Source organism: Pseudophaeobacter sp. C1-32P7, from assembly GCF_041008775.1.
In the GTDB taxonomy this organism is placed as follows: domain Bacteria; phylum Pseudomonadota; class Alphaproteobacteria; order Rhodobacterales; family Rhodobacteraceae; genus Phycobacter; species Phycobacter gallaeciensis_A.
In genome coordinates, this window is sequence record NZ_JAXGFR010000003.1 from 342,803 (window position 1) to 389,835 (window position 47,033).

Below are 47,033 nucleotides of genomic sequence, written 5' to 3' on the forward strand. Positions count from 1 at the left end.
CTGTCATGGCTTCTGACCTAAGGCAGGCTTGCCCGCCCTGCCCGCAACCCATAAACAAAGGTGGAAACGACGGTCCTGCCATTGGCCCTAAGGCGATGTAAGCGGCAGGCATATAAGTGTCAACGCCGCGCCATGCTGCGGCCAGGGAATAGGAAGAATTGAATGCTGAAAGGTCTCACTTTTCTGCGAGGCGCGGCAACTGCGGCCCTGATGGCGCTGCCTTTGTCGGTACAGGCCGCACCGCATGCCAATACCGTGGTGGCCTCAGTCAACGGCGAAGAGATTACTTTGGGTCACATGATCATGGCCCGTGAAAACCTGCCACAGCAGTACAAGCAACTGCCGGACGAGGTGCTGTACAACGCCATTCTGGACCAGCTGATCCAGCAGACAGCGCTGAAACAGCAACTGCATGGCGAAGTGCCCCATTACGTGGAGCTGTCGGTCGAAAACGAAAGCCGGGCGTTGCTGGCCGCTGATGTCATCGAAATGGTGATGGCCAACGCAACCGGTGAGGAAGCCCTGCGCGCGGCCTATGACCGTAAATACTCTACCGGCGATGGCGGCGATGAATTCCACGCGGCGCACATTCTGGTGGAAACCGAAGAAGAAGCCAAAAAGATCAAGATGGAGCTGGAAGACGGCGCCGATTTTGCCACCACTGCCAAGGCGCGGTCGACCGGCCCCTCCGGGCCAAGCGGCGGTGATCTGGGCTGGTTCGGGCTGGGTAGTATGGTTCCCGAATTCGAAGAGGCTGTACTTGCCATGCGGTCGGGGGATATCTCTGATCCGGTGAAAACCCAGTTCGGCTGGCACGTGATCCTGCTGCGCGAACGGCGCAAATCTGCCGCGCCCAGCTTTGACGAAGTGCGCGGCGAGCTGGAGCAGGAACTGCGGACACGCGCCGTCGAAGATCGCGTCAACGCACTGACAGCTGAGGCCACCATCGAACGACCCGAAATCGAAGGGCTGGACCCCGCGATGATTAAAGATCTTGGCCTTGTAAGGAACTGATCCGATGGCAAAACCTCTGCCCCGTTCTCCACTGGCTCCGGCCGGATTTCCCGATCTTCCCACGATCAAAGGCGTGCGGTTCGCCACCGCAGCCGCTGGTGTAAAATACAAGGAGCGGACCGATGTGATGCTGGCGGTACTGGATCCGGGCACCACGGTTTCCGGGGTGTTCACTCGCTCCAAGACGCGATCTGCACCTGTGCGCGATTGTCAGGAGAAACTTGGGGGAGACCCTTCGGCTAGCGCCGCGATTCTGGTCAACTCGGGCAATTCCAATGCCTTTACCGGTCATCACGGGCAAACCTCGGTGGCAGAGATCGTCGCCGCCGTCTCCGGCATCACTGGGGCACCAGCGGGGCGCGTCTTTACCGCCTCGACCGGGGTGATTGGTGAACCGCTGCCGCATGATCGGATCGTCGCCAAAATCGCCGAGCTGAATGATGGGCTGAATGCCGCTGCGCTGGAAGCAGCAGCCGCCGCCATCATGACCACCGATACCTTTGCCAAGGGCGCTGGCGCCACGGTCACCATCGACGGGCAGACCGTGAACATCGCCGGGATCGCCAAAGGATCTGGCATGATTGCCCCTGATATGGCGACCATGCTGGTCTATATCTTCACCGATGCCAAGGTCGAGCAAAGCGCGCTGCAGGCGCAGCTGGCCAAAATCTGTGACCGGACCTTCAACTGCATCACGGTAGACAGCGACACCTCGACCTCGGACAGCCTGATGCTCTGCGCGACCGGCGCATCGGGCGTTGATGCAACCGGGAACCCGGAGTTTGAGCAGGCGCTGGAGGGCGTGATGCTGGATCTGGCGCATCAAGTCGTCCGCGATGGGGAAGGCGCTACGAAGTTCGTCGAGATCCAGGTGACCGGCGCCGAAAGCGACGCAGATGCCAAGACCCACGGGCTGGCGATTGCCAATTCGCCTCTGGTGAAAACCGCAATCGCGGGTGAGGACCCCAACTGGGGCCGCGTGGTGATGGCAATCGGAAAATCCGGCGCTGCGGCGGACCGGGACCTGCTGTCGATCTCCTTCGGCGATGTTCTGGTGGCCGAAAAAGGCTGGGTTGCGCCCTCATACAAGGAAGAGGACGGCGCCGCGCAAATGAAACAGGACGAGATCACGATCAAGGTGGATCTGGGTCTTGGCGATGGCGCGGCAACGGTCTGGACCTGCGATTTGACCCATCAGTATATCACCATCAACGCGGATTACCGGTCATGAAAACGGTTCTCGTCTCGGCCGTGGCCCTGATCGACGTCGAAGGGCGGATCCTGCTGGCGCAGCGCCCCGAAGGCAAATCCATGGCCGGGCTTTGGGAATTCCCCGGCGGCAAGGTTGAAGCCGGGGAGACCCCCGAAGTGGCGCTGATCCGCGAACTGGAAGAGGAGCTGGGCATCAACACCTGGCAATCCTGCCTAGCGCCGCTGACCTTTGCCAGCCACAGCTATGAAGATTTTCACCTGCTGATGCCGCTGTTTGCATGCCGCAAATGGGAGGGCATTCCGCAGGCCCGGGAAGGCCAGGTTCTAAAATGGACGCAGCCGCAAGAGCTGCGTGATTACCCGATGCCTCCGGCCGATATTCCGCTGATTCCGATCCTGCGGGATTGGCTGTAGCGTTCAAAAACTGGCGGTCCGCCCGGCGGGCTGCCCTCTGCATACCCCGAATTTCCCCTCCAATCCGGACGCAATTTACTACCGGATATTGGAGATTTGTCGGTAGAAACACTAGCCATTGTAGCTTTGGCGCATGTCGTCAAGATTTTGTTAACCAATTTGTCAAAAACTGGTTACACTATCTGGCAGTGAACCTTTTTGAACTTCTCCCTGACGAAGGATCAGACAACAGGTGGACCTATTTGGGCACGTGTTTTCTGGTCCGGGACAGGTTCATGCAGGCACACATTAACGACCGCAACGGGGTGCCGGTAGGCGCGGCAGAACGCCTCCGAAGACCACCGATTTTCGCGGCACACTGAAGACCCACTGAAGACCAATCACTCACGGCAATAGACCTCCCACCACCTCAAAGATGCAAAAACCCCGGCACAGAGGCCGGGGTTTTGACTGTTTCTGAGTGTCGCAGCGCCTTAGTCGAGCTTACGTTCAACTTCCTGACGCTCGAAGATCTCGATGACATCGCCTGCGCGGATATCTTCGTAGTTCTCAAAGGCCATACCGCATTCCTGACCGGACTGAACCTCTGCGACTTCATCCTTGAAGCGCTTCAGTGTTTTCAGCGTGCCTTCGTGGATCACCACGTTGTCACGCAGCAGACGCACACCAGCCGAGCGACGGGCAACGCCTTCGGTGACCAGACAGCCGGCAACCTTGCCGACGTTGGAGACCTTGAACACGTCCTTGATGGTCGCGTAGCCGATGAAGTTTTCCTTGATCTCGGCCGACAGCAGGCCCGAGGCCGCCGCTTTCACGTCATCCACAAGGTCATAGATCACCGAGTAATAGCGGATCTCGACGCCCTTCTGGTTGGCAGTGTTACGGGCCGAGGTATTGGCACGGACGTTGAAGCCCATGACCGGCGCACCGGAAGCTTCGGCCAGGCCGATATCGGTTTCGGTGATGGCACCAACACCCGAGTGCAGCACGCGCACGCGCACCTCGTCGTTGCCGATCTTCTCCATCGCCTGAACGATCGCTTCGGCAGAGCCCTGCACGTCTGCTTTGACCAGGATCGGCAGTTCGGAGACGTTTTCGTCTTCCTTAGCCTTGGCCATCAGCTGTTCCAGAGTGGTCGCAGCACCGGCTGCGGCGCGTTTGTCCTTGGCGGCCTGCTCGCGGTATTCCGCGATTTCGCGGGCCTGTGCCTCGGTCTCGGTCACGTTCAGCACGTCACCCGCTTCGGGCGTGCCGTTGAGACCCAGAACCTCGACCGGAACCGACGGACCGGCTTCCTTGACGCGCTCACCCTTGTCGTTGATCAGCGCACGGACCTTACCGTACTGCTCACCCACAACGAAGATGTCGCCCTGATGCAGGGTACCGTTCTGAACCAGAACAGTGGCAACCGGGCCGCGGCCCACGTCCAGCTGTGCTTCGATCACGGCGCCTTGGGCGGCACGGTTCGGGTTGGCTTTCAGTTCCAAGATTTCCGCCTGAAGCGCGATGGCTTCCAGCAGTTCATCCAGACCCTGGCCGGTCACGGCGGACACTTCCACGTCCTGAACGTCGCCGGACATGGCTTCCACGATCACCTCGTGTTGCAGCAGCTCGGCACGCACCTTGTTCGGATCGGCGGCAGGTTTGTCGATCTTGTTGATCGCCACGATCATCGGAACACCGGCAGCCTTGGCGTGGTTGATCGCCTCGATGGTCTGCGGCATGACCGAATCGTCGGCAGCCACAACCAGAACCACGATATCCGTCACCTGAGCACCGCGAGAGCGCATCGAGGTGAAGGCCGCGTGGCCCGGCGTATCGAGGAAGCTCAGTACGGTACCGCTATCGGTGGTCACCTGATACGCACCGATGTGCTGGGTGATACCGCCTGCTTCGCCAGCCACAACCCGCGCATCGCGGATCGCATCCAGCAGCGAGGTTTTACCGTGGTCGACGTGACCCATGATGGTGATCACCGGCGGACGCGGCTGCAGATCTTCTTCCTTGTCCTCGACCTCTTTGATCACGTCTTCGACGTCAGAGTCGGAAACGCGGACAACTTTGTGGCCGAATTCTTCGATGATCAGCTCAGCCGTATCGGCGTCGATCGACTGGTTTTGGGTGACCATCATACCCATGTTCATGAGCGATTTGACCACGTCACCAACGCGTTCCGCCATACGGTTTGCCAGCTCGGAAACAACGATGGTTTCCGGCAGCTGCACGTCACGGATGACCTTTTCACGCTCGACGGTGCCCATTGCCTTCTGACGCGCGCGCTCCTGCTTGCGCTTCATTGCGGCCATGGACCGCTGGCGGCCACCTTCGCCGGTTGCCTGACCCAGTGTCAGCTTACCCGAACGGCGACCTTGGTCGCGGCCTTTGCCACCACGGCCACGCTCTTCGCGTTCGCGGTCGGCTTTGCGCGGGGCCTGGGCTGCGGGTTTGGCCGCAGAACGACCTGCGGCGGGACCGGCAGATTTTGCCTTCTCCGGCTCTGCTGCCGGAGCCGCTGCTGCACGCTTGGCCGCTTCTTCAACTTCGAGGCGCTTGCGCTCTTCCTCTTCCGCCTTGCGACGTGCTTTTTCCTCGGCTTCGCGCTGTTCGCGTTCCTTGGCTTCCTGCTCGGCGCGGCGGCGCTCACGCTCTTCGGCACGGGCCTTTTCCTCGGCCTCGCGCTGCGCGGCTTCTTCGACTTCACGCGCCTTGGCAGCCTGCAGCGCCTTCAGGCGGCGGGCCATTTCCGCGTCGGTGATGCCGGCAGGTCGACGGGATCCATCCGTCGCGGGAGACGCACCACTGCCGCCTTTACCCGCACCCGGCTTGGGAACCACAACGCGTTTGCGCTTGGTTTCCACTACGACATTCTTGGTCCGCCCATGGCTGAAGCTTTGTTTCACGTTCCCAGGCCGGGAACCACCACGCAAACCCAATGTCTTTTTGCCGTCACTATCGCTCATAAAGCTCTTTATCCTTCCGTGCGGCCCTTGCCGCCCACCATTTCGCGCAAACCCTGCAATCGTTGCGCTTCCTCTACAACACGTTTGCTGAGTCCACCAGAGGCCAGCGCCGCATGTATCACAGTTTGACGCCCAAATGCCATCCCCAGCTCATCCGCAGAGAGGCAACCGATATAGTTCCCCCGGTGCGGCGTGCTCAGTTTCGACTTTCCACGCCCGGATCCGTCAGCCGCCTGAATCAGCACACTCGCCTCTTCCTTCAGCAGCCAATCCTTGACTTTTTCATAGCCACCGACCGCATCACCCGACTTGCGGGCCAGGCTGATCAGATCAACGAGACGGCGCAGAACCTGCCGCTCCACCTCGTCTGCAAGGTCTTCGGGCACCTTCACCTGGGCCTTGAAGCCACGGGCGAAGAGTTTCTTCTTTACCGCCGTATCTAACGCAGAACGGCTGGCGGTCACATAAACGCCCCGACCGGGGAGTTTACCGAACACATCCGCAACGACCTGCCCGTCGGGGTCCATCACGAACCGGATGAGGCCCTGCTTGGGCTGGACCTCACCTGTTGCGATGCACTTTCGCTCCGGGCCGTCTGACCGGTCTTTTTCGGCGCCTCCGCGAGCCATTCAGCGTCTCCTTTCAGGAGCAGCGGGGATCAGACCCCGGCCCCTGTGTCAGCGGCTTCTTCGTCACCTTCGGCCTCGTCATCTTCCGAGACTTCCGGTTCCAGTTCGGCGGGATCAACCCAGCCCAGCAATACGCGGGCTGTCATGACCATATCCTGTGCCTCTTCCAGCGACATGCCGAAAGGTTCCAGAATACCGTCGTCCTTGATCCGTTCGCCGCCATCCGTGGTCCAGCCGCCGGCCAGTTCCCAGTCCGCGCAGGTGGCAAAGTCTTCCAGCGTCTTGATGCCGTCCTTTGCCAGTGCCTCAATCATCTGGGGTGTCAGACCGTCAAAGTCAATCAGGCTATCCTCTGCGCCCAGCGCACGGGCGGCATCAATCGCTGCCTTGGCCTTGGCTTCGAGGTAGTCACGGGCCCGGGCCTGCAGCTCTTCGGCGGTGCCTTCGTCAACACCGTCGATGACCAGAAGTTCATGGAGCTCCACATAGGCAACCTCTTCAAGGCTGGTGAACCCTTCGGAGACCAGCAGCTGGGCAAAGAATTCGTCCAGATCCAGAGTTTCCATGAACAGGCCAGTGCGCGCTTCGAATTCCTTCTGGCGACGCGCCGATTCCTCTTCCTCGGTCATGATGTCGATGTCGAGACCGGTCAGCTGCGAGGCCAGACGCACGTTCTGACCACGGCGGCCGATCGCGAGGCTCAGTTGCTCCTCGGGGACCACGACTTCGATCTTACCAGCTTCTTCGTCCAGAACCACTTTCGACACTTCGGCCGGCTGCAGCGCGTTAACGAGGAAGGTCGGCTGATCTTCGTTCCACGGGATGATGTCGATTTTTTCACCCTGCAGCTCGTTCACAACGGCCTGCACGCGGCTGCCGCGCATACCGACGCAGGCGCCCACGGGGTCGATGGAACCATCATAGGAAATCACGGCGATCTTCGCGCGCGAACCGGGATCACGGGCAACGGCCTTGATCTCGATGATACCATCATAGATTTCAGGCACTTCCATCTTGAACAGCTCGGCCATGAATTCCGGCGCAGTACGGCTGAGGAAGATCTGCGGGCCGCGCGGTTCGCGGCGCACATCCTTGATGTAGCAGCGGATACGATCGTTCGGACGATAGCTTTCGCGGCCGATCTTCTCGTTGCGGCGCAGGATCGCTTCGCCAGCGCCCACATCGACGATGACGTTGCCGAATTCTTCGCGTTTGACCAGACCGTTGATGATGGTACCGGCGCGGTCCTTGAATTCTTCGTACTGGCGGTCACGCTCTGCTTCGCGGACCTTCTGCAGGATGACCTGCTTGGCCGATTGGGCCGCGATACGGCCCATTTCTACCGGCGGAACCTCTTCCACATAGGTGTCGCCCACCTTGGGATCAGCCATGTACTGCTTGGCCTGTTCGACGGTCATTTCCGACTGGTAGTTTTCCAGTTCTTCATCTTCGACGACCGAGCGGACGCGGGTAAAGGTGGCCTTGCCGGTCTTGCGGTCGATGGACACACGGATGTCCATTTCGCTGCCGTAGCGGCTTTTGGCCGCCCGGGCGAGGCTTTCTTCCATGGCTTCGACCACCAGGCCGGGGTCGATCATTTTCTCGCGCGCCACGGCTTCGGCGGTTTGCAACAGCTCAAGCTGGTTTGCAGAGGTGATGGCCATTACTTGTTCTCCTCTTCGGACCCTTCGGTCACCTCGCCCTCAAGGGGCGTATCTTCGATAACGTCGTCAAAAGCATCTTCGTTCAGCGTGCCAGCCGCCTTGCGCTGGCGCAGCATTTCCTTGATCAGATCGTCGGTCAGCACCAGCTTGGCATCGCTCAGCCAGTCGAATTTCAGACCGATGGTCACGGGCTCGCCGTGTTCCTCAATATTGATCAGAACCTCGTCATCCTCGACACCGGCCAGCTCGCCCTTGAAGCGGCGACGACCGTCGATCAGCTCGGCGGTTTCCAGCTTGGCCTCATAGCCTTCGAACATGTCAAAGTCCTTGAGACGCGTCAGGGGGCGGTCGATGCCGGGGCTGGAGACCTCAAGCGCGTAGGCATCAAGGATCGGATCCTCGACGTCCAGAACTGCGCTGACGGCATTCGAAATATCGGCACAATCATCAACTTCGATCCCGCCATCGGGTTTGTCGGCCATGATCTGCAGGGTTGTCGTCTTGCCGGACATCAGCCGGATACGGACCAGCTCATAGCCCAGATCCTCGATCACCGGGGTGATGATCTCGGCAAGGCGGCGGTCAATCGCGGCTTTGGCAATCAGGTCGTTGGTCATTCGGGTTCCAGCTGTCTTTCGGACACAAAAAAACGGGCGCGCGGCCCGTTGAAAATCCCGGTGGAGCCTTGGACCAGAGCCCAACGCGCCGCTGTTGTGAAAGGCATATACGCTTGATGGGGCGAATCTGCAAGGAGAAGTTCGAAACCGGGCCTGTGCCCCGGTCAGATCCGCCACCAGCGTTCGGCAATACGGCCATCATCCAGCGCCGCGCGGCGGCCCACGGTGCGGGGCATGCCCACATCGCTGCGCGCCGCCAGCGCCATGTCGCTGGCCGAAGGATGATACAGGAATCCGCCCTTTTCGATCAGCGCTTCTGGCGCGGGCAAGGCGGCCACATCAACATAGCCATCACGCAGTGCCTCGGCCCGCACGCGGGCATCCGGGATGACGATCACCTCGACCGTATCCACCCAGCCTGCCTGCCCGGCCTTGTAATGATCGGCCAGTTTTGCCGCGCGGAAATGCCGCCCGTCCTGCGCCCGCTCGACGCGGTAACAGCCGGTGCCCACGGCCTGCGCCAATGGCAGATCCACCTGGCCCGCCGGAGCGATGACATGCACCGGATCCGCCAGAAGGTAAGGAAGATGGGGGTTTGCAGCCGTCAGCTGGATCTCGATCCGATGGTCTGCGACCTGCTGCACCAAGGCAACCTCGGCGCCGTCGATACCGCGCCCGCTCAGCGAGGCAACCACATCCGCCGCCGTCATGGCCGCGCCATCATGGAACCGCACGTCGCTGCGCAGATCAAAGGACCAGGTCCGGGCCGCGTCGCTGCTGTGCCAGCCCTCGGCCAGCTCGCCCCGCAACACGCCATCGGGCGCGATCTCTGTCAGGGTGTCGAAGACGGCGCCACGCGCCACCTGCTCCATCAGCCCGTCCTGACGCGGCACCGCAAGACGCAACACGCCGCCCGCACGCGGCGCCGCCGCCAATGACGTGCCTGTCGCCGCCAGCAAGGCAGCCGCAGCACCAGAGGTGAACAGCGCGCGGCGGTCGATACGGGTCATGGCAGCATCTCCTCGGCAATCCGGTCCATCGTGCGCACCAGTTCGGCACTGATTCCCGGCTCCGACAAGGCATGACCTGCATTGCGGATCATTTTCAACTCGGCATTTGGCCACAGCTCGTTCAGGCGCCAGGCCGAGGTCGGCGGGCAGATCATGTCGTAACGGCCCTGCACGATGATGCCCGGAATATGGGAAATCCGCCCCATATTGGCGAGGATCTGCCCATCGAAATCCAGAAAACCGCCATTGATGAAATAGTGGTTTTCCAGCCGGGCAAAGGCGCGGGCATAATCGCCGGGGCTTTCGCCGCCATGACCGTTAGAATGGACCGAGGCCAGGGCGTTCTCCCAGGATGACCAGGCACGACCGAATCGGATTTCCTCGTTCACATCGCCGGAAAACAGCCGCTTGTTATAAGCGGCGATCATATCGTGCCGCTCGTCATGCGGGACCAGCGCGACAAACCGCGCCCAGGTTTCCGGCCAGAACCGCCCGGCGCCGCCCCCGTAAAACCAGTCGAGTTCGCTTTGTGTCATCAGGAAGACACCGCGCAGGATGATGTGCTGCACGCGCTCCGGGTGCGTCTGCGCATAAATCAGCGCCAGCGTCGCCCCCCAGCTGCCACCGAACAATAGCCAGCTGTCGATCTCCAGCAGGCGGCGGATCTCCTCCATATCGGCAACCAGATGCCAGGTGGTGTTATCCTCGCAGGAGGCATGCGGGCGCGAGCGGCCGCAGCCGCGCTGATCAAAAAGAATCACCCGATAGATATTGGGATCGAAATAGCGCCGCATCGCCGGGCTGCTGCCGCCGCCGGGACCACCATGACAGACAATCACCGGAATGCCCTTGGGGTTGCCCGATTGCTCAACATAAATGCTGTGGCCCTGCCCCACATCCAGCATACGCTGGTCGTAGGCATCGACCGGAGGATAAAGATACTGCACTGCGCGCTTTTGGTCCGAGTATTTGTCCATTACTGACCTAACTAGTCTGTTAGACACAAAAGAACACACGGAGACAGGAATGCAAGCGCCTCAGTCCACGGTAGACCCGTCCGAGATCGCCAAATTCGAAGCAATGGCCGCGGAGTGGTGGGATCCCAACGGCAAGTTCAAGCCGTTGCATATGCTGAATCCCTGTCGGCTTGATTACATCACCCAGCAGATCGCCGGGGAATTCGGCCGTGATCTGACGCAGCCGGAGCCATTCAAGGGCCTGCGCCTTCTCGACATCGGCTGTGGCGGCGGGTTGTTGTCGGAACCGATGGCGCGCCTTGGCGCCGAGGTCGTGGGGGCCGATGCCGCCGCCGGCAACCTGCCGGTGGCGCGGATTCATGCGGAACAATCCGGCCTTACCATCGATTACCGCCACACCACTGCCGAGGCACTGGCCGAAGCCGGTGAACAGTTCGACGTGGTTCTCAACATGGAGGTGGTTGAACATGTGGCCGATCCGCTGAGCTATCTGACCGCAACGCGGGAGTTGCTGAAACCGGGTGGTTTGCAGATCTGCTCCACCATCAACCGCAATCCCAAAAGCTATGTCATGGCCATCTTTGGCGCCGAGGTGGTGATGCGCTGGCTGCCGCGTGGCACGCATGAATGGAACAAATTCATCACGCCGGACGAGTTGTTCGAGCTGCTGCGCAAGGCGGGGCTGGAGCCAGTCGACCGTAAGGGGTTCGTGTTCAACCCGGTGACCTGGGGCTGGTCGATTTCTCCGCGCGATCTTTCGGTCAACTACGTCACGGCCAGCACCAAACCCGCCGCGTAACAAGGTGACGGATAACCGCCTCCTATCCTTTCGTATAGGAGACCTAATCCCTCTGCGTACTTGGCGTTTGACTCGATTTAGTATAAAACCGTCCGATCGGTTGGGTTTTAGTCTGACCGATACCGGGCCTTGGCCCTTAACAGAGTGAATGCTGTACCCGATGGCCTATCGGCACAATGCGAAATGATCGCTGCCACCACTCACGCGGCCAGATGGGAAATTGAGAAAGGGATGCCCGTTACACGGCATCCCTTTCTTTTTGGGGCACAGGCAAACGCAAGGCATGGAGGCCGCGCCGGGCGGCGCTTAGTCGTCTTCCAGCTTGCTGCGCAACTCCCGCAGGATCGGAAGTGCGGCACGCACCCGGTCGCCACCCAGCTCATCCACCACTTCGGAGATTACCGGCACGATACTGGCCAGCGCCGCATCGCGCGCCTGCCTGCCTGCGGGGCTGATCGCCACCATCTTGCGGCGGGCATCATCCCAGTCGGGACGGATATGCACATAGCCCGCCATTTCCAGCTTGTTCAGCGTATTGGTCATGGCACCGCGGGTGACGTGAAACGCCTTCGCCAACTGCGCCGGAGAGCGTTCCAGCCCGGCCCGCGCCAGATGGTTCAGAACCGAAAAATGCGACAGTTCCATTCCCTTGGGCAGGGCCTTGCCCAGCCGCGAGCGCGCCAGCTGGTCGGCCATCAGGATTTCACTGAACAGCGAAACGGCCAGAGAATGTGATTCTTCCATCAGGGTCCGTCGAACTCTCGATCATGGGTCAGCGCAGGAACACGTTTGCGTGCTTCTGCCACTTTTTCCATATCAAGATCAACGCAGACAACCCCGGGATCGGTCCCGGCGTCCGCCAGAATCTCTCCCCAGGGCGCCACAACCAGCGAATGCCCGAATGTGCGGCGCGATGCGCCCCGGCTGGCTGGATGGGTCCCAGTCTGGGCAGGCGCCAGCACGTAGCATCCCGTCTCTATCGCGCGGGCCTGCAGCAGCGTGTGCCAATGGGCGGCGCCGGTCACGTGGGAAAAAGCTGCCGGAACCGTCAGCACCTGCGCCCCGGCCTGCGCCAGCGTCCGGTGCAGATGGGGAAAGCGCACATCATAGCAGATGGTCATGCCGATCCTGGCAAAGGGAGTCTCTGCCAGCACCGCGCGGGTGCCGGGGCGATAGCCATCCGATTCGCGGTAGGTTTCCTCAGGCGTGACCTCCACATCGAACATGTGGATCTTGTCATAGCGGGCGGCGATCCCGCCATCGGGGCCGATCAGGAACTGGCGATTGGCAAAGCGCCCATCCGCATCGTGGGTCTTGATGCCGAGCGAGCCGAGCACCAGCCAGACGCCCAGTTTCGCGGCCTGGTCGCGCAGGGCAGCCAGGGTCGGATCGTCTTCTTCGTGATGCAGGACGGCTTTCTGATGCGCGCGGCTGGTCGAAAGGCAATTGGTGACCTCGGGCGTCAGCACGAAACCGGCGCCCTCGGCCACCGCTGTGGCCATCATGGCGCGCACGCTGTCCAGATTCTCGGCTGGATCATCGCTTGAGGTCATCTGCAACAGGGCTGCGCGCATCAGGTGGGTCTCCGGTTTCAGGCGGACAGCAACTGATCCAGTTTGCCGGCCTGTTCAAGCGCGTAAAGCTCATCACAACCGCCCACATGCGTGTCGCCGATAAAAATCTGCGGCACCGTGCGGCCCCCGTTCGCGCGCTGGATCATTTCAGGTTTGCGTTTCGGGTTCATCATAACGTCGACCTCGGAAAAGGTCACACCCTTCTGGTTCAAAAGCCGTTTTGCGGCGTGGCAAAAGCCGCACAGAGGCGAGGTGTAGATTTCCACCGGTTTCATGCAGGTCTCCAATATATTCGGTTTTTTGCGTTTGTGAGGGATATGGGGCCGCATTGCAATCTTTGCCAGAGGCACCGGTCAGGCGGTCACGCATGCGTGACGCGGGCCAGAACGACGATCCGCACCTCTTCCGCACCAGCGCGCAGGCAGACATCGGTGCAGGCCGACAGGGTCGCCCCGGAGGTCATCACATCATCCACCAACAAGACGTTGCGACCGCTCAAGGCAGGCGCCTTGCGCGGCGGCACCCCGATCACATCGCCCAACAGCCGGAACCGTTCGGCGCGCGACCGCCCGTCCAATGACGGCGTTCTGCGGTGGCGGCGCAGCAGATCGGGGCAATATTGCAGCCCAGCGCGGTGTGCCAGCGCCCTGGCCAGCACGGCGGACTGATTGTAGCGGCGTTTCAGAAGTCGGCTCCAGTGCAGGGGCACCGGGCAGACCAGCGGACTATCCTGCAGCAAAGGTTCCGCCACCCGCGCCATCCAGGCCGCCGCCGGAGTAGCAATATCAAGCCGGTCCCCATGTTTCAGCGCCAGCACCAGCTCGCGCGCCTTGCCGCCATAGACAAGCGCAGCGCGGCCTCGGGTCCAAGGGCGGGGTGTCGCCATGCAATCATCGCATTCGATGCGAAATCCGTCGCTCTCCCCGGGCAGGGGCACCCCGCAGCCTTCGCAAACCGTGCCGGAAATGAACTCCGTCTCGCGCCAGCAGGGGCCGCACAGGCCCGCGTCCTGTCCGACCAGCCCGCCGCAGCCCAGACAGCGCGGCGGATAGATCAGTGAAACAGCGGTTTGAAACTGCGCCAACAGCATTTAAGTAGCCCCCCATGACGCAAAACACACAACACCAGCCACAGCTGTTTGACAGGCAGGCTTTGGCAGCGCATCGGGCCCGGCGGCAGCAAGAGGCCCTGTTCCTGCACCAGATGGCACGGGACGAGGTCGAAGATCGCCTCAGCATGGTTAACAGAACCTTTACCGCCCCTGCGGTGGTGTCTCCTTTTGCGGAGATTTGGGACGGTGCCCTTGGCGGTGCGACCTGCGTGGCGGACGAGGATGTTCTGGATCTGCAGCCCGGCGCCCATGACGTGGTGATCCATGCGATGGGCCTGCACTGGGCCAATGATCCGGTTGGCCAGCTGATCCAGTGCCGCCGCGCCCTGAAGGAAGACGGGTTGCTGCTGGCGGTGATGCTGGGCGGGCAGACATTGCAGGAGCTGCGCGTGGCGCTGGCCGGAGCAGAAACCGAGGTACTGGGCGGGTTGTCTCCGCGCATCGCCCCGATGGGCGAGGTCCGCGATCTGGGCGCCTTGCTGCAACGGGCCGGGTTCGCCCTGCCGGTGGCCGATGTGGTGCCGCTGACGGCGGAATACCGCGACCTGATGCATCTGATGCGCGAATTGCGGGCCATGGGAGAGACCAACGCCCTTACATCCCGCCTGAAACGCCCGGTCCCGCGCCGCCTGTTCCACCGTGCCGAAGAGATCTATCGCCAGCACTTCGAGACCGAAACCGGCCGCCTGCCCGCCAGTTTCGAACTCATCTGCCTGACCGGCTGGTCCCCCTCCGAAAGCCAGCAGAAACCGCTGCGCCCCGGCTCGGCCCAGATGCGGCTAGCGGATGCCCTGAAAGTGCCGGAAACCAAGCTGCCCGACTAGGCCCGCGCCACTGCGGACGATAGGCAAACGCGATGGCAGCACAAATTTGATCCGATTGGTCTTTGACCGCGTATGCCATTACTATTGCGCCGAAACACAAAGCCTCAACCGCACAGGACACATCAATGCTGGATTCGACCTCAACTGCAAAATGCCCTGTTCATGCTCCTGCCGACCACCCCAAGGTGCAGCCGGAAAAGGTGGGCATTCTGCTTGCGAACCTCGGCACCCCGGATGACTATAGCTACTGGCCCATGCGCCGCTATCTGAGCGAATTCCTGTCGGACAAGCGGGTGATCGACTACCCGTCGTGGAAATGGCAGCCGCTGTTGCAGCTGATCATCCTGACCAAACGTCCGTTCAGTTCGGGCGAGGCCTATAAATCCATCTGGAACCATGACAAGGGCGAAAGCCCGCTGATGACCATCACCAAGGACCAAACCGCCAAGATGGCAAAGGTGATGTCCGACCGGTATGGCGATCAGGTCATGGTCGATTTCTGCATGCGCTATGGCAACCCGTCGACCAAGTCCAAGGTCCGCGAAATGGTCAAGGCGGGCTGCCAGAAGATCCTGTTCGTGCCGCTATATCCGCAATACGCCGGCGCCACATCGGGCACCGCGAATGACCAGTTCTTCCGCGCCCTGATGGAAGAGACATGGCAGCCCGCCGCCCGCACCATTCCTGCCTATTTCGACGAACCCGCCTATATCGACGCGCTGGCGCGTTCCGTCGAAGAGGCCTATGCCAAGGCGTCGAGTCGCCCCGATATCCTTGTCGTGTCCTACCACGGGATGCCGAAACGCTATCTGATGCAGGGCGATCCCTACCACTGCCAGTGCCAGAAAACGACGCGCCTTCTGAAGGAACGCCTTGGCTGGGAAGACACCCAGATTACGACGACCTTCCAATCGGTCTTTGGCCCCGAGGAATGGCTGAAACCCTACACCGTTGATCACGTCGCCACGCTGGCCAAGGAAGGCAAAAAGAACATCGCCGTGATCGCCCCGGCCTTTTCCGCCGACTGCATCGAAACGCTGGAAGAGATCAACGAGGAGATCAAGGAAAGCTTCGAAGAGGCGGGTGGCGAGGACTTCCTCTATATCCCCTGCCTCAACGATGATGACGATCACATCGCCGCATTGGCCGGTGTCATCGAACAGAATTTGAAAGGCTGGGTGGACTAACGCCGCGCCCCGGTTCAAATAGGATCCAATATTGGGTTACCGCCGAAGCGGCGGATCGGGGGGGTTTATGACACAGGCGCATTGGGCAGCCGCATTTGCGGCACATTGGGGGATCGAGGCGGAGCTGACCCGCCTTGATGGCGAATACGATCTGAACTTTCTGGCGCTGGCGGCGGATGGCACCGGCTATATCGTCAAGGCCATGCGCCCCGGCTGCGCGCAGGATCTGGTCGATATGCAGGTGCAGGCCCTCGACCATATCGCCAAATCCGCGCCGGATCTGCCCTGCCCGCGTGTGATCCGGGCTAGCAACGGCGCCGCAATGTGCGCGATTGCCGATGAAACCGGCGCCGAACGGCTGATCTGGGTCATCAACCAGCTGCCCGGCCGCTGCTACGCCAAGGCCGCACCGAAATCAGCCGACCTGATCCACGAGGTTGGCGCGGTGCTGGGAAAGACCGACGCGGCATTGGCGGATTTTCAACATCCGGGCCTTGAGCGGGATTTCAAATGGAACCTGATGCAGGCCGGGTGGATTGCCGATGATCTGGATTGCATTGCCGATCCGGCCCGCAGGGCCCTGCTGACCGATATTCATGCCGCCTTTGCCGCACTGGTACCCGACCTTGCCAAGCTGCCCCAGCAGGCCATCCACAACGATGCCAATGACTACAATATCATAGTCTCGGGAGAACTCAGCGAGGCGCGCCGGGTGTCCGGCCTCATCGACCTTGGCGATATGTGCAACGCGCCGCGCGTCTGCGATCTGGCGATCGCGGCCGCCTATATCGTTCTGGACCATCCCGACCCCGAGGCCGCGCTGGCTGCGCTGGTGTCCGGCTATCATTCCGCCTGCCCACTGACCCCAGCGGAGGTAGACATGATCTGGCCGCTGTTGCGGGCGCGGCTTGCGGTCTCAGTGGTGAACTCCACCTTGATGGCCGCCGAGAACCCCGATGATCCTTACGTGACCATCTCGCAGGCGCCTGCTTGGCGGTTCCTCGAAGGCTTTGACCTGAACGCCAAGCTGGTGAACGCCCGCCTGCGCGCCGCCTGTGGTCTGCCGGTGGTGGAGGGCGCCGATCGGGTGCTGGCCTGGCTTAATGCAGAACGCGGCAATTTTGCTCCCCTGATGGGCGCGGACCTGAGCGACGTGCCGATGGGGTCGCTCTCAGTCGAAAACGCAACATGGCCACAGAACCCGTTCGATATGCCGCTGGAAGAAGCCGCCCGCGTCGGCGAGGAATACGGCACCGGCATCTGGCTTGGCTATTACAACGAACCGCGGCTGATCTACACCGCGCCCGCCTTTCGCAAGGGGCGCTGGAAGGCCAGCAACCGGCGCACCGTGCATCTGGGCGTCGATGGCTTTGCCCCGGCGGGTGCGCCGCTTTATGCGCCGCTGGCGGGAGAGGTCTTCATCGTCGAGAACCGGGCGCATCATCTGGACTATGGCGGCACCATCATCCTGCGCCATGAGACACCGGCGGGAGACACCTTCTACACCCTTTACGGTCATCTGGATCCGGAGTGCTGCGACCGCCTGAAACCTGGCGACACCGTGGCGCGGGGCGAAGCCTTCTGCCGCCTGGGCGATCCCACCCAGAACGGCGGTTGGGCACCGCATGTGCATTTCCAGCTGGCGATGACCACCGACGGGATCGAGGCAGACTGGCCCGGCGTCGGTGACCCGGACGAGATGTACCTGTGGCACGCGATCTGCCCCAACCCGGCGGCGCTGATGAACCTGCCCGATGACAAGACCGGCTATCAGCCGACCGACAAGGGTGAAGTCCTGAAAGGGCGCCGCGCGCATTTCGGCGGCAACCTAAGCCTCACCTACTCCGATCCGGTGATGCTGCTGCGGGGCTGGAAACACCACCTGTTCGATGAATGGGGCCGACCCTATCTGGACGCCTATAACAACGTGCCGCACGTGGGCCACGCCCATCCGCGCATTCAGGCGGTGGCGGCGGATCAGCTGAAGCAGATGAACTCCAACACACGCTACCTGCACCCTGCGCAGGTCGCCTTTGCAGAGAAGGTGCTGTCGAAACTGCCAGCCCCTTTCGAGGTCTGTTTCTTCGTCAACTCCGGCACCGAGGCGAACGAGCTGGCCCTGCGGCTGGCCCGCGCCCATACCGGCGCCAAGGGCATGGTGACGCCAGACCACGGCTATCACGGCAACACCACCGGCGTGATCGACATCTCCGCCTACAAATTCAACGCCAAGGGCTGCGTTGGCCAATCGGACTGGGTGGAACTGGTCGAGGTCGCGGACGACTATCGCGGCAGCTTCAAACGCGACGATGCGAACCGAGCGCAGAAATTCGCGAACCTCGTCGATCCTGCGATTGCCAAGCTGAAGGACAAGGGACACGGGCTGGCCGGGTTTATCGCCGAAACCTTCCCCTCGGTCGGCGGGCAGATCATCCCGCCCAAGGGGTACCTGCCGGCGGTCTATGAAAAGGTCCGCGCCGCCGGGGGCATCTGCATCGCCGACGAAGTGCAGACCGGTCTGGGACGGCTCGGGGACTATTACTTCGGCTTTGAACACCAGGGCGCGCTGCCCGATATCGTGGTGATGGGCAAGCCCATCGGTAACGGCCACCCGCTGGGTGTTCTTGTCACCACCCGCGCCATTGCCGACAGTTTCGCCAAGGGGCCGGAGTTCTTCTCGACCTTCGGCGGCTCGACCCTGTCCTGCCGCATCGGCAAGGAGGTGCTGGACATCGTCGATGACGAAGGGCTGCAACAGAACGCCAAGGCCATGGGCGACCAGCTGATGGCAGGACTGCGGCAGCTTGAGGCGAAACATGCCTGCGTCGGTGATGTGCGCGGCATGGGGCTGTTTCTGGGGCTGGAGCTGATCAACGCAGATGGCAGCGAGGCGACCGGGATCTGTTCATACGTCAAGAACCGCATGCGCGATCACCGAATCCTGATCGGCAGCGAAGGACCCAAGGATAACATCCTGAAGATTCGTCCGCCGCTGACCATCGACAGCGATGACGTGGAGATGATCGTGCAGACGCTGGATCTTATTCTGGATGAGGTCGCCACCCTCTGAGGGCGGCCCCACCGGACACTCTGTTTCCGGCCAGCAGGCAATAAAAAAGGCGGTGGAAAACCACCGCCTTTTTAAATCTTGCAAGAAGCAATTAGTTGCTTGCGACAGCTGCGCCAACCAGGACCAGCAGCAGCAGCGGCAGCAGGATGCCGGAAGACGAGCTTTCGGCCTGCTCAACGATTACCGGTGCTTCGATAACGGGCTCTGCCAGGTTGCCGGCAGAAGCGGTGGAAGCGGCGGCAGTCAGAGCAGCTGCGATAACGATTTTTTTCATGTTAACCTCCAGAATTCGCGTCGGACACAACAATGGCCTACGCACCCAAGACTTATCTCGTATTTTTTTCTAACCAAGTAACCCTCGGGAATGCAAATGCTTGTTTAAAAGGGCAGCCTTGCGCGTGCGGCAATGTCGTCAAATTAGCAACACTTGCGTGCCCACCTTGGTCAGCTGAAACAGCTGCGCGATGTGCTCGTTATAAAGCCCGATGCAGCCGTTCGACGATTTCCGCCCAATTTTGCGCGTATCGTGGGTCCCATGGATGCGGTAGAACTTCCAGCTGAGATACAAAGCATGTGATCCCAATGGGTTATCCGGTCCTGGCGGGATGTATTTTGGCCATTCAGGGTTCCGTTTCAGCATGTTCGGCGTCGGCGACCAGCTGGGGCCATCAACCTTGCGGATGACCGAAGTCCGACCCCGGCGGGTCAGATCATCGGACAAGGGCACCGAAGAGGGGAACAATTTGTAGACCGATTCATCCTCTGACCAGTAATGCAGCGCCCGGCTATCGATATCGACGAGAATCGCCCCTTTGCGCAGATTGTCGAAATAGGGCCTCCAGTTTTTGGCGCGGAAGGCCGAGATATTGCGTTTGACCGGCGGTTCCGGCTCTGGCGGCGGGCGCAGGGGATCATAGGCAACATCCTCGTCCTGCGCGACACCTTCGGCGAGGGCCGGAGAGGACAGCAGCGCCGCCGACCCCGCCAGAAATTGGCGCCGGGACGGTTTATCAAACAGACTGTGGGTCATGGTCTTTCCCTGCAGGTAAACATCAAAATACTGGCGGTATATTATGGCTCTTAAGCCTCAGTCGCAAATCAAACCGCCGATTAAGGGTCCCGAATGGCCGACGCAGGTTTGCACCTGCGCCTCAGGAAGGCTAAGTGCAGGAACAATGAAACTGAGCGAGATGCATGATGACGCGTGTTTTCCTGATCCTGGCTGCTGCCTTCGTTACCCTTGCTGCGGCCTGTACTCCGGTCCCTCAGACGGGTGAGGGCGGCGGAACAGTCTACAGGATCCGCAATGCCGACAAAGTACAGATCCGTATGCTCGATTCGGTTAATGCGCTGCGCCAGGCGGCCTCTGCCCCGCAGGTCCAGCTGAATGCCCAGCTGAACGCCGCTGCCGCCACCCATTCGCGTGACATGTCGGTTCAGAACCGTCCCTGGCACTTCGGCTCAGACGGGTCCTCGCCGCTGGATCGCGTCGCCCGCACTGGCTACCCCGGCTCCATGCTGGGCGAGGCGATTTCGGAAACCTACGAGAACGAGCTTCAGACCCTGACCGCCTGGATGGAAGACCGCGGTACCCGCGCGGTGATTCTGGATCCCAAGGCCACCAACATGGGCTTTTCCTGGTACCAGGAACCCAACGGTAAGATCTGGTGGACGCTGGTGATGGGCAACTAAAAGCCCGCTCACCGGGCAGCACTGCCCCAGGCTATCGGGACAGGCTGCGGATTCTCGACGCCCTCAGGGGCGCAGGGAAATCAGGGTGCCGGTCTGAACCATGGCGTAGACCTCTTCGATCTCGTGGTTCTTGACGGCGATACAGCCTGCTGTCCAATCCTTGACCCGCGCCGCGCGCTTGCGGTCCTTGTGGTCATTCGGCTCTCCGTGAATGAAGATCTCTCCACCCGGCTTTTTCCCCAAGGATTGAGCATGGGCGACATCCGCCGAGTTGGGATAAGAAATGCCCACCGACAGGTGAAAGCTGCTGTTCGGGTTGCGACGGTCAATCAGATAGGTGCCTTCCGGCGTCTTACCGTCGCCTTCGACACGCTTGGCCCCGTCCGGCGCAAAGCCAAGATCGACCTCATATTCGCGCAACACATCCTCGTTGTTGAGAAGATACATTTTACGCGCGCCCTTGTTGACCACGATTGAGGTCACCTCGGGGCCTGAATAGCTTTTGAACTTGCTCTCAGCCTGGCTGCACCCTGCAACCATCGCACAAGAAACCGCTCCGAGCCCGAATAACCGCCTGTCCATTTTCGAACCTGTTTTTATTGACTGCCTAGAGCGCAGAATACCCGAAAATTTCCGAACTCGAAATCACTTCTTTGTCTGCTGATCCACCGCCGCGCTGTCGGAAAGGCGCCGTTCGATGGCCTCCAGCCGCGCCAGAACCTCGTCCCGGTAGGCGCCAGTGCGCTGGTCGTCTTCTTCGGAATGGGCATCCTGCATGGAATTCACAATAAGACCCACCAGAAGGTTCACCACGGCAAAGGTCGTGACCATGATAAACGGCACGAAGAAGGCCCAGGCATATGGGTAGACCTCCATCACCGGGCGCACGATTCCCATCGACCAGCTTTCCAGCGTCATGATCTGGAACAGGGAATAGGCGCTGAGGCCAAGATCACCGAACCATTCTGGGAAACTATGACCGAACAGTTTGGTCGCCATCACCGCGCCAATATAGAAAATGATCGCCATCAGCAGGAACACCGAGCCCATCCCCGGCAGCGCGGTAATGAAACCCTCCACCACGCGGCGCAGGCGGGGGGCTACCGAGATAACCCGCAAAACCCGCAGGATCCTGAGCGCCCGCAGCACCGACAGCCCCTGTGCCCCCGGCACCAGCGCGATACCGACGATGACGAAATCAAAAACGTTCCAGCCGCTGACAAAGAACCGCAGCCGCGCCACCAAAAGCTTGGCCAGAATCTCGGCAACGAAAATGGACAGGCACAGGTAGTCGATGAAATGGATGATCGGACCGATCCGCTCCATGATCCCGGCCGAGGTCTCCATCCCCAGCGTGACCGCATTGATCAGGATGACCGTCGTCACGAACCGGCTGAACCGGTGACTGTCCAGGATCTTGCGAAGGGTCTGCATCACGCTCATCAATCCAGTCTGTTGGGTGCCTGTCAGCTGTCCAGCGTGAAGCTGGCAGCCAGTTCGGTATGGGCGGACCAGCGGAACTGGTCAACCACCTGGACCCAGTTCAGACGATAGCCCGCAGCGACCAGCGTCTTTGCGTCGCGGGCAAAGGTCACCGGGTTGCAGGAAACATAGGCAATGACCGGCGTGCGGGCCTGTGCCAACTGGGCAATCTGCGCCTCACCACCCGCGCGGGGCGGGTCGATGACCGCAGCATCGAAATGGGCGCCAAAGGGGTTCAGATCCTCAGGCAGCAACGGATTGCGGAACAGATCGCGGACTTCGGAGGTGATCTTTTTCAGCCCCTGCGCCCGGCGCCAGCCCGCATCCAGGGCGGCAATCATGTCCCGCTCGCCCTCGACTGCGTGAACTTCGGCATCCTGCGCTAGTGGCAGGGCGAAAGTGCCGCATCCCGCAAAAAGGTCGACAAGGCGTTTGGCGCCTTTGGTGATTTCCTGAACGGCGGACAGCAGCGCCGCCTCGCCATCCTTGGTGGCTTGCAGAAACGACCCCGGCGGCGGGCAGACGCGGGCGGGACCAAAAGCCTGCACCGGGGGCTGCTCCATCAGCACCTGCTCATCCCCCCAGGTCAGTCGGGCCACACCGTTCTGACCAGCAATGCGCGCTAGTTCCAGCCGCAGGGAGCCATCCAGGGGCTTGCCCTCCCGCACCATCACGTCCAGCCCGACCTCGGATGTGGTCAGCGTGACAGAAAGGGGCGCCTTGCGGCTGGCCCCGGCCATGGCGAGTTCCTCGGCCAATGGAATGGCCCGGATCAACGCCGGATCCAGCAGCTGGCAATCCGGAATCGGGGTGATCACATCCGATGCACGCCCGTGAAACCCCGCCATCGCGCCCTTCTTGGTGCGGCGCACGGTCAGGGTGGCGCGGCGGCGGCTGCGCGACGGCGAGGTATGGATGGGGCGGAATTCGGTCTCAAGCCCCTGCGCCCGCAGCGCGGTTTTCACCACCTCGACCTTCCAATCGGCGACAAAGGCATCGCTGGCGTGCTGCAACTGGCAGCCACCACAGGATTTATAGTGTCGGCAGGGCGCCTGCACGCGGGTTTCGGAGGGCGTTTCGATCCGCACTTCGGTCAGCTGGCTGCCGCTGACTATGCCGCTGACCACCTCTCCCGGCAGGGTGCGGGGGGCGAACAAGGGGCCTTCGGCGACCCCGTCGCCCTGTTGACCAAGACGGGTGATCGTAGCTGTGGTTCTGGCTGCATCTGTCATGCAGCGTAGATAGCCTGCGCAGACCCGGCGCAAAAGAGCCAAACGGCACGGGGCAGACAAACCCTCCTGCGCCGGTTGCTATTCGGCAGCTTCGGTCGAGTCTTCGTCGGTGCAGATAAATCCGCCGGACTGACGTGCCCAGAACTGCGCATAACGCCCGCCCTGCGCCAGAAGATCCTCGTGGCTGCCCACCTCAACCATCTGGCCCTGATCCATCACAATGATCCGATCCATTTCGCTGAGCGTGGACAGGCGGTGGGCGATGGCCAAAACCGTCTTGCCCTCCATCACCCGCTCCAGCGCTGTCTGGATCGAGGCTTCGACCTCGGAATCCAGCGCCGAGGTTGCCTCGTCCAGAACCAGGATAGGCGCATCCTTCAGTATCGCGCGGGCCAGGGCGATCCGCTGACGCTGACCGCCGGACAGTTTGACGCCACGCTCGCCCAGATGCGCCTCATAGCCCTCGCGCCCCTGACCGTCCGCAAGATCCTGAATGAACTCATGCGCCTCGGCCTTCTGTGCGGCGGCGATCAGCTCTGCCTCGCTGGCATCGGGGCGGCCATACAGGATATTGTCGCGGGCGGAGCGATTGAACATGGCGGTTTCCTGCGTGACCATGCCGATCTGCCGCCGCAGGCTGTCCTGTGTGACGCCAGTGATGTCCTGCCCATCGATCAGAACGCGCCCCTCTTCGGCATCGTAAAGCCGCAAGAGCAGCGACACCAATGTCGACTTCCCGGCGCCCGAAGCCCCGACAATGCCCAGTTTCTCCCCCGGTTTGATGGTCAGGTCGATGCTGCGCACGCCGCCGATATTGCGGCCATAGGAGAAACTGACGTTATCGAAATGCACCTGTCCCTCGCGCACCACCAGATCGCAGGCATCTTCGGAATCGGTGATGCGGTCGAACCGGGCCAGCGTCTTGATCCCGTTTTCCACCTCACCCACGTTGGCGTAGATCCCCATCAGCGCAAAGCTGAGCCAGCCAGTCATCTGTGCCAGCCGGATCGCGATGGTGCCCGCCGCCACGATATCGCCCTCGCTGGCCTGCCCTCCCTGCCACAGGAGCAACGATGCACCGATCATCATCACCGGCAGAACACCGGCACAGCCCATAAGGCAGAAGCGGAAGCTCGCCGACAGGGTGCCAAGATGCAGCCTAGCATCGCGGTAGCCCGCCATGGCATCCTTAGCGCTTTCTTCCTCGTTACCGGCATGGGCGAAAAGCTTCACCGTCTTGATATTGGTGATCGTGTCGACCACCTGCCCCGACACCATGGCCCGCGCCCCGGCCATCTTACCCGAGCGTTCGCGGACGCGCGGCAGGAACCAGCGGATCAGGCTGAAATAGCCGATGAGCCAGATCGCAAACAGCCCGGTAATCCGCCAATCGATCGACCCCAGAAGGGCAAAGGTACTGATCAGCGCCGCAAGGCCAAAGATCACCACATTGATCCCCTCGACCGCGACCTGCGTCATGGCATTGGCGGTCTGCATCTGCTTTTGCGCAATGCGCCCCGCAAAATCATCGTCGAAATAGCTGACCGACTGGCCCAAAACCCAAGTGTTGATCCGCGACAGGATCAGCGGCGAAATGAAAGGCTGCACCAGCACCGCATTGGCAAAGGCCCCGAGTCCCAGAATCGCCGGGCGAAACAGCAGGAAGAAGGCCGCAAAGGCCACCACCACCAGCATATGTTCGGCAAAGAAGGCCTGCGGTCCGGCATCAACCGCCGTGTCGATGATGAACCCCAGAAGAAAAGCGTTGAGCGTATCCATACCGCCGGCCATCACCGACAGGATCGTGAACAGCCCCAACACCGGCCAGGCCCCCGCCAGCGCCCAGCGCGCAAAGGCCACAAGCGTTTCCGGCGGCGGCCCTGCGGCAGGCCGGAACGGATTGAGACGCCGGTCGAGAAAGGATTTCAGCATTGTTCTTCTGCCTCTGCGTTCAGAAAGCCACCCGATTGGCGTGCCCAGAATTGTGCATATAGGCCGCCCTGCTGCAAAAGCGCGTCATGGCTGCCCTGTTCGGCAATCCGTCCCTGATCCAGCACCAGAATGCGGTCCATCTGAGCGATGGTGGACAGGCGGTGGGCGATGGCAATCACCGTCTTGCCCTCCATCATGCCATAAAGGGTCTCCTGAATGGCGGCTTCGACCTCAGAATCGAGCGCCGAGGTTGCCTCGTCCAAGAGCAGAATCGGTGCGTCCTTCAGAATGACCCGCGCCAGGGTGATCCGCTGACGCTGCCCGCCAGAGAGTTTCACGCCGCGCTCCCCCACATGGGCGTTATATCCTGTGCGCCCCTGCGGGTCCTCCAGATCCAGAATGAACTCCTGTGCCTGGGCCTGCCGGGCGGCGGCGAGCATCTCTTCCTCGCTGGCATCCGGGCGGCCATAGAGCAGATTGTCCCGCACCGACCGATGCAGCAGCGCGCTGTCCTGCTGCACCATGCCGATATTCTGGCGCAGGCTGTCTTGCGTCACCTGCCGGATGTCCTGCCCATCGATCAGAATTTGCCCCCGGTCCGGATCGTAGAACCGCAGCAAAAGCTTCACGAGCGTCGATTTGCCCGCACCAGAGCGCCCGATCAGGCCGATCTTCTCACCCGGTTTGATGGTCAGGCTGATGCTGTCCAGCCCGCCTGCCTCGCGGCCATAATGGTGCGACAGATCCCGCAGCTTGATCTCTCCCGCGCTCAGTTGCAAAGGCTGCGCTTCAGGCTGGTCGACCAGCGTGATTGGCTGGGCAATCGTACGCATCCCTTCGGCCACCACGCCCAGCTGGCGGAAAAACGATGTCAGCGCCCACATGATCCAGCCGGTCATCGCGTTGAGCCGCAGCGTCAGTGCGGTGGCCGCCGCCACCACCCCGACCGAGGCCGCACCCTGCATCCACAACAGGAAGGCCCAGCCGACGACGCCAACGATCAGCAGCCCGTTCAGCATGACCAGAACCCCATCCATGACGGTGAAGATCCGCATCTCTTCCTGAAAGGTCGTGCGCGCATCCTCGATCGCCTCTTTGGCGTAGGAAAGCTCACGATCGTCATGGGCGAACATCTTGACCGAATGGATGTTGGAATAGCTGTCCACCACCCGCCCCGTCACGGTGGAGCGCGCATCGGAGGCCGCTTCGCTGGCCGGGCCCACGCGCCGCACGGTCCAGCGCACCAGCAGCGCATAAAGCGCGAACCAGATCGCCAGCGGCAGCATCAGCCGCGCGTCGGCGGCAAAGAGCAGCACCGCAGCCCCCACCAGATAGGCCAGTGAAAAGGTGATGGCGTCAAAGACCTGAAACACCACCTCTCCGGCGGCCGGGGGCGTCTGCATGATCCGGTTGGCAATGCGGCCGGCAAAATCGTTTTCGAACCAGCTGACCGATTGGCGCAGCACATGCCGATGTGCCCGCCAGCGGATGAGCGTGCCGAAATTGGGCAGGATCGCATTGTTCAGCAGCAGCACATCCACCAGCTGCAGGGCGGGCCGCAGGAACAGGATCAAAAGGGCGACGACGATCAGCTCGGTGCCGTGATCCTGCCAGACCTGAGCGGGCGTTCCCCCCAGCAGATCCACCACCCGGCCCATGTAATAGATCAGCCCGATCTCGATGGCAGCCACCACCACCGACATCATCGCCGTCAGCACAAAGACGCGTTTGAAGGGCTGGGCATAGTCGCGCAGAAACGGCCAGAGCTGCGTCGGGGGCACGTCTTTTTCGGGATAGTCACAATAGGGATCAATGAGGTTTTCAAAGAAACGAAACATGGGCGGGTGCTCCAATCACTTGAGCAAATTATGGAATGCGGACATGCGTCAGATGGGTGCCGTCAAGGCCCCCTGACAAACGGGTGGTATCGGCGTTAGCTGTACCAGATCCCGTAATACATGAGCATTCCTCCCGGTGCCTGTCGTTCATGACAGCCCAATGGATAGACACCCAACCCGCTTTTGTCACCCCGTTTTGTCTCAGCTTGCGACTTCGCGGAGGTTCAGCCGTTCAGGCGCGCCAGCAGTGCCGCGCGATCGAGGGAAAACCCCGAGGCGATCCAATCCGATTCCAGCTGTTTCAGCGCCGCGCCCAGCGCCGCACCACTAAGGTCTGGCATCAGGTCCCGCGCCGCCACCGGGCAGGTCTGGCTGCTGCCATGAGTTGCTGCCGCAAGCGCGTCCGGCGCCAGGGGTTGCTCGAGCAGTGCCGCCCGCAGGAGCAGCGCATCGCGCCCCTGATCCGCGCCCAACCGATACCCCAGCTCACCCGCGCCCAGGATTCCGGTTGCAGCCTCATAAAGGCGTTCCAGCCTGCGCGCCTGTTCCTTGCTGAGCCGGAGCGATTCCTGCAGGTCAGCGCCGCCACTGATCGCAGTCAGCCGCCGGATCGGATCGGCAGAAAGCCCGGCCTCGCCCTCAAGATGGACAAGCGGCGCCAGAGCGCGGTCATCCGCCCCCGGCAGGATCTGTCCCAGAACCCCGGTCTGGCGCATCACCGCCACCTCAGGCGCCGGATCCGGCGCGCCGAGCAGCTTCAACAGCTCTGCCCCCACCCGTTCGCGCGACAATTTTCCCAGCCCGTCGAGGTTAGCCGCAATCGCAGCAAGCGCATCGGGGTCAAAGCCTGCAGCCTGATCGCCATACCAGGCATGGAATCGGAAATAGCGTAGCGAGCGCAGGTAATCCTCGCGGATGCGGTGGTCTGCTGTGCCGATAAACCGGATGCGCCGGGCCTGAAGGTCGGGCATCCCGCCCAAAGGATCGACAATGCTGCCGTCCGGGCGCGCATAAAGCGCGTTCACGGTAAAATCCCGGCGCGCGGCGTCCTCGGCGATATCGGTGGAAAAGGCAACGACGGCGCGGCGGCCATCGGTGTCCACATCCTTGCGAAAGGTGGTGATCTCATGCGGGATACCGGCCTTGATCAGCGTCACGGTGCCATGGTCGATGCCGGTCGGAACGGCGCGGATCCCGGCCTGTTCGGCCAGCGCCAGCACAGTATCCGGCGGCACATCCGTGGCGATATCAAGATCCGAGACTGGCACCCCCAGCAGCGCATTGCGCACGCATCCGCCCACGAACAGCGCCTGCGCGCCCGCCTCTGTCAGCGCGGCGCAGACGGCCTGCGTCTCGGGCGCATGCAGCCAGGGTTGGTCGATCCGCATCAGCTCTGCATCCGGTCTGCAAACTGGCGCAGCATCCGTGCGGTGGCCCCCCAGATGTAATAGGGGCCATAGGGCACAGTGTAATACCGCCGCCGCGTACCCCGCCAGCGGCGCGATTCGATGATGTAATTGGCCGGATCCAGAACATGAGAGAGCGGCACCGAGAAGACCTCGGCCACCTCGCCCGCCTCGGGGCGGATGTCAAACTCTGACCTGAGCAGTGCCACCACCGGCGTGACGGTGAAACTGGTGACCGTTTCATGGGTCGGCAGCGCGCCCAGAACCTCGGGCAGATCCTGCGGCAGACCGATCTCCTCCCAGGCTTCGCGCAGGGCGGTATGGGTGACATCCCGGTCGCCTTCGTCCACCTTGCCGCCCGGAAAGGCGATCTGCCCCGGGTGGTGTTTGAGCGCAGAAGACCGTTTTGTCAGGATGACCCGCGGGGCACCTGAGGCCAACGAGATCGGCACCAGAACGCCGGCCGGGCGCAGCTTGCGCGCCTGCGGCAGGGACATCTCCGGATTGAGGTCAAAATCCGAGGACCCCGCATCCGGGCCGCTTTGCACGGCCATGGAAAGGCGCTGTTTTAGGTCCTCGGGAGTGTCATACATATTGTCGGTCGCTCAGCTCGCTTTGGTCAGGACGGCGGGTTTTCGGCCTCAAAGCCCAGCGTCTTCGGGTCCAGATCGTAATGGGCGCCGCAGAACTGGCAATCGGCGGTCACCCGGCCGTCCTCTGTGGTCATCGTCTCCAGATCCTTGGCCGAGTAGATCGACAGGCTGTTGCGCACCCGCTCTTCCGAGCAGGTACAGCCGAACTGCACCGCCTGCGCATCATAGACGCGCGGCTGTTCCTCGTGGAACAGTCGGACCAGAAGATCGGTCGGCGAGACCGTTGGGCCGATCAGTTCCAGATCCTCAACCGTGGCCAGCAGCATATTGACCGGGTTCCAGTTTTCCGCGGTCTCTTCCGGGATCAGATCCGCCGCATTGAGGATATCCCCGGTGCCCTGCAGTTCTGCCGCAAAGGGCGACGCCTTGGGCATGTGTTGCAGCATCATGCCACCCGCGCGCCAGCGTTCGGAGACGCCCGGTTCGGAAGATTTCCCAAAGCTGAGGCTGAACCGCGTCGGCAGCTGCTCGGACTGGGCGAAATAGGCCTCGGCGCAGGCCGAAAGCGAGCCGCCCGCCAGCGGTGTGATCCCCTGATAGGGCTGCATATCGTGGCCCTGGTCGATCATGATGGCAAAATACCCCTCGCCCACCTGATCAAAGGGCAGGCCGGGCTCCAGCCGGGAGGGATCATAGCTGGCATAGGCGCGGATCCGGGCCGGATCGCCCTCTTTCTCTGGTGCGTAGTAATCGGTGGCGATCATCCGCACGGCGGCGCCCTTGGACTGCACCTGCAGCGACAGTTTCCAGCGCAGTTTGATGGTCTGGCCGATCAGAGCGGTCAGCAGGGCCATTTCGGCCACCAGCGCCTCCACCTGGGGCGGATAGTCGTGTTGTTTCAGAATACCATCCAGAACGCCGTCAAGACGCGCGACGCGGCCGCGCATGTCCGAGGCATCAAGCTGGAAGGGCAGGACCGTATCGTCCCACGCGATTTTCGAACCAAGTGTCATGGGGTTTCCTTACACGCCGGAGGTTGGCATATCGAGCCTATATAGGGTTTTGCCATTCGGAGTGAAGGGGGCGCATGTGATCAGACGTTTTGGAAAGCCGCCCGAAGCGGGGCGAAGCTACAGGCTGCGGCCCGGAATCTATGCGCTGCTTCCGCGCGACGGGCAATTGCTGCTGACCTGCCAGATGGATCCGGGGCCGGACATCCAGCTGCCCGGAGGCGGCATTGACCCCGGCGAATCGCCCCTGCCCGCGCTGCATCGGGAGGTTTATGAGGAAACCGGATGGAGTATCGCCGCGCCACGTCGCCTTGGTGCGTTCCGGCGGTTCGTCTTCATGCCGGAATACGATCTCTGGGCGGAGAAACTCTGCCATATCTATATGGCCCGGCCCCTGCGCCGCTTGGGCCCTCCGCTGGAGCCCGGCCACGAGGCGCTGTGGATGCCCGCTGGTGAAGCCGTTACGCACCTCGGCAACCCCGGGGATCGCCATTTTGTCGCCCGGTTCTGCCCGTAGGGGAAATGAGGACCGTCCACCAGACAACATAGCCCCGGGGCACTCCCGCGCGTGACTTGAACGGCCCACTGGGCCTTCGGTCCCCCTTGGGCATGGCAGCGCGCAAGCGCGCTGCGGTGGGATTCCATAGGGTTGGTTGTGTTTATGAGTGGCGTTAGAAGCGTGACCGCTGCACGCCCTGGCGTGCAGCCCGGCCCAACAAGAGCCGATGATTGTTGATCATCAGGCGATTGGCGGGAGAGCCCTGCCGAAACGATCCCGGTGCAGGGATACGGTCCGGATTACGGTCCTTCGTATTCGAATAGGGTGGCGGAAACGTCATCCTCCAGCCCGTGCTCTGGCGATAGGATCTGGGTCAGGTTCCAGTAGAGATCGTCGAGGAATTCCTTGCCGGACTGGCTGCTGTCGCATTTGCGGATCAGTTCGAGCAGCCCCTCGGCCTCCAGCATCTCACCGGCTTCCAGGCGCGCTTCGGTAAAACCATCGGAGTAGAGCAGCAGCCGGTCGCCCTTTTCCATCACCAGCTCTTCCTGGCTGTAGCCGATATCCGGCACCAGACCGACGGGGACCCCGCCTTTGCCGATGAATTCAGCGGTTCCGTCCTTGCGCAGCAGCAAGGGGTGCGGATGCCCGGCCTGCACCATCTTCAGCACGCCACTGCGCAGATCGACGATGCAATAGGCCATGGTGAAGTATTCTTCGATGCCAGTATCCGCGATCAGGCGGGCGTTCAGCATGCTGGCCACCTCTTCCGGCTGCCGCAGCGCATAGAATCGGTTGAACCGCTTTTCCATGCCGACGTTCTGGTCGAAATAGGTCGAAGACAGGTAGCCACCCAGTCGTGCGGTCATCATCGCCGAGGTGATACCGTGGCCCGATACGTCGATGGAATAGAAGCCGATTCGGTTGACGCCCGGACAAAACATGCCCACCAAATCGCCACCGATATGGCCACAAGGCTTCAAAAGCAGGCTGACGGTCGAGGAGCCAAACGACTTGGACAGCTCCGGCACCAGTGATTCCTGAATCTTGCGCGCCTGAATCAGATCCTTGTCGATCGCGTCATAAACCCGCTGCAGCTCACCCAGGGTTTCCGAGACGATCCGGTTCTTCTCGGACAGCTCACGCTGCATCCGCAGGATCCGTTCTCCGGCCGAAATCCGCGCCCGCAGCTCATCCGAGCTGACCGGTTTGGTGAGGAAATCATCAGCCCCTGCATCCAGGCCTTCGGCGACTTCGTTCTTTTCGCTCTTGGAGGTTAGAAGAATAAAATAGCTATATTTATCAGTGCCCTGAGCCCGGAATTCACGGCAGAACTCGATACCGTTCATGCCAGGCATCATCCAGTCGCTGAGGATAAGATCCGGCGGATCGTTCCGGCAGATTTCCATCGCCTGTTCGCCGCCCTCGGCTTCCAGAACGTCAAAACCCCATTTCTTCAGAGACGCGACAAGAATCCGGCGCTGCAGCCGACTATCATCGACAACCAGCACACGGTTGATCGATTCGCTCATAGCGTCTTCCTCATGGTCCACGGGACTGTCTGGCAGCAACTAACGACACCTCAATACACTAGCAAGGAATTTGCCCACAATAGCGGGCATTATCCAGCCAGTTCTTTAACAGGTTATGAAGCGGAAAGATTGAACTCACCACCTGCTTTCACTTTAAATTTACCCGTGGGACGTTATGAAATACTTACCGGGAAACAAGAAGCAGGACTTGGATTATGATTAACTGGCCTCGCGTCAAGGAACTTCGCCAGGAAGTAGGGGAAGAGGACTTCGATGAGGTTGTGGAGCTCTTCCTGGAGGAGGTAGAGGGCGTGATCAGCAAACTTCGCACTGGAGATCGCGGCGCCTTGGAGCAGGACCTTCATTTCCTCAAAGGTAGCGCAATGAATCTGGGTTTTGATGCCTTCTCTGACCTCTGTCTTGCCGGAGAGCGCCAGTCGGCAAGCGGCGCCGCCGGATCGGTCGATCTGGACGCGGTGATCTCTGCCTATGAGAAATCCAAGACGCAGTTTCTGGCAGAGCTGCCCAACCTGAGTTGACCGACTGTCGGCCTCAGCTACCGGTCTGAGCGTACCCCCTCTGCCTGAGAAGAACCTGTCAGATCAGTATCAGATCAGGAACTGCGCCAGCGTTTCGTCATTGGTGATATCGGTATAGGTCATGCCTGCCTCATCCAGGCGGGCAAAAAGCGCGGCAAAATTCTCCGGGCGCTTGGTTTCGATCCCGATCAGAACCGAGCCGAAGTTGCGCGCCGACTTCTTCAGGTACTCAAACCGCGCAATATCATCCTCGGGGCCAAGGATGTTGAGGAACTCCTTCAGCGCGCCGGGCCGTTGCGGCAGACGCAACAGGAAGTATTTCTTGATGCCCGAATAGCGCAGCGCCCGTTCCTTGACCTCTGGCAGACGTTCGAAATCGAAATTCCCGCCCGAGGTGACACACACGACGCTTTTGCCGCGAATCCAGGAGCGCACATCGTTCAGCGCCTCGACCGACAGCGCGCCAGCGGGTTCCAGCACGATGCCTTCGACATTCAGCATCTCGATGATGGTGGTGCAGATCCGGTCCTCTGAAATGGCGATCACATCCGGCAGCGGGATGTGTTTCAGAAGGTCAAAGGGCTGCGCGCCGATGGTGCCCACCGCGGCGCCATCGACAAAGGTATCAACCTTGTCCAGCGCCACCGGATGCCCCGCCGTCAGCGCCGCGCGCAGGCAGGCCCCGCCTGTGGGTTCGGCAAAGAGGCAATGCACCGCATCGCCAAAAAAGGTCGCAACGCCCGAGGACATGCCACCCCCGCCCACCGGCAAAATCACATGGTCGGGGATCCCGCCAAGCTGCTCTTCGATTTCCACCGCGATCGAGGCCTGACCTTCGATCACATCGCTGTCGTCAAAGGGCGACAGGAAATGGCCCCCTTCGCGCGCGCACCACTCTTGTGCAGCAGACAGCGTGTCGTCGAAATAGTCGCCGATCAGGTGCACCTCGATATTGTCACCGCCGAACATACGGGTCTTCTGGATCTTCTGCTGCGGCGTTGTCACCGGCATGAAGATCACCCCGCGCTTGCCCAGATGCTTGCACATGAAGGCAACGCCCTGCGCGTGGTTGCCGGCTGAGGCGCAGACAAAGAGATCCTGATCGGGCTGCTTGCGCATGGCGTTAAGCGCGCCGCGAATCTTGTAGGAGCGGACCGGGCTCAGATCCTCGCGCTTGAGGTAGATATCCGCCCCGAAGCGTTCGGAAAGGTGGACATTGCGCTGCAAAGGCGTTGCGGGAAACACCTCGCGCATGGCCGCCTCGGCGGCGCGGGCGGCATCTTTGAACCGGGTCTGAAAATCGCTCATACCCTTTCAGTGGCGCAAGCCCGCCCCCAAGGCAAGGGGCAGGCGCAAAGCATGCAAAAGAATACCGGTGAGCGGGTCGTCGTCAGATCGGGCGCCCCTGCACGTAATGGCCATAAAGGGTGGTCAGGATACTCACATTAACCAGCGTCATCACCAACGCCGCGCCAAGCGAGAAGATGAAGCCAAGCGGCGCAAAGACCATCATCGAGGCCCCGACGATGAACTGCAGCAACAACTGCACGAGGATCAGAACCACGAACAGCATGATCGCCGTTCCCGCCGTCCCGCGCGTCGCCTGTAGAGACTGGCTCATGCTGAGCCGTTCGCCGATGGCCGCCGCCGGCAACATGGGCAACAGCCGGAACAGAAAAACGCCCACAAAAACAAAGGCCGCAATAGCCAGGATCATCGCGATAACGGGCGGAAAGACCGCAGCAGACATCATCACGACCATTCCGATGACAACAGCGGAAACAAGCCCCATCACAAGCGCAAGGATCAGAGACACACCGATGTAGGCCAGGATGCGCCCGCCACGAAAAGGCGGGATCCAGCCTTGGGGATATTCCTCAAGCAACACGAAACGGTGCCAGTTCACAAACACCCAGAGCTCCAGGATGATGAAAACCACGGCAGCCAGAAACAGCGGACCGGCAAGGGCAGGATCCACGGTCGGAACGCCGTTTGCGTCCATATGCATGGCTTCTGACATCAGCCCACCAAGGAAGGCCACAAACAGTACAACTCCGATCAAAACGGGCACAAGAGCGATGCGGAGGGCGTCGCGCCAGTTGCGCAGCACCATGTTGAGGGAGTGCGAAAATATCTTCCAACTGATCACGGGAAATGTCTCCTGAAAAACAACTTTCCTTTCTTCTTGCACGTATTGCGCGCAGCAAGACAAGGAAAACCCGGCGAACCTTGCCCTTCTCTGCAAAACCCGCTACCCCGCAAACGTTCTGATCAAGAGGAAAACCCATGTCCGCGCCCAAAAAAGTTGTGCTGGCCTACTCTGGCGGCCTTGATACGTCGATCATCCTGAAATGGCTGCAGACCGAATATGGCTGCGAGGTGGTGACCTTTACCGCCGATCTGGGCCAGGGCGAAGAGCTGGAGCCCGCCCGCAAGAAGGCCGAGATGCTGGGCATCAAGCCGGAAAACATCTACATCGAAGACGTCCGCGAAGAGTTCGTGAAAGACTTCGTCTTCCCGATGTTCCGTGGCAATGCGCTCTATGAGGGCGAGTACCTCTTGGGCACCTCGATTGCGCGCCCGCTGATCTCCAAGCGCCTCGTGGAAATCGCCGCTGAAACCGGCGCCGATGCCGTGGCCCACGGCGCCACCGGCAAGGGCAACGACCAGGTGCGTTTCGAACTGGCGGCCTATGCGCTGAACCCCGACATCAAGGTGGTCGCCCCCTGGCGCGAATGGGACCTGACCTCGCGCACGCGCCTCTTGGAATTCGCCGAGAAGAACCAGATCCCGATCGCCAAGGACAAGCGCGGCGAAGCGCCTTTCTCGGTCGATGCGAACCTGCTGCACACCTCTTCCGAGGGCAAAGTGCTGGAAGATCCCGCCGAACAGGCCCCCGATTACGTCTACCAGCGCACCGTGAACCCCGAGGATGCACCGGATACGCCGGAAATCATCACCATCGGTTTCGAGCAGGGCGATGCGGTTTCGATCAACGGCGAGGCGATGAGCCCGGCCACCATCCTGACCGCGCTGAACGACTATGGCCGCAAGCATGGCATTGGCCGTCTGGATTTCGTGGAAAACCGCTTTGTCGGCATGAAATCCCGCGGCATCTACGAGACCCCCGGCGGTACCATCCTGCTGCAGGCGCACCGCGGTATCGAGCAGATCACTCTCGACAGTGGCGCAGGCCACCTGAAGGATTCGATCATGCCCCGCTATGCCGAGCTGATCTACAACGGTTTCTGGTACAGCCCCGAGCGTGAAATGCTGCAGGCCCTGATCGACAAGAGCCAAGAACACGTCACCGGTACCGTGACCCTGAAACTCTACAAAGGGTCGGTCTTTGTGGTGGCACGTGATTCCGAGCATTCGCTCTACTCCGAGGCCCACGTGACCTTTGAAGAAGACGCCGGCGCCTACAATCAGGAAGACGCGGCAGGCTTTATCCAGCTGAACGCCCTGCGCCTGAAACTTCTGGCCGCACGCGACCGTCGGCTGAAAAAATGAGTGACGACTACGACATAGACGGCGATTTCGAGGACGATTTCGAAGAAGAGCTGGAAATGTTCGTCGAAGCCCAGGACACGGTCTGGTCCGATGTCCTGAGCGAACTTTCTGTGGGTAAAAAGACGAGCCACTGGATGTGGTTCGTCTTCCCGCAACTGGCCGAGCTTGGCAAATCCCACATGGCACAGCTATACGGGATCGAGGATCTGGCCGAGGCCAAGGCCTATCTTGGCCACGAGGTGCTCAGCGCCCGTCTGGTCGAGGTGTCCCGCCTGATGCTGTCGCACGCAGATCAGGACGCCGCCGAGATCCTCGGCAAGGTCGACGCCAAGAAACTGCGCTCTTCCATGACGCTGTTTGCCGCCGTGCCGGATGCACCGGGCGAATTCAAACAGGTTCTTGATGAATTTTACAGCGGCAGCCCCTGTCCGCTGACGATCGAGGCACTGGCAAGCGCCTGAGGCTCGCCTCCCGCTTGGTCATGCTTGCCCAGCACAAATCCCTTGCCTAACGCTCACGTCAGGCAAGAGGAGATTCCCTGATGGCACTTCACGACATCGCCGCCGGTATCCAGTCCGGCCTGTCCGGCAAAAGCTTTGACGGCTCGCTGAAATTCGACTGCGGCGAGGAGGGCGTCATCGTTCTGGCCGATGGCACCGCGACCACTGAAGACAGCGACACCGACTGCACCCTGCGCCTGTCGGAAGAAAATCTGAAAAAGCTGCTGACCGGCAAGCTGAACCCAATGACCGCCGTGATGATGGGCAAGATCAAGATCACCGGCGACATGGGCGTGGCGATGAAACTGGGCAAGCTGATCGGGTGATAGATGGTAAGACTGATTGCCACTCGACATAAAGTGGCAATCAAACTTTTATACCCTCGATGTTTCTCGGACTGGGGCCGGAGAGGAACTTTTCACCAAGTTGATCGCAGCAATTGCGTCACCTTTGTTAAAGTACCCCTCTCCAGAGTTCGCGATTTTCCGATAGTTGGCAGCGAAGAGTGTCCAACGCCAGTATCCGGCTTGGTCTTTATACAGTTCATAGAACATTGTGCTTTCCTTTCGAGTGCACAGATTGGCCGCCTTCCCAACAAGGAAAGACCAATATTGCCGCTGCAAATCTCTTGACGAAAGCAAACAGTTCCGAGAAACTCGAACCGTGTAGCAAAACACGCTTCCGTCGTACAACGGCGGTTAAAGGTGCTTACGGTTGGAGCCGTGAGCACCTTTATGAATCCACATACCAACAATTGAGTCGAGTCCTTTTTTTGTCGGCACATCTAAATGTTGTGGAAACTCTGTCGTGACCGACAAAATCAGACACTATTTCGAGGCCGCCTTCAACTGCTCGTAATAGGGCATCGCCTCCTCCAGCACCGGTTGCAGGTGTTCGGGCACCTCGGGCAGATCGCCTTCGGGACCGGCAAAACCGGTAGAGGTCCAGACCGCGCCATACCAGACCTCGGCCCAGACGCCATCGTCCTTGTGGCCGCCTTTGGGCCAGCTCAGCATCTTGGGCGAATAGGCAAGGCCGATGGCATCGCACATCTGTTCTAGCTTGGCGGCGGGGTCCTGGCGGATGTCATAGCTGTCCACAACCACTGGTGCCTGTCCCCAGCTGCGACAGAGATCATACAGCTCGGCCTGCTGACGAAAGCCGATATCATCCAGGTTGGGATTCTCGCGTTTCGCCGCATAAGAGGCGATGACCCGTGCCGGGTGGCGGATCAGGAAGACATTGGTCACCTCCCGCATCCAGTCGCGCGGCATGCCGGGGATCATGTGCTGGCTCATATGCTTTTGATAATAAACCGGTTTTGCAGCCGGAATATCTCCGATCAGCATATCGGCCACCACTTTTGGATCCTGGCTCTGGCTGTCCATGATCTCTTCGCGCATGGGATGGTCGAGGCCGGTCCTCTTCAGATAGGCGGCGTAAAAGGGTTCATCGACCACCGCGCAATCGCCACGGTTGCCAAAGGAATACATCATCGCCGTCGACAGGTTCCGCGGCCCCGACCACATTGCAATCCGCATCAGGCGCACTCCTGCTCGATCAGACCCTTGTAGAGCGCCCGGATCCGTTTGGTCACCGGACCCATTTCGCCCGTGCCGATCTGACGACCGTCGATATCGCCCACCGGGGTCTGCGCGCCGAAGGTGCCAGTCAGAAACGCCTCGTCGGCGCCATAGGTGTCGACCAGCGAATAGTTGCGTTCAAACACCGGGATATCATTGGCGCGACACAGGTCGATCACCTTTTGCCGGGTGATGCCGTTCATGCAGTAATCCCCGGTCGAGGTCCAAACCTCGCCGCCGCGCACGATGAAGAAGTTGCAGGCGTTGGTGGTGTTCACAAAGCCGTTCACATCCAGCATCAGCCCTTCGTCCGCGCCCGCCTTTTCGGCGGCAATGCAGGCCAGGATACAGTTGAGTTTGGAATGGGAATTCAGCTTGGGGTCCTGGCTCATCGGCAGGCCACGGATATGGGGCACGGTGGCGAGCCGGATCGGGCGCGGCAGATGCGGGCGCGAATGCTCCATGATGATGACCATGGTCGGCCCCTGCTGCGACAGGCTGGGGTGTTGGAAAGGCCGCGTTTTCGGGCCGCGCGTCACCATCAGCCGGGCATGGGCATCGGTGGTCATACCGTTGGCCTTCTGCGTGTCCAGCACCGCCTGTTTCACCCCCTCCGGGGTCAGGCCGATATCCAGATCGATGGCCTTTGCCGCCTCGAACAGACGGTTCAGGTGTTCGTCGATGAAGGCCCAGGTGCCGTTGTAAAGGCGCAGCCCCTCCCAAACGCCGTCACCCAGCATGAAACCGCTGTCATAGACGCTGACGGTGGCTTCGGCCTTGGGCACGATCTTCCCGTTCAGATAGATGAGGATCTCTTCGTTGCGCTGATCTTCTTCAGCCTGATGGGTACTCATTTTTTCAGTCATAGGACCCTCCTTTTGCGGCACGCTAGCCAGATTGGATCCAATTTCCAAGCGATAACTTGCGCTCACCAGTGCGTGACATTTGATGACATGGGTTGAGCGCAGGCGCGCCCGGCGGCAGGGTTTCAAAAAACGGAGGCGATGATGAAGACATTGCATCACATCAAACAGGTTTCCCTGGCCATCCTGATCCTGGCTGCGGGCCTGTTGCGCGGATATGAAGCCCATGCGGCCGAGCAGGAAACGCTGACCGTTGCGGGCGGCTGTTTCTGGTGCGTCGAGAGCGATTTTGAATCGGTTCCCGGCGTCTCCGAGGCCGTTTCTGGCTACACCGGCGGCACCACCAAGAACCCCACCTACAAGGAGGTCGGCCGTGGCGGCACCGGTCATTACGAGGCGGTGCAGATCACCTTTGACCCGGCCAAGGTAAGTCGCGCGCATCTGCTGGAACTGTTTTTTCGCTCCGTCGATCCCACCGATCCGGGCGGCCAATTCTGCGATCGCGGCGAAAGCTACCGTACCGCCGTTTTCGTTTCCTCCGACGCGGAAAGAACAACCGCAGACCAGGCAAAGGCCAAGGCGCAGGCAGAGCTGGGGCAGACCATCGTCACGCCAGTCCTGCCAGCCGGTCCCTTTTACCGGGCCGAGGATTACCATCAGGATTACTACAAGGGCGACAATCTGGTCTTTACCCGCTTTGGCCCCAAGAGACAGTCCAGCGCCTATAAACGCTACCGTGAGGCCTGCGGCCGCGATGCCCGTGTGCGGCAGCTGTGGGGGGATGCAGCGCCCTTTGCCAACGCTCACTAGGCGAAACATCACTGGCCCAAACCCTATTGGACCAGTTCCCGCACGCTAAGGCGCATTGCCCGCCTGCCTGAGGGCAAGATCGCGCGCGGTGTTTATTAAATTTCTCTCTATAAAACGACCGAAAATCACGGTGGTTTTGCGTTTTGCCGGGCAGGTACTGAGATTCATTTAACCCGTCTCGCGCAGTCTGACTGTTACTTGTTTTTAGGAGGTAACAGTCGCATGCGGAGTGTCCGTCCCATCCGTGCCAGATCAGCGATGAATGTTCTGGCTGCACTGTTGTTGCTAGGGACGCCTGTCAGCGCGGATGTCATTGACCTGCGCGCTGACGCCTGGTGTCCATTCAACTGTGATCCGGCCAGCGACCAGCCGGGGTATATGGTGGAAGTGGCGCAAGAGGCGCTGGCGCTTTTTGGGCACGAGGTACGTTATACATCGATGACCTGGAGCCGCAGCCTGTCGCAGGCTCTCAGCGGCGACATTACCGGTGTCATCGGCACCGATCAGGAAGAATCGCCTGATCTGATCCTTGGCCCGCCCATGGGCAACTATCAGGAGGCTGTCGTGTTCCGCGCCGGGGAAGCCCGGTCAATCGCGACCGCTGAAGATCTGGAAGGTATCCGAATCGGGGCGATCCTGGACTATGAGTACAACACCGTGATCGCCGCCTATGTTGCAGAGAACGCCAGAAACCCCGAGCGGGTTCAGATGATCGGCGGCGATGATGCCCTGAAACGAAATCTGCAAAAGCTGAAGGCCGGGCGGATCGACATGGCAATCGATGAACGTTCGGTTGTGACCTACATGATCGATCAGCTGGGATTGCAGGACGATCTGCAAGTCGCGAACTATGGCGAAGCGACCGAGCTTCACATCGGTTTCTCCCCGGCGCTGGAGGCATCTGCGCTTTATGCGCAGCAGCTGACAGAAGGGGTAGCGCAACTCAAGGCATCTGGGCGCTACGGTGAGATCCTGAAACGCTATGGACTGACTGAGTAATTCTGCCATGAATGTTGTCGGCCCCAAAACCCTTCGCACCCGCATTCTGTTGGGCGTCCTGATCCCAGTTTTTCTAATCCTGGCGGCAGGTCTGACCTACGAATCCTATGATCACAGAGCGCATCTGATAGAGGGTCAGCACCAGCAAGGGGACATGGTCGCCCGATTGACGGCAACGACCGTGACGCAGGCTTTGTGGGATTTCGACATTGTCCAGGTGGAACAATCGCTGCAACAGATCGTGGCCCTTGGCCAGGTCGCAAGTGTTGAAATTATTGGTCTGGCTGGCGAGCAGATCGCGGCCGCTACCGCACCGGGGTTCACCCCGAGTGAAGGGGACTTCATCACCACACATGTGATCGAGTATGTTCTGGGTGACCAACACGAAGAGCTGGGAGAGTTACGGCTGACACTCCCAGTGGAACACGTTACTGGCCCCTTGATGGACACGACGGTTCAGCATGCTGCGGTCTCGGTACTTATCTTTGCCCTGCTGGCCGTCAGCGTGTTTCTTGTCCTGACGCGGATTTCGCAGCCACTCACCAAAATCGGCATAGCGATCGACGATATTTACAATGGCCGGTTTGACACGGTGGTTCCCTATCAGTCCCGTACTGATGAGATCGGCATGCTGGCACAGACGCTGGAGCAGATGCGCCGCAATGAGGTCGAAATGGCAGACCTGCGCGCCCACACGACCGAAGCAAGCAGGCGGGAAAGAAAACGTATTTACCGCGCCCTGAAATCCACCCGCGATGGCGTGATCCTGACGGATGAAACGGGTCACGTGGTGTTCTCCAACGCCAACGCTAGCATCTTCTTTGCCGATGCGCGGGACGGGGAAAAACTGAACTTCCGCTCCTGGTTGCCGCAGGACGTGGCCGAACAGATCGAAGAACGCGTCGCCGCCAATCAGGATTTTGCCGCCGAGGCAAGCGTCACCCATTTCAACAGCGGTGAAGAGCTGAACCTGTTGGTGCGGGGCGGTCCGATCCGGGACGAAGCGGGCCTGTACCTAGGCACACTGCTGCTGGCCACCGATCACAGCGATCAGGCACGTCAGGCCGCGCGCGTCAAATTCATGGCGGAGCATGACAGCCTGACCGGCCTGCCGAACCGGCGCCTGCTAGAGCACACCCTCGGCAACTGGCTCAATCAGGGGGAACAGGTATCGATCCTGCTGGCGGATCTGGATCATTTCAAGATGATCAACGACACGCTTGGCCATCCCACCGGTGACGCCCTGCTAAAGGTCGTGGGTGAAAAATTCCTGGGCAACTGCGGGAAAAACGCCTTGGCGGCGCGGCTTGGCGGCGACGAATTTGCGATCCTCGTCAAAGGCGCCGCAAGCGAGGAACGCCTGAACAGCATTGCCAACTCGCTGGTCTATGATCTGTCGAAACCGCTGACCATCGACGGCAACGTCCTGCACACCGGCATGAGTGCGGGCATCGCAACCCTGTCTGGTTCTGAGGCCGGCTCCACCGATGGCATCCGCTGCGCTGATCTGGCGCTGTATGAGGCGAAAAAGGGTGGCCGTGGCCGGGTCGAGATTTTCCACAAGGATCTGGAAACCGTCATCAAACGCAAAACCCTTCTGGAGCGGGAATTGCGCGGCGCCCTCAACGAAGGCAGCATCCGCCCCGTCTTTCAGGTCCAGACCGACCTCAAGACAGGTCAGATTATCGGATTTGAAACCCTTGCACGCTGGCATCACCGGCATCTGGGCAGCATCTCTCCGGCGGAATTCATCCCTGTCGCCGAAGACAGCGGGCTGATCCGCGAGCTAACCTACCAGATCATGACCCATGCCTTCCGCGCCGCGGCGCGCTGGCATGACATGGGCTGGACAGGCCGGGTGGCAGTCAATCTCTCACCCAAGCTGTTTGGCTCGCAAGTCGATGAATTCGTCAATGACTGCCTGTATGAAACCGGCTGCCCCGCCAGCGCGGTCGAGGCCGAAATCACCGAAACAGTTGTCCTGTCGAGCGGCCAGTCTGCGCTGAAAGAGATCGAAGCCCTGCAGCGGCTGGGCGTGACCGTGGCACTTGACGATTTTGGCATGGGCTATTCCTCGCTCAGCTACCTGCAAAAATTCCCGGTGAACAAGATCAAGGTCGACGCGGCCTTTGTCTCCAAACTGCCTGATTCCGCCGAAACCCGGGCCATCGTCGTGGCCATCGCGGAACTGGGGCATGCCCTTGGCATGCATGTCACCGGCGAAGGCGCTGAGACCGAAGTGCACCGGCAGCTGCTTCGGGAATGCGAGGTCGATTATCTGCAAGGCTATTTCGATGGCCCGCCCATGGCCGAACGTGCTGCGACCGCTCGTCTCTTCCCTGGCGCCGGTCTGCACCTGCAAATGTCCAACTGACAAGCGCGCACCAAAATCCGCAGCAAAACCCCGGTCACGGGTTGGCTATTTCTGGCTCAATCTCACTGGCGCTGCCGCAACCCGGCACGCCGGTTCTGGTATTGCTTTGACACGGCGCAGGCTTTTGACCAGCCATCAGACCCCTCCCGGCCTCGATTTGGCTGATTTTCTTGCGGAAAACGTTGCCTGAAGCAAAAAAACCGGTATCACCTGCCGAACCGATTTCGCCACGCCATCATCGCCACAAAGGAGCCCCGCGTTTTGAAACCTGCTGCACCGGACCAGAGGCTGGACAGCGCAGGCGCGCCCACTGCCGACTCTGCCCGGGCTGCCGTGGTGGATCTGCAGGCGGTGCATGTGATCGCAGGCGAAAAGACGCTGTTGCAGGACATCTCATTTCGCGCCGATGAAGCGCGGGTTGGAATCGTCGGGCGCAATGGATCAGGAAAAACCACTCTGTCGCGCGTCCTGGCCGGCTTGATCGCGCCAGATCAGGGAGAGGCCCGGGTCGACGGTATCGACCTGTCGCGCGACCGCAAGGCAGCGCTGGAGCTGGTGGGCGTGCTGTTCCAGAACCCAGACCGGCAGATCATCTTTCCTACGGTGGAAGAAGAGATCGGTTTCGGCCTGCGCCAGATGGGTCTGAGCAAATCCGACACCGCCACAGAGGTGGCGCAGACACTGGCCCGTTTCGGCAAATCGCAATGGGCCAAGGCGCCGACGCATCTGCTGTCGCAGGGGCAAAAACAACTGCTCTGCCTGATGGCCATTCTCGCCATGAAACCGCGCATCATCCTGCTGGATGAACCCTTTTCCGGGCTGGATATCCCAACCCGCATGCAGTTGCAGCGCGCGCTGGATCAGGCCGAAGCACAGCTTTTCCACGTCTCGCACGACCCGCAACACCTGGAACATTACGACCGTATCCTGTGGATCGAGGCAGGCCAGCTGCGGGCCGATGGGTCACCCGCTGACGTCTTGCCGGAATTCACCAGACAGATGACCGAATGGGGGGCAAGCGATGATCTCTCTGACCTCGCCAGTTGAAACCTGGGCGCACCGGTGGCCTGCGGGGCTAAAGCTGGCCATCCTCTGCGCTACCACGGTGGTTCTGTTCTCCCTGAAAACACCAGCGGCGCAGGGTGGCGCGCTGGCGCTGACGCTGGGTCTCTATCTCAGCGCCGGACCCGTCTTTGCGCGCAGCGGCGTGCGGAGCCTGCGCATTCTCTGGCCCTTCTTCGTGGTCATCGCGCTGTGGCATCTGATCGAAGGCACCCCGGCAACCGGGCTGACCATCGCGCTGCGGCTGACCACCGCAGTAGCACTGGCGAATTTTGTCACCATGACCACCCGGCTCACTGATATGGTCGGGGTTGCCGCATGGCTGCTGACGCCGTTTCGCCGGATTGGCCTCAGCACCCGGGCGCTTGAAACCGCAATCGCGCTGGTGATCCGCTTTGGCCCGTTGCTGGCACACCGCGGCGCGGATTTGGCCGAGGCCTGGCGCGCAAGATCACCGCGCCGCCCGTCGTGGCGTATTGCCCTGCCGATGACCATTCTGGCGCTGGATGACGCCGATCATGTTGCCGAAGCGCTGAAGGCGCGCGGCGGCGTTCAATAATCTTAGGCCCGGCTGCGCAGCGGGGCATGCACAAGGATCGAAATCACATGGAACGTTCTATCGCTTACATCGCTCTCTTTGCGGCGCTGATCGCTGCCTTGGGGCTGATTCCGCAAATCACCCTTGCCTTTGGCGTGCCCGTTTCGGCCCAGAGCCTCGGTATCATGCTCTGCGGCACGGTACTGGGCGCCCGGCGCGGATTGCTGGCCGTTCTGCTGTTCCTGCTTCTCGTCGCCCTTGGCCTGCCCCTGCTGTCCGGCGGGCGCGGTGGGCTCAGCGTCTTTTCCTCGCCCACGGCTGGCTTCCTTGTTGGCTTCCCGATTGCGGCCTTTGTCACCGGCCTGATCATGGAGCGGATGCGGGGTATTCCGCTGGTGGCGACGGCGATCATCGCCGCGATGCTAGGCGGGATCGTCGTGCTCTATCTGTTTGGTGTGGCCGGAATGGCCATCACCCTCGACAAGTCCTTTACCGACGCTGCAGCCCTGGTCCTGATCTTCATTCCGGGCGACATCCTGAAGGCCGTGGTTGCCGGGTTGCTGACCGCCGGACTGGCGCGAGCGCGCCCCGGCAGCCTGCTATCGCGCAACAGCTAAGTTCCGACCCAAAGCCTCGGACACCCTGACATACACCGCAACGGAGCAGGCATGGGGCCTGCTCCGTTGATCAGATCGCCACACCAGCCTGATGCCCTTCGGCGCCTTAGTCCTCTTGGACCTCCTCGCCGCCGCAAAATTCATGCGCAAGATTGATAATCAGCCATTTGAACAGAGGCTTGGGCAGGATATCGATCATCCCCCATTCGGTGCCACGCTGGAATTTCTCCAGGTTGGCGCAATCCGACATCCCAATGATCGCAGGGCCCGCCGAACCACCCCCAAGCGCGGCAATCTTCCGGGAAATCTCTCCCACCAGATTGCCAGCAGGAAACCGGATATCCATCAGCACCAGACCATACGCCGTCCGCCGCGCCGCGCAGCGCCGAAACGCCTCATGAGGATCCGCGCACAGCTCAAAAGGCACGCCCGCTTCGCGCAGGAATTCCTCCAGACGAAGGCGCACCCAGGGATCATCGTCAACGGCCAGGACCGACAGCGCCGGGACGGCGCGGGTTTCAATGGTTTCGGATCTCAAAGCAGACATAACAACACCCTCCCAAAGGCCGGGTTTTTACCCACAAATGTACCAACACCCCCAGAGCCTGTCTGGGATCAGCTGCGATCTGGAAATTCGGATTTACGACGCAAGGAAGACACGCTGAGAATCCGCATTCAGATTCAGCCCAAAAGTTCACATCTGGCGGAATACGACAGATCACACCCGCTCAGGTTGTTAACCTTAACACACCCCAAGACGTTAAAACATACAAGTTATCTAGAATTAACGACCAATTTTCTAAATATGCGGAAAACAGCCCAGTAAAGTAAAGCCACACCTCAGGGCACGCAACAAATCCCAAAACGATTTTCACTATAAATCAATCACCTAGCGTAATCCTCAAGAACGCAGAACAACACCTGTGCAGGAATTATAGTCAAGTCTGAGGTGGGCACAATTTTGCTCAACTCAAAGCCATAAGCGCATATCACCGTAAATAGAATGAAAGGGCCGTAACGGTCTCAATAATATTTGCACCCGAAACTTAAGCCACCCCAGAAGCCCCGCCCACCTGTCGGTGAGGAGAATATCGGCGCGCGACGTTTTCACTGCCGCAGGGACGAATCGCGGACCCTCTTCGACGGACCGCCCAGACCCCTATGGGGTGCCCTGACGATCTGTGTTGGCCCCGCTTCACAGTCGTCGAAGCCGGTTCCGAAACTGGCGCTCTGGGCGGTTTCATTGCTTGTAAAGCGTTGCGGTGTTAAGTGCGTGGCCAAGTTGAGGCTGAGCCAGAATGGAGTTGCCAATGGGCACGGATTACATCGTCAAAGACATCGCATTGGCCGGGTTTGG

The 47,033-nt window shown here is 60.7% G+C and carries 46 protein-coding genes; 19 read left to right on the forward strand and 27 right to left on the reverse strand.

The window, feature by feature from the left end:
• Positions 1-162 precede the first annotated feature (162 nt).
• From SM763_RS06550 to mutT, 3 genes are read left to right on the forward strand one after another with little or no spacing between them, the layout of a single operon-like run.
• Positions 163-1,014 carry a peptidylprolyl isomerase gene (locus SM763_RS06550; protein WP_274829347.1) on the forward strand — a complete coding sequence of 284 codons (852 nt, stop codon included), beginning with the start codon at positions 163-165 and terminating at the stop codon, positions 1,012-1,014.
• 4 nt (positions 1,015-1,018) lie between these two features.
• Entirely contained in the window at positions 1,019-2,245 is a 1,227-nt protein-coding gene (gene argJ / locus SM763_RS06555; RefSeq protein ID WP_368998022.1) for a bifunctional glutamate N-acetyltransferase/amino-acid acetyltransferase ArgJ, read from the forward strand.
• Positions 2,242-2,640 carry an 8-oxo-dGTP diphosphatase MutT gene (gene mutT / locus SM763_RS06560; protein ID WP_368998023.1) on the forward strand — a complete coding sequence of 133 codons (399 nt, stop codon included), beginning with the start codon at positions 2,242-2,244 and terminating at the stop codon, positions 2,638-2,640. The genes argJ and mutT overlap by 4 nt, the downstream gene beginning before the upstream one ends.
• A 473-nt stretch (positions 2,641-3,113) precedes the next feature.
• Here the strand turns inward: mutT and infB are convergent, their stop codons facing one another.
• The 6 genes from infB to pip form a co-directional block, all read right to left on the reverse strand.
• Positions 3,114-5,600: a translation initiation factor IF-2 gene (gene infB / locus SM763_RS06565; RefSeq protein ID WP_368998024.1), complete on the reverse strand. Its 2,487-nt coding sequence runs from the start codon at positions 5,598-5,600 to the stop codon at positions 3,114-3,116.
• 8 nt (positions 5,601-5,608) lie between these two features.
• Positions 5,609-6,229, reverse strand: coding sequence for an RNA-binding protein (locus SM763_RS06570; protein WP_368998025.1), 621 nt, complete (start codon positions 6,227-6,229; stop codon positions 5,609-5,611).
• A gap of 29 nt (positions 6,230-6,258) precedes the next feature.
• Positions 6,259-7,893 (reverse strand): transcription termination factor NusA, encoded by a 1,635-nt coding sequence (gene nusA / locus SM763_RS06575; RefSeq protein WP_368998026.1) that lies wholly within the window; start codon positions 7,891-7,893, stop codon positions 6,259-6,261.
• Complete coding sequence (rimP, locus tag SM763_RS06580) at positions 7,893-8,510, reverse strand: ribosome maturation factor RimP (RefSeq protein ID WP_065272077.1); 618 nt, start codon at positions 8,508-8,510, stop codon at positions 7,893-7,895. Before rimP ends, nusA begins: the two co-directional genes overlap by 1 nt.
• A gap of 164 nt (positions 8,511-8,674) precedes the next feature.
• On the reverse strand, positions 8,675-9,520 hold the full coding sequence (locus SM763_RS06585) for an ABC transporter substrate-binding protein (RefSeq protein ID WP_368998027.1): 846 nt from the start codon (positions 9,518-9,520) through the stop codon (positions 8,675-8,677).
• Entirely contained in the window at positions 9,517-10,497 is a 981-nt protein-coding gene (pip, locus tag SM763_RS06590; protein ID WP_065272074.1) for a prolyl aminopeptidase, read from the reverse strand. Before pip ends, SM763_RS06585 begins: the two co-directional genes overlap by 4 nt.
• 49 nt (positions 10,498-10,546) lie before the next feature.
• On the opposite strand from pip, the gene ubiG reads away from it, so the two are divergent.
• A complete protein-coding gene (gene ubiG / locus SM763_RS06595; RefSeq protein WP_368998028.1) occupies positions 10,547-11,296 on the forward strand; it encodes a bifunctional 2-polyprenyl-6-hydroxyphenol methylase/3-demethylubiquinol 3-O-methyltransferase UbiG in 750 nt (249 codons plus the stop codon).
• A gap of 306 nt (positions 11,297-11,602) precedes the next feature.
• Here the strand turns inward: ubiG and SM763_RS06600 are convergent, their stop codons facing one another.
• From SM763_RS06600 to SM763_RS06615, 4 genes are all read right to left on the reverse strand, one after another.
• Positions 11,603-12,040: a MarR family winged helix-turn-helix transcriptional regulator gene (locus SM763_RS06600; protein ID WP_065272072.1), complete on the reverse strand. Its 438-nt coding sequence runs from the start codon at positions 12,038-12,040 to the stop codon at positions 11,603-11,605.
• Positions 12,040-12,870, reverse strand: a complete 831-nt coding sequence (locus tag SM763_RS06605) for a carbon-nitrogen hydrolase family protein (protein WP_368998029.1) — start codon at positions 12,868-12,870, stop codon at positions 12,040-12,042. The genes SM763_RS06600 and SM763_RS06605 overlap by 1 nt, the downstream gene beginning before the upstream one ends.
• Before the next feature lie 17 nt (positions 12,871-12,887).
• The gene (grxC, locus tag SM763_RS06610) at positions 12,888-13,145 is read right to left on the reverse strand and encodes a glutaredoxin 3 (protein ID WP_065273656.1); all 258 of its coding nucleotides are present in this window, start codon (positions 13,143-13,145) and stop codon (positions 12,888-12,890) included.
• Between the two features lie 86 nt (positions 13,146-13,231).
• Entirely contained in the window at positions 13,232-13,960 is a 729-nt protein-coding gene (locus tag SM763_RS06615; protein ID WP_368998030.1) for a double zinc ribbon domain-containing protein, read from the reverse strand.
• 14 nt (positions 13,961-13,974) lie between these two features.
• On the opposite strand from SM763_RS06615, the gene SM763_RS06620 reads away from it, so the two are divergent.
• The 3 genes from SM763_RS06620 to SM763_RS06630 all read left to right on the forward strand — a co-directional run bounded on the left by SM763_RS06620 (position 13,975) and on the right by SM763_RS06630 (position 19,062).
• Positions 13,975-14,805, forward strand: a complete 831-nt coding sequence (locus SM763_RS06620; protein ID WP_274837875.1) for a methyltransferase domain-containing protein — start codon at positions 13,975-13,977, stop codon at positions 14,803-14,805.
• 125 nt (positions 14,806-14,930) lie between these two features.
• Entirely contained in the window at positions 14,931-15,992 is a 1,062-nt protein-coding gene (gene hemH / locus SM763_RS06625) for a ferrochelatase (protein WP_065272068.1), read from the forward strand.
• A 67-nt stretch (positions 15,993-16,059) separates the two neighbouring features.
• A complete protein-coding gene (locus tag SM763_RS06630; RefSeq protein ID WP_368998031.1) occupies positions 16,060-19,062 on the forward strand; it encodes an aminotransferase class III-fold pyridoxal phosphate-dependent enzyme in 3,003 nt (1,000 codons plus the stop codon).
• A gap of 91 nt (positions 19,063-19,153) precedes the next feature.
• On the opposite strand, the gene SM763_RS06635 is transcribed toward SM763_RS06630, so the two are convergent.
• Together SM763_RS06635 and SM763_RS06640 are read right to left on the reverse strand one after the other, a co-directional pair.
• Positions 19,154-19,336 carry a hypothetical protein gene (locus SM763_RS06635; protein WP_368998032.1) on the reverse strand — a complete coding sequence of 61 codons (183 nt, stop codon included), beginning with the start codon at positions 19,334-19,336 and terminating at the stop codon, positions 19,154-19,156.
• Between the two features lie 138 nt (positions 19,337-19,474).
• The gene (locus SM763_RS06640; RefSeq protein ID WP_065272065.1) at positions 19,475-20,092 is read right to left on the reverse strand and encodes a L,D-transpeptidase; all 618 of its coding nucleotides are present in this window, start codon (positions 20,090-20,092) and stop codon (positions 19,475-19,477) included.
• A gap of 167 nt (positions 20,093-20,259) precedes the next feature.
• Between SM763_RS06640 and dalA the strand changes: the two genes are divergently transcribed.
• Positions 20,260-20,754, forward strand: a complete 495-nt coding sequence (dalA, locus tag SM763_RS06645) for a divisome-associated lipoprotein DalA (protein ID WP_065273655.1) — start codon at positions 20,260-20,262, stop codon at positions 20,752-20,754.
• 63 nt (positions 20,755-20,817) lie between these two features.
• On the opposite strand, the gene SM763_RS06650 is transcribed toward dalA, so the two are convergent.
• The 8 genes from SM763_RS06650 to hslO form a co-directional block, all read right to left on the reverse strand.
• Entirely contained in the window at positions 20,818-21,336 is a 519-nt protein-coding gene (locus SM763_RS06650; protein ID WP_065272064.1) for a L,D-transpeptidase family protein, read from the reverse strand.
• Positions 21,337-21,399: 63 nt separating this feature from the next.
• The gene (locus SM763_RS06655) at positions 21,400-22,197 is read right to left on the reverse strand and encodes an ion transporter (protein ID WP_274836054.1); all 798 of its coding nucleotides are present in this window, start codon (positions 22,195-22,197) and stop codon (positions 21,400-21,402) included.
• A 23-nt stretch (positions 22,198-22,220) separates the two neighbouring features.
• Positions 22,221-23,468: a class I SAM-dependent RNA methyltransferase gene (locus tag SM763_RS06660; protein ID WP_368998033.1), complete on the reverse strand. Its 1,248-nt coding sequence runs from the start codon at positions 23,466-23,468 to the stop codon at positions 22,221-22,223.
• A gap of 78 nt (positions 23,469-23,546) precedes the next feature.
• Positions 23,547-25,400 carry an ABC transporter ATP-binding protein gene (locus tag SM763_RS06665; RefSeq protein ID WP_368998034.1) on the reverse strand — a complete coding sequence of 618 codons (1,854 nt, stop codon included), beginning with the start codon at positions 25,398-25,400 and terminating at the stop codon, positions 23,547-23,549.
• Positions 25,394-27,238, reverse strand: coding sequence for an ABC transporter ATP-binding protein (locus SM763_RS06670; RefSeq protein WP_368998035.1), 1,845 nt, complete (start codon positions 27,236-27,238; stop codon positions 25,394-25,396). Before SM763_RS06670 ends, SM763_RS06665 begins: the two co-directional genes overlap by 7 nt.
• Before the next feature lie 224 nt (positions 27,239-27,462).
• Positions 27,463-28,626 (reverse strand): CCA tRNA nucleotidyltransferase, encoded by a 1,164-nt coding sequence (locus tag SM763_RS06675; RefSeq protein ID WP_368998036.1) that lies wholly within the window; start codon positions 28,624-28,626, stop codon positions 27,463-27,465.
• Positions 28,626-29,198 carry a CoA pyrophosphatase gene (locus SM763_RS06680; protein ID WP_425537490.1) on the reverse strand — a complete coding sequence of 191 codons (573 nt, stop codon included), beginning with the start codon at positions 29,196-29,198 and terminating at the stop codon, positions 28,626-28,628. Before SM763_RS06680 ends, SM763_RS06675 begins: the two co-directional genes overlap by 1 nt.
• 65 nt (positions 29,199-29,263) lie before the next feature.
• The gene (gene hslO / locus SM763_RS06685) at positions 29,264-30,250 is read right to left on the reverse strand and encodes an Hsp33 family molecular chaperone HslO (RefSeq protein ID WP_368998037.1); all 987 of its coding nucleotides are present in this window, start codon (positions 30,248-30,250) and stop codon (positions 29,264-29,266) included.
• 76 nt (positions 30,251-30,326) lie between these two features.
• Between hslO and SM763_RS06690 the strand changes: the two genes are divergently transcribed.
• A complete protein-coding gene (locus SM763_RS06690; RefSeq protein WP_368998038.1) occupies positions 30,327-30,764 on the forward strand; it encodes an NUDIX hydrolase in 438 nt (145 codons plus the stop codon).
• Between the two features lie 281 nt (positions 30,765-31,045).
• Here SM763_RS06690 and SM763_RS06695 read toward each other — a convergent pair whose 3' ends face one another.
• Complete coding sequence (locus SM763_RS06695) at positions 31,046-32,278, reverse strand: PP2C family protein-serine/threonine phosphatase (protein ID WP_490363265.1); 1,233 nt, start codon at positions 32,276-32,278, stop codon at positions 31,046-31,048.
• A gap of 215 nt (positions 32,279-32,493) precedes the next feature.
• On the opposite strand from SM763_RS06695, the gene SM763_RS06700 reads away from it, so the two are divergent.
• Positions 32,494-32,817, forward strand: a complete 324-nt coding sequence (locus SM763_RS06700; protein WP_065272056.1) for an Hpt domain-containing protein — start codon at positions 32,494-32,496, stop codon at positions 32,815-32,817.
• Positions 32,818-32,886: 69 nt separating this feature from the next.
• On the opposite strand, the gene ilvA is transcribed toward SM763_RS06700, so the two are convergent.
• Positions 32,887-34,125, reverse strand: coding sequence for a threonine ammonia-lyase IlvA (gene ilvA, locus SM763_RS06705; RefSeq protein ID WP_274829330.1), 1,239 nt, complete (start codon positions 34,123-34,125; stop codon positions 32,887-32,889).
• 82 nt (positions 34,126-34,207) lie between these two features.
• The gene (locus SM763_RS06710) at positions 34,208-34,966 is read right to left on the reverse strand and encodes a hypothetical protein (protein ID WP_274831729.1); all 759 of its coding nucleotides are present in this window, start codon (positions 34,964-34,966) and stop codon (positions 34,208-34,210) included.
• Positions 34,967-35,103: 137 nt separating this feature from the next.
• On the opposite strand from SM763_RS06710, the gene SM763_RS06715 reads away from it, so the two are divergent.
• From SM763_RS06715 to SM763_RS06725, 3 genes are all read left to right on the forward strand, one after another.
• Positions 35,104-36,330: an argininosuccinate synthase gene (locus tag SM763_RS06715; protein WP_368998040.1), complete on the forward strand. Its 1,227-nt coding sequence runs from the start codon at positions 35,104-35,106 to the stop codon at positions 36,328-36,330.
• Positions 36,327-36,791, forward strand: coding sequence for a DUF1810 domain-containing protein (locus tag SM763_RS06720; protein ID WP_065272052.1), 465 nt, complete (start codon positions 36,327-36,329; stop codon positions 36,789-36,791). The genes SM763_RS06715 and SM763_RS06720 overlap by 4 nt, the downstream gene beginning before the upstream one ends.
• Positions 36,792-36,871: 80 nt before the next feature.
• A complete protein-coding gene (locus SM763_RS06725) occupies positions 36,872-37,156 on the forward strand; it encodes an SCP2 sterol-binding domain-containing protein (protein ID WP_274836046.1) in 285 nt (94 codons plus the stop codon).
• 48 nt (positions 37,157-37,204) lie between these two features.
• On the opposite strand, the gene SM763_RS06730 is transcribed toward SM763_RS06725, so the two are convergent.
• The 3 genes from SM763_RS06730 to SM763_RS06740 form a co-directional block, all read right to left on the reverse strand.
• A complete protein-coding gene (locus tag SM763_RS06730; RefSeq protein ID WP_368998041.1) occupies positions 37,205-37,384 on the reverse strand; it encodes a YegP family protein in 180 nt (59 codons plus the stop codon).
• 273 nt (positions 37,385-37,657) lie between these two features.
• The gene (locus SM763_RS06735) at positions 37,658-38,371 is read right to left on the reverse strand and encodes a sulfotransferase-like domain-containing protein (protein ID WP_368998042.1); all 714 of its coding nucleotides are present in this window, start codon (positions 38,369-38,371) and stop codon (positions 37,658-37,660) included.
• A complete protein-coding gene (locus SM763_RS06740) occupies positions 38,371-39,279 on the reverse strand; it encodes a D-amino acid aminotransferase (protein ID WP_274829326.1) in 909 nt (302 codons plus the stop codon). The genes SM763_RS06735 and SM763_RS06740 overlap by 1 nt, the downstream gene beginning before the upstream one ends.
• Before the next feature lie 141 nt (positions 39,280-39,420).
• Between SM763_RS06740 and msrA the strand changes: the two genes are divergently transcribed.
• The 6 genes from msrA (at position 39,421) to SM763_RS06770 (ending at position 45,676) form a co-directional block, all read left to right on the forward strand.
• On the forward strand, positions 39,421-40,086 hold the full coding sequence (gene msrA, locus SM763_RS06745; RefSeq protein WP_368998043.1) for a peptide-methionine (S)-S-oxide reductase MsrA: 666 nt from the start codon (positions 39,421-39,423) through the stop codon (positions 40,084-40,086).
• A 222-nt stretch (positions 40,087-40,308) separates the two neighbouring features.
• Positions 40,309-41,085 (forward strand): substrate-binding periplasmic protein, encoded by a 777-nt coding sequence (locus SM763_RS06750; protein ID WP_082996063.1) that lies wholly within the window; start codon positions 40,309-40,311, stop codon positions 41,083-41,085.
• Between the two features lie 154 nt (positions 41,086-41,239).
• Positions 41,240-43,459: a putative bifunctional diguanylate cyclase/phosphodiesterase gene (locus SM763_RS06755; protein WP_368998044.1), complete on the forward strand. Its 2,220-nt coding sequence runs from the start codon at positions 41,240-41,242 to the stop codon at positions 43,457-43,459.
• Between the two features lie 261 nt (positions 43,460-43,720).
• The gene (locus tag SM763_RS06760) at positions 43,721-44,506 is read left to right on the forward strand and encodes an energy-coupling factor ABC transporter ATP-binding protein (protein ID WP_368998045.1); all 786 of its coding nucleotides are present in this window, start codon (positions 43,721-43,723) and stop codon (positions 44,504-44,506) included.
• Complete coding sequence (locus tag SM763_RS06765; protein WP_368998046.1) at positions 44,481-45,080, forward strand: energy-coupling factor transporter transmembrane component T family protein; 600 nt, start codon at positions 44,481-44,483, stop codon at positions 45,078-45,080. The genes SM763_RS06760 and SM763_RS06765 overlap by 26 nt, the downstream gene beginning before the upstream one ends.
• Before the next feature lie 47 nt (positions 45,081-45,127).
• Positions 45,128-45,676, forward strand: coding sequence for a biotin transporter BioY (locus SM763_RS06770; protein WP_274837862.1), 549 nt, complete (start codon positions 45,128-45,130; stop codon positions 45,674-45,676).
• Positions 45,677-45,782: 106 nt separating this feature from the next.
• Here the strand turns inward: SM763_RS06770 and SM763_RS06775 are convergent, their stop codons facing one another.
• Entirely contained in the window at positions 45,783-46,223 is a 441-nt protein-coding gene (locus SM763_RS06775; RefSeq protein ID WP_368998047.1) for a response regulator, read from the reverse strand.
• Positions 46,224-47,033: the final 810 nt, after the last annotated feature.

Excerpts from the sequence above, each read along its gene's own strand:
- SM763_RS06615 (WP_368998030.1), bottom strand. The coding sequence starts at position 13,960 with ATGCTGTTGGCGCAGTTTCAAACCGCTGTTTCACTGATCTATCCGCCG.
- SM763_RS06620 (WP_274837875.1), top strand. The coding sequence starts at position 13,975 with ATGACGCAAAACACACAACACCAGCCACAGCTGTTTGACAGGCAGGCT.
- SM763_RS06695 (WP_490363265.1), bottom strand. The coding sequence starts at position 32,278 with ATGAGCGAATCGATCAACCGTGTGCTGGTTGTCGATGATAGTCGGCTG.
- SM763_RS06605 (WP_368998029.1), bottom strand. The coding sequence starts at position 12,870 with ATGCGCGCAGCCCTGTTGCAGATGACCTCAAGCGATGATCCAGCCGAG.
- SM763_RS06670 (WP_368998035.1), bottom strand. The coding sequence starts at position 27,238 with ATGTTTCGTTTCTTTGAAAACCTCATTGATCCCTATTGTGACTATCCC.
- SM763_RS06650 (WP_065272064.1), bottom strand. The coding sequence starts at position 21,336 with ATGGACAGGCGGTTATTCGGGCTCGGAGCGGTTTCTTGTGCGATGGTT.
- SM763_RS06665 (WP_368998034.1), bottom strand. The coding sequence starts at position 25,400 with ATGCTGAAATCCTTTCTCGACCGGCGTCTCAATCCGTTCCGGCCTGCC.
- SM763_RS06675 (WP_368998036.1), bottom strand. The coding sequence starts at position 28,626 with ATGCGGATCGACCAACCCTGGCTGCATGCGCCCGAGACGCAGGCCGTC.
- SM763_RS06755 (WP_368998044.1), top strand. The coding sequence starts at position 41,240 with ATGGTCGCCCGATTGACGGCAACGACCGTGACGCAGGCTTTGTGGGAT.
- SM763_RS06765 (WP_368998046.1), top strand. The coding sequence starts at position 44,481 with ATGATCTCTCTGACCTCGCCAGTTGAAACCTGGGCGCACCGGTGGCCT.
- hemH (WP_065272068.1), top strand. The coding sequence starts at position 14,931 with ATGCTGGATTCGACCTCAACTGCAAAATGCCCTGTTCATGCTCCTGCC.
- ubiG (WP_368998028.1), top strand. The coding sequence starts at position 10,547 with ATGCAAGCGCCTCAGTCCACGGTAGACCCGTCCGAGATCGCCAAATTC.
- SM763_RS06715 (WP_368998040.1), top strand. The coding sequence starts at position 35,104 with ATGTCCGCGCCCAAAAAAGTTGTGCTGGCCTACTCTGGCGGCCTTGAT.
- SM763_RS06660 (WP_368998033.1), bottom strand. The coding sequence starts at position 23,468 with ATGACAGATGCAGCCAGAACCACAGCTACGATCACCCGTCTTGGTCAA.
- SM763_RS06775 (WP_368998047.1), bottom strand. The coding sequence starts at position 46,223 with ATGTCTGCTTTGAGATCCGAAACCATTGAAACCCGCGCCGTCCCGGCG.
- SM763_RS06550 (WP_274829347.1), top strand. The coding sequence starts at position 163 with ATGCTGAAAGGTCTCACTTTTCTGCGAGGCGCGGCAACTGCGGCCCTG.
- mutT (WP_368998023.1), top strand. The coding sequence starts at position 2,242 with ATGAAAACGGTTCTCGTCTCGGCCGTGGCCCTGATCGACGTCGAAGGG.
- rimP (WP_065272077.1), bottom strand. The coding sequence starts at position 8,510 with ATGACCAACGACCTGATTGCCAAAGCCGCGATTGACCGCCGCCTTGCC.
- SM763_RS06740 (WP_274829326.1), bottom strand. The coding sequence starts at position 39,279 with ATGACTGAAAAAATGAGTACCCATCAGGCTGAAGAAGATCAGCGCAAC.
- msrA (WP_368998043.1), top strand. The coding sequence starts at position 39,421 with ATGAAGACATTGCATCACATCAAACAGGTTTCCCTGGCCATCCTGATC.
- SM763_RS06770 (WP_274837862.1), top strand. The coding sequence starts at position 45,128 with ATGGAACGTTCTATCGCTTACATCGCTCTCTTTGCGGCGCTGATCGCT.
- nusA (WP_368998026.1), bottom strand. The coding sequence starts at position 7,893 with ATGGCCATCACCTCTGCAAACCAGCTTGAGCTGTTGCAAACCGCCGAA.
- SM763_RS06700 (WP_065272056.1), top strand. The coding sequence starts at position 32,494 with ATGATTAACTGGCCTCGCGTCAAGGAACTTCGCCAGGAAGTAGGGGAA.
- SM763_RS06630 (WP_368998031.1), top strand. The coding sequence starts at position 16,060 with ATGACACAGGCGCATTGGGCAGCCGCATTTGCGGCACATTGGGGGATC.
- pip (WP_065272074.1), bottom strand. The coding sequence starts at position 10,497 with ATGGACAAATACTCGGACCAAAAGCGCGCAGTGCAGTATCTTTATCCT.
- dalA (WP_065273655.1), top strand. The coding sequence starts at position 20,260 with ATGACGCGTGTTTTCCTGATCCTGGCTGCTGCCTTCGTTACCCTTGCT.
- ilvA (WP_274829330.1), bottom strand. The coding sequence starts at position 34,125 with ATGAGCGATTTTCAGACCCGGTTCAAAGATGCCGCCCGCGCCGCCGAG.
- SM763_RS06750 (WP_082996063.1), top strand. The coding sequence starts at position 40,309 with ATGCGGAGTGTCCGTCCCATCCGTGCCAGATCAGCGATGAATGTTCTG.
- grxC (WP_065273656.1), bottom strand. The coding sequence starts at position 13,145 with ATGAAACCGGTGGAAATCTACACCTCGCCTCTGTGCGGCTTTTGCCAC.
- SM763_RS06655 (WP_274836054.1), bottom strand. The coding sequence starts at position 22,197 with ATGAGCGTGATGCAGACCCTTCGCAAGATCCTGGACAGTCACCGGTTC.
- hslO (WP_368998037.1), bottom strand. The coding sequence starts at position 30,250 with ATGACACTTGGTTCGAAAATCGCGTGGGACGATACGGTCCTGCCCTTC.
- SM763_RS06585 (WP_368998027.1), bottom strand. The coding sequence starts at position 9,520 with ATGACCCGTATCGACCGCCGCGCGCTGTTCACCTCTGGTGCTGCGGCT.
- SM763_RS06570 (WP_368998025.1), bottom strand. The coding sequence starts at position 6,229 with ATGGCTCGCGGAGGCGCCGAAAAAGACCGGTCAGACGGCCCGGAGCGA.
- SM763_RS06635 (WP_368998032.1), bottom strand. The coding sequence starts at position 19,336 with ATGAAAAAAATCGTTATCGCAGCTGCTCTGACTGCCGCCGCTTCCACC.
- SM763_RS06600 (WP_065272072.1), bottom strand. The coding sequence starts at position 12,040 with ATGGAAGAATCACATTCTCTGGCCGTTTCGCTGTTCAGTGAAATCCTG.
- SM763_RS06720 (WP_065272052.1), top strand. The coding sequence starts at position 36,327 with ATGAGTGACGACTACGACATAGACGGCGATTTCGAGGACGATTTCGAA.
- SM763_RS06680 (WP_425537490.1), bottom strand. The coding sequence starts at position 29,198 with ATGGCCGTGCAAAGCGGCCCGGATGCGGGGTCCTCGGATTTTGACCTC.
- argJ (WP_368998022.1), top strand. The coding sequence starts at position 1,019 with ATGGCAAAACCTCTGCCCCGTTCTCCACTGGCTCCGGCCGGATTTCCC.
- SM763_RS06725 (WP_274836046.1), top strand. The coding sequence starts at position 36,872 with ATGGCACTTCACGACATCGCCGCCGGTATCCAGTCCGGCCTGTCCGGC.
- SM763_RS06640 (WP_065272065.1), bottom strand. The coding sequence starts at position 20,092 with ATGACCCACAGTCTGTTTGATAAACCGTCCCGGCGCCAATTTCTGGCG.
- SM763_RS06730 (WP_368998041.1), bottom strand. The coding sequence starts at position 37,384 with ATGTTCTATGAACTGTATAAAGACCAAGCCGGATACTGGCGTTGGACA.
- infB (WP_368998024.1), bottom strand. The coding sequence starts at position 5,600 with ATGAGCGATAGTGACGGCAAAAAGACATTGGGTTTGCGTGGTGGTTCC.
- SM763_RS06735 (WP_368998042.1), bottom strand. The coding sequence starts at position 38,371 with ATGCGGATTGCAATGTGGTCGGGGCCGCGGAACCTGTCGACGGCGATG.